The sequence below is a fragment of the Bisbaumannia pacifica genome (genome assembly GCF_007989625.1).
In the GTDB taxonomy this organism is placed as follows: Bacteria; Pseudomonadota; Gammaproteobacteria; order Pseudomonadales; family Halomonadaceae; genus Bisbaumannia; species Bisbaumannia pacifica.
In genome coordinates this window covers 55,711-112,662 of the sequence record NZ_BJUK01000001.1, presented here as the reverse complement: position 1 = coordinate 112,662, position 56,952 = coordinate 55,711, and the positions used below count along the sequence as shown (strand labels likewise).

General features: G+C 66.9%; 50 protein-coding genes (2 of these 50 cut by a window edge). 36 read left to right on the top strand and 14 right to left on the bottom strand.

Annotation, left to right across the window (positions count from 1 at the left end):
- Positions 1-1,939: the 5' portion of an exodeoxyribonuclease V subunit beta gene (gene recB, locus HPA02_RS00495; RefSeq protein WP_146800777.1), read on the bottom strand. 1,853 nt of this gene lie to the left of the window's left edge; only the first 1,939 of its 3,792 coding nucleotides appear in the window; it begins with the start codon at positions 1,937-1,939; its stop codon lies off the left edge, out of view.
- Positions 1,936-5,571: an exodeoxyribonuclease V subunit gamma gene (gene recC, locus HPA02_RS00490; protein ID WP_146800775.1), complete on the bottom strand. Its 3,636-nt coding sequence runs from the start codon at positions 5,569-5,571 to the stop codon at positions 1,936-1,938. Before recC ends, recB begins: the two co-directional genes overlap by 4 nt.
- A gap of 217 nt (positions 5,572-5,788) precedes the next feature.
- On the opposite strand from recC, the gene HPA02_RS00485 reads away from it, so the two are divergent.
- The gene (locus tag HPA02_RS00485) at positions 5,789-7,480 is read left to right on the top strand and encodes a methyl-accepting chemotaxis protein (protein ID WP_186809891.1); all 1,692 of its coding nucleotides are present in this window, start codon (positions 5,789-5,791) and stop codon (positions 7,478-7,480) included.
- Positions 7,481-7,485: 5 nt separating this feature from the next.
- Here HPA02_RS00485 and HPA02_RS00480 read toward each other — a convergent pair whose 3' ends face one another.
- The 5 genes from HPA02_RS00480 to HPA02_RS00465 all read right to left on the bottom strand — a co-directional run bounded on the left by HPA02_RS00480 (position 7,486) and on the right by HPA02_RS00465 (position 12,762).
- Positions 7,486-7,992 (bottom strand): methylated-DNA--[protein]-cysteine S-methyltransferase, encoded by a 507-nt coding sequence (locus HPA02_RS00480; RefSeq protein WP_146800771.1) that lies wholly within the window; start codon positions 7,990-7,992, stop codon positions 7,486-7,488.
- A complete protein-coding gene (locus HPA02_RS00475; protein ID WP_146800769.1) occupies positions 7,982-9,367 on the bottom strand; it encodes a DNA-3-methyladenine glycosylase 2 family protein in 1,386 nt (461 codons plus the stop codon). The genes HPA02_RS00480 and HPA02_RS00475 overlap by 11 nt, the downstream gene beginning before the upstream one ends.
- Positions 9,368-9,464: 97 nt before the next feature.
- Positions 9,465-9,593, bottom strand: coding sequence for a putative transporter small subunit (locus tag HPA02_RS18320; protein WP_222593964.1), 129 nt, complete (start codon positions 9,591-9,593; stop codon positions 9,465-9,467).
- A 55-nt stretch (positions 9,594-9,648) separates the two neighbouring features.
- The gene (locus HPA02_RS00470; RefSeq protein ID WP_146800767.1) at positions 9,649-11,352 is read right to left on the bottom strand and encodes a sodium:solute symporter family protein; all 1,704 of its coding nucleotides are present in this window, start codon (positions 11,350-11,352) and stop codon (positions 9,649-9,651) included.
- A 528-nt stretch (positions 11,353-11,880) separates the two neighbouring features.
- Complete coding sequence (locus tag HPA02_RS00465; RefSeq protein WP_146800765.1) at positions 11,881-12,762, bottom strand: DMT family transporter; 882 nt, start codon at positions 12,760-12,762, stop codon at positions 11,881-11,883.
- 106 nt (positions 12,763-12,868) lie between these two features.
- On the opposite strand from HPA02_RS00465, the gene HPA02_RS00460 reads away from it, so the two are divergent.
- The 19 genes from HPA02_RS00460 to HPA02_RS00370 all read left to right on the top strand — a co-directional run bounded on the left by HPA02_RS00460 (position 12,869) and on the right by HPA02_RS00370 (position 31,527).
- Positions 12,869-13,741, top strand: a complete 873-nt coding sequence (locus HPA02_RS00460) for a LysR substrate-binding domain-containing protein (RefSeq protein ID WP_146800763.1) — start codon at positions 12,869-12,871, stop codon at positions 13,739-13,741.
- Between the two features lie 85 nt (positions 13,742-13,826).
- Positions 13,827-15,296 (top strand): protein adenylyltransferase SelO, encoded by a 1,470-nt coding sequence (locus HPA02_RS00455; RefSeq protein WP_146800761.1) that lies wholly within the window; start codon positions 13,827-13,829, stop codon positions 15,294-15,296.
- A gap of 9 nt (positions 15,297-15,305) precedes the next feature.
- Entirely contained in the window at positions 15,306-16,274 is a 969-nt protein-coding gene (locus tag HPA02_RS00450) for a LysR substrate-binding domain-containing protein (RefSeq protein ID WP_146800759.1), read from the top strand.
- 98 nt (positions 16,275-16,372) lie between these two features.
- Complete coding sequence (locus HPA02_RS00445) at positions 16,373-17,839, top strand: 2-hydroxymuconic semialdehyde dehydrogenase (RefSeq protein ID WP_146800757.1); 1,467 nt, start codon at positions 16,373-16,375, stop codon at positions 17,837-17,839.
- Positions 17,840-17,853: 14 nt separating this feature from the next.
- Positions 17,854-18,666: a 2-keto-4-pentenoate hydratase gene (locus HPA02_RS00440; RefSeq protein ID WP_146800754.1), complete on the top strand. Its 813-nt coding sequence runs from the start codon at positions 17,854-17,856 to the stop codon at positions 18,664-18,666.
- A gap of 11 nt (positions 18,667-18,677) precedes the next feature.
- A complete protein-coding gene (locus HPA02_RS00435; protein ID WP_146800752.1) occupies positions 18,678-19,619 on the top strand; it encodes an acetaldehyde dehydrogenase (acetylating) in 942 nt (313 codons plus the stop codon).
- Between the two features lie 11 nt (positions 19,620-19,630).
- Complete coding sequence (gene dmpG / locus HPA02_RS00430; RefSeq protein ID WP_146800750.1) at positions 19,631-20,653, top strand: 4-hydroxy-2-oxovalerate aldolase; 1,023 nt, start codon at positions 19,631-19,633, stop codon at positions 20,651-20,653.
- Positions 20,650-21,417 carry a 2-keto-4-pentenoate hydratase gene (locus HPA02_RS00425; protein ID WP_146800747.1) on the top strand — a complete coding sequence of 256 codons (768 nt, stop codon included), beginning with the start codon at positions 20,650-20,652 and terminating at the stop codon, positions 21,415-21,417. Before dmpG ends, HPA02_RS00425 begins: the two co-directional genes overlap by 4 nt.
- Before the next feature lie 24 nt (positions 21,418-21,441).
- On the top strand, positions 21,442-21,873 hold the full coding sequence (locus tag HPA02_RS00420) for a RidA family protein (protein ID WP_146800745.1): 432 nt from the start codon (positions 21,442-21,444) through the stop codon (positions 21,871-21,873).
- Complete coding sequence (locus HPA02_RS00415; RefSeq protein ID WP_146800743.1) at positions 21,873-22,445, top strand: 3-hydroxyanthranilate 3,4-dioxygenase; 573 nt, start codon at positions 21,873-21,875, stop codon at positions 22,443-22,445. Before HPA02_RS00420 ends, HPA02_RS00415 begins: the two co-directional genes overlap by 1 nt.
- Positions 22,442-23,428 (top strand): amidohydrolase family protein, encoded by a 987-nt coding sequence (locus tag HPA02_RS00410; protein WP_146800741.1) that lies wholly within the window; start codon positions 22,442-22,444, stop codon positions 23,426-23,428. Before HPA02_RS00415 ends, HPA02_RS00410 begins: the two co-directional genes overlap by 4 nt.
- Positions 23,429-23,603: 175 nt before the next feature.
- On the top strand, positions 23,604-24,590 hold the full coding sequence (locus HPA02_RS00405; protein WP_146800739.1) for a TRAP transporter substrate-binding protein: 987 nt from the start codon (positions 23,604-23,606) through the stop codon (positions 24,588-24,590).
- A 43-nt stretch (positions 24,591-24,633) separates the two neighbouring features.
- A complete protein-coding gene (locus HPA02_RS00400) occupies positions 24,634-25,182 on the top strand; it encodes a TRAP transporter small permease (RefSeq protein ID WP_146800737.1) in 549 nt (182 codons plus the stop codon).
- Positions 25,179-26,438 carry a TRAP transporter large permease gene (locus HPA02_RS00395; RefSeq protein ID WP_146800735.1) on the top strand — a complete coding sequence of 420 codons (1,260 nt, stop codon included), beginning with the start codon at positions 25,179-25,181 and terminating at the stop codon, positions 26,436-26,438. Before HPA02_RS00400 ends, HPA02_RS00395 begins: the two co-directional genes overlap by 4 nt.
- Before the next feature lie 258 nt (positions 26,439-26,696).
- Positions 26,697-27,800 (top strand): TRAP transporter substrate-binding protein DctP, encoded by a 1,104-nt coding sequence (gene dctP / locus HPA02_RS00390; protein WP_146800733.1) that lies wholly within the window; start codon positions 26,697-26,699, stop codon positions 27,798-27,800.
- A gap of 86 nt (positions 27,801-27,886) precedes the next feature.
- On the top strand, positions 27,887-28,390 hold the full coding sequence (locus HPA02_RS00385; protein ID WP_146800731.1) for a TRAP transporter small permease subunit: 504 nt from the start codon (positions 27,887-27,889) through the stop codon (positions 28,388-28,390).
- On the top strand, positions 28,387-29,712 hold the full coding sequence (locus tag HPA02_RS00380; RefSeq protein ID WP_146800729.1) for a TRAP transporter large permease: 1,326 nt from the start codon (positions 28,387-28,389) through the stop codon (positions 29,710-29,712). The genes HPA02_RS00385 and HPA02_RS00380 overlap by 4 nt, the downstream gene beginning before the upstream one ends.
- A gap of 31 nt (positions 29,713-29,743) precedes the next feature.
- Positions 29,744-30,637: a 3-hydroxyisobutyrate dehydrogenase gene (mmsB, locus tag HPA02_RS00375; protein ID WP_186809890.1), complete on the top strand. Its 894-nt coding sequence runs from the start codon at positions 29,744-29,746 to the stop codon at positions 30,635-30,637.
- Between the two features lie 95 nt (positions 30,638-30,732).
- On the top strand, positions 30,733-31,527 hold the full coding sequence (locus tag HPA02_RS00370) for an IclR family transcriptional regulator domain-containing protein (protein ID WP_146800727.1): 795 nt from the start codon (positions 30,733-30,735) through the stop codon (positions 31,525-31,527).
- Positions 31,528-31,589: 62 nt separating this feature from the next.
- Here the strand turns inward: HPA02_RS00370 and HPA02_RS00365 are convergent, their stop codons facing one another.
- Together HPA02_RS00365 and HPA02_RS00360 are read right to left on the bottom strand one after the other, a co-directional pair.
- A complete protein-coding gene (locus HPA02_RS00365) occupies positions 31,590-32,573 on the bottom strand; it encodes an AraC family transcriptional regulator (RefSeq protein ID WP_186809889.1) in 984 nt (327 codons plus the stop codon).
- A gap of 200 nt (positions 32,574-32,773) precedes the next feature.
- Positions 32,774-33,793, bottom strand: a complete 1,020-nt coding sequence (locus HPA02_RS00360; protein WP_146800723.1) for an AraC family transcriptional regulator — start codon at positions 33,791-33,793, stop codon at positions 32,774-32,776.
- Positions 33,794-34,018: 225 nt separating this feature from the next.
- Here HPA02_RS00360 and HPA02_RS00355 point away from each other — a divergent pair, with 225 nt between their 5' ends.
- From HPA02_RS00355 to kynA, 13 genes are all read left to right on the top strand, one after another.
- Positions 34,019-35,251 carry a dienelactone hydrolase family protein gene (locus tag HPA02_RS00355; protein WP_146800721.1) on the top strand — a complete coding sequence of 411 codons (1,233 nt, stop codon included), beginning with the start codon at positions 34,019-34,021 and terminating at the stop codon, positions 35,249-35,251.
- A gap of 19 nt (positions 35,252-35,270) precedes the next feature.
- The gene (locus HPA02_RS00350; protein ID WP_146800719.1) at positions 35,271-36,059 is read left to right on the top strand and encodes an SDR family oxidoreductase; all 789 of its coding nucleotides are present in this window, start codon (positions 35,271-35,273) and stop codon (positions 36,057-36,059) included.
- Positions 36,060-36,109: 50 nt separating this feature from the next.
- Entirely contained in the window at positions 36,110-37,351 is a 1,242-nt protein-coding gene (locus HPA02_RS00345; protein WP_146800717.1) for a styrene monooxygenase/indole monooxygenase family protein, read from the top strand.
- Between the two features lie 2 nt (positions 37,352-37,353).
- Positions 37,354-37,875, top strand: coding sequence for a flavin reductase family protein (locus tag HPA02_RS00340; protein ID WP_146800715.1), 522 nt, complete (start codon positions 37,354-37,356; stop codon positions 37,873-37,875).
- Positions 37,876-37,949: 74 nt separating this feature from the next.
- Positions 37,950-38,837, top strand: coding sequence for a SphA family protein (locus tag HPA02_RS00335; RefSeq protein WP_146800713.1), 888 nt, complete (start codon positions 37,950-37,952; stop codon positions 38,835-38,837).
- Between the two features lie 226 nt (positions 38,838-39,063).
- Complete coding sequence (gene antA, locus HPA02_RS00330) at positions 39,064-40,452, top strand: anthranilate 1,2-dioxygenase large subunit (RefSeq protein WP_146800711.1); 1,389 nt, start codon at positions 39,064-39,066, stop codon at positions 40,450-40,452.
- Between the two features lie 3 nt (positions 40,453-40,455).
- Complete coding sequence (gene antB, locus HPA02_RS00325; protein ID WP_146800709.1) at positions 40,456-40,941, top strand: anthranilate 1,2-dioxygenase small subunit; 486 nt, start codon at positions 40,456-40,458, stop codon at positions 40,939-40,941.
- Between the two features lie 19 nt (positions 40,942-40,960).
- Entirely contained in the window at positions 40,961-41,977 is a 1,017-nt protein-coding gene (gene antC / locus HPA02_RS00320; RefSeq protein ID WP_146800707.1) for an anthranilate 1,2-dioxygenase electron transfer component AntC, read from the top strand.
- Positions 41,978-42,055: 78 nt separating this feature from the next.
- The gene (catA, locus tag HPA02_RS00315; protein ID WP_146800704.1) at positions 42,056-42,991 is read left to right on the top strand and encodes a catechol 1,2-dioxygenase; all 936 of its coding nucleotides are present in this window, start codon (positions 42,056-42,058) and stop codon (positions 42,989-42,991) included.
- 70 nt (positions 42,992-43,061) lie between these two features.
- Positions 43,062-44,045 (top strand): TRAP transporter substrate-binding protein, encoded by a 984-nt coding sequence (locus HPA02_RS00310; protein WP_146800702.1) that lies wholly within the window; start codon positions 43,062-43,064, stop codon positions 44,043-44,045.
- Positions 44,046-44,099: 54 nt separating this feature from the next.
- Complete coding sequence (locus HPA02_RS00305) at positions 44,100-44,648, top strand: TRAP transporter small permease (protein ID WP_146800700.1); 549 nt, start codon at positions 44,100-44,102, stop codon at positions 44,646-44,648.
- Positions 44,645-45,904: a TRAP transporter large permease gene (locus HPA02_RS00300; protein ID WP_146800698.1), complete on the top strand. Its 1,260-nt coding sequence runs from the start codon at positions 44,645-44,647 to the stop codon at positions 45,902-45,904. Before HPA02_RS00305 ends, HPA02_RS00300 begins: the two co-directional genes overlap by 4 nt.
- A gap of 93 nt (positions 45,905-45,997) precedes the next feature.
- Complete coding sequence (gene kynA, locus HPA02_RS00295) at positions 45,998-46,846, top strand: tryptophan 2,3-dioxygenase (protein WP_146800696.1); 849 nt, start codon at positions 45,998-46,000, stop codon at positions 46,844-46,846.
- Between the two features lie 110 nt (positions 46,847-46,956).
- Here kynA and HPA02_RS00290 read toward each other — a convergent pair whose 3' ends face one another.
- The 3 genes from HPA02_RS00290 to HPA02_RS00280 form a co-directional block, all read right to left on the bottom strand.
- Entirely contained in the window at positions 46,957-47,982 is a 1,026-nt protein-coding gene (locus tag HPA02_RS00290) for a porin (RefSeq protein WP_146800694.1), read from the bottom strand.
- A 77-nt stretch (positions 47,983-48,059) separates the two neighbouring features.
- Complete coding sequence (locus HPA02_RS00285; protein ID WP_146800692.1) at positions 48,060-49,820, bottom strand: LVIVD repeat-containing protein; 1,761 nt, start codon at positions 49,818-49,820, stop codon at positions 48,060-48,062.
- Positions 49,821-50,152: 332 nt separating this feature from the next.
- Positions 50,153-50,620: an Lrp/AsnC family transcriptional regulator gene (locus HPA02_RS00280; protein ID WP_146800690.1), complete on the bottom strand. Its 468-nt coding sequence runs from the start codon at positions 50,618-50,620 to the stop codon at positions 50,153-50,155.
- A 132-nt stretch (positions 50,621-50,752) separates the two neighbouring features.
- Between HPA02_RS00280 and kynU the strand changes: the two genes are divergently transcribed.
- Genes kynU through HPA02_RS00265 form a run of 3 tightly spaced genes read left to right on the top strand, consistent with a single transcriptional unit; the run spans position 50,753 to position 54,200 of the window.
- Positions 50,753-51,985 (top strand): kynureninase, encoded by a 1,233-nt coding sequence (gene kynU, locus HPA02_RS00275; RefSeq protein ID WP_146800688.1) that lies wholly within the window; start codon positions 50,753-50,755, stop codon positions 51,983-51,985.
- Between the two features lies 1 nt (position 51,986).
- Complete coding sequence (locus HPA02_RS00270; protein ID WP_146800686.1) at positions 51,987-52,793, top strand: alpha/beta hydrolase; 807 nt, start codon at positions 51,987-51,989, stop codon at positions 52,791-52,793.
- 18 nt (positions 52,794-52,811) lie between these two features.
- A complete protein-coding gene (locus HPA02_RS00265) occupies positions 52,812-54,200 on the top strand; it encodes a sodium-dependent transporter (RefSeq protein ID WP_146800684.1) in 1,389 nt (462 codons plus the stop codon).
- Between the two features lie 47 nt (positions 54,201-54,247).
- Here HPA02_RS00265 and HPA02_RS00260 read toward each other — a convergent pair whose 3' ends face one another.
- Together HPA02_RS00260 and katG are read right to left on the bottom strand one after the other, a co-directional pair.
- Positions 54,248-55,354, bottom strand: a complete 1,107-nt coding sequence (locus HPA02_RS00260; protein WP_244945826.1) for a histone deacetylase family protein — start codon at positions 55,352-55,354, stop codon at positions 54,248-54,250.
- 154 nt (positions 55,355-55,508) lie between these two features.
- Positions 55,509-56,952, bottom strand: partial view of a catalase/peroxidase HPI gene (gene katG / locus HPA02_RS00255; protein ID WP_146800682.1) — the 3' portion only. It continues 740 nt past the right edge of the window; the window shows 1,444 of its 2,184 coding nt (coding positions 741-2,184); its start codon lies off the right edge, out of view — the gene reads right to left on this strand; it ends in the stop codon at positions 55,509-55,511.

The following is a 56,952-nucleotide window of genomic DNA, read 5'->3' as shown; positions in this document are numbered from 1 at the left end:
GCTCGTCGTCCGGGTCGGCGCAGGCGCGCAGCCAGGCCTCGAGCTCCCCGGCCATGGGCGAGGCGAAGACCTTGTCCTTGTCGGAAAGGTAGACGCTCTTGACCCCGCGGCGGGCCAGGGCGCGGCGGATCTCCCGGGCCTCATTGATGCCGTTGACCAGTACCGCCATGTCCGAGGGGGCCAGCGGCGTGACGCTCTCGCCATCAGCGAAGCCCGCCGCGCCGCGCCGGCCCCGCTCCAGCAGGGCGACCATCTGTGACGCGCAACGCTCGGCCATCTCGCCCAGATAGGCGCCCTTGCCGAGGGGCTCGTCGCTGTCCAGCTGCCAGAGGGTCATGGCCGGCTGGGGTCGGCCATCGACGGTGAGTGAGTCCTTGCGGCCCTTGGCCTTGACCGCGGTGAAAGGAACGGGGTTGTTGCCATCGCTTGCCTTGAATAGGAAGGCGCCGGCGGGGTGGGCCTCGGCGAATTCGAAGCAGCGGTTGACTGCGGCCACCATGGCGGCGCCGGAGCGGTAGTTGGTGCCCAGGGTGACGTGGCGGCCGGCGGTGTCGCGGCGGGCCTGGAGGTAGGTGTAGATATCGGCGCCACGGAAGGCGTAGATCGCCTGCTTGGGGTCGCCGATCAGGAAGACGCCGGTCTCCGGCGCATTCTCGGCCAGGCGGTAGACCCGGTCGAAGATGCGGTACTGCACCGGGTCGGTGTCCTGGAATTCGTCCACCAGGGCCACCGGGAACTGCTGGCGAATGCGCTCGGCCAGGGCCTCGGCACTGGGGCTGGCCAGCGCCCGGTCGAGATGCGTCAGCAGGTCGTTGGGGCCCATCTCGGCGCGGCGCTCCTGCTCGCGGGCGAGCCGCGCCCGGCACCACCGCACGGCGTGAATCAAGAGATCGGCATGGGGCTCGGGCAGGGCGTCCAGGGCCGCGGGCAGCTCGGCCAGGGCCTCCCAGGCCGCCGGCAGCGGGGGCGTGCCCTCCTTCCAGATCTCCGCCATGCCTTCCGGGGTCAGGCGCTTCCAGGCGGCGGCGGTCAGCGCCGGGCGACTCGCCTCGCCCTCGCACCAGTCGCGCAGGGCCCCCAGCCAGCTGGCGCGGCTCTTGGCATTGAAGCTCTGGCCCTTGAAGGCCTTGCGCTTGGCGGCCTCCTCCAGGGCCGGGCCCAACTCGTCCAGCCAGGCGCGCCAGGGCGCCTTGAGCTCGGCGAGGCGCGCCTCGCGCTCCGTCCGGGCCGCGGCCAGGGTCTCGGCGGGGGGCGGGGCCTGGTGGTCGAGGGCATCACATTCGGGCAGCAACGGGCGCACGGCGGCGTAGAGGGAGGAGCGACCCTCGGTGGGGGCCTCCCAGTAGCGGGTGATCTCGGCCAGGGCCTCGGCGTCCAGCGGGTAGTAGAAGCTGCGCCAGTAGTCGCGCACCACCTCCTGCTCGAGCTCGCCCTGGTCGGTGGTCAGCTCCAGGGAGAAGAGGCTGCCGCTGTCGAAGGCGTGCTCGCGCAGCATGCGGTAGCACCAGCTATGGATGGTGGAGACGGCGGCCTCGTCCATCCACTCGGCGGCCAGCTGCAGGCGCCGGGCGCAGGCCGGCCAGGCCGCCGGGTCGTACTGGTCGCGCAGGGTCAGCAGCAGCGGGTCGAGCTCGGGCGTGGCCTCGGGCGCCTGTAGAGAGCGCGCCTGCAGAAAGACCTCGGCGGCCTCGACCAGGCGGGCGCGAATCCGCTCGCGCAGCTCCTGGGTGGCGGCGTTGGTAAAGGTCACCACCAGGATCTCCGGCGGGGTCAGGGCGCGGGGGAAGGCGGCCGCGTCCTCGGCGTGACGGGCGCCCAGCACCAGGCGCACATAGAGCAGGGCGATGGTAAAGGTCTTGCCGGTGCCGGCGCTGGCCTCGATCAGGCGGCTGCCGTTCAAGGGAAACGTCAAGGGGTCGAGCTGGGTGACATCACTCATTTCCCGTCTCCTTCCTTTTTATCCCCTTTGATGGCGAGATAGAGCGGGGCCAGCAGCCGTTCGGCCAGTGTGGGGAAATCCAGCCTGGCGACGTCGGGCCGCTCTTCCTTATCGGCCGGGGCGGCGGCCATCAGGGCGGTGAAGTCGGGCCAGCGGTGGGCGAGGTAGGCGTTGCGGTCCACTTCGCCGCCGCTGAAGGCGTCGCCCTCGTAGGCCTTCTTCGCCTGCTGCCAGGCATCGCTGTCGGGGCCGTTGTTGGCGGCCGAGCCGTCGTGCCGGTCGACCTTGGCCAGCCAGGCGAAGGCGGTATCGCAGGCCAGCGGCAGGGGCTCGCGCATACCCGCCTGCCAGGCGTCGATCAGCTCGGCGAGGCGTTGCCGGGCAACCGTGGCCTCCACGGGGGGCAGGGTCACGCTGCCGGCCTTGGAGAGCAGCCGGGTGGTCAGGGGCGCCTCCAGGTTGCCGGCCAGGTGGGCCACCCAGGGGCGCACCAGCTGGGCCCAGCGGTACTTCTTCTGCTTGATCAGGCTGCTGCTGGTCAGCAGCAGGCGACAGCGCTCGCCTGCGTCGTTCAGGCGCAGCTGATCGAGCCAGTCCTCCAGGGGCGGGGTGGTGCGGGTGGGCAGCGCCAGGCGCATCGGCTCGGGCTCCTCCACCGGGTAGGGCCAGGCGTCGATCAGCTCGGCGTACTCGGCGAACAGCGCCTCCATGGGCTCGGTGAGGCTCTCGCGCATGCGTTCGGCGAAGGCGCCCATGGCCAGCACCCCCTGGCCCTCCAGGCGCTGCAGGGCCTCGTCCAATGCCGCGATGCGCGGCTGGCCGGCATCCACGGCGCGGCGCTGGGCCTGGATCAGGGCGTCCTGCAGCTGCCAGTGGGTCAGGCCGTCGAGGGCGAAGGGCTCCTGGTCGAGGCGGGTCAGTTCCTCCCGCTCCAGGAAGACCCGCAGGCGGGTATTGAAGAAGGCCTTGGCCGGATCGCGCAGGAAACTGCCGAGCTGGGCCAGGGTGAGCGGATTGTCCTGCGCGAAGTCGCCCAGGGCCTGGGTGTCCGCCGTGGGAATCGCCTCGTTATGCATATCCCGCCATTCATGGGCATAGGTAAAGCGACGCCGCGCCGAGGTGTCCCGGGCCGCCTGCTGCGCCGGGGTGGGGAAGTAGTCGCGGCTGAAGGGCTGCAGCGGATGCTCGGTGGTCAGGGCGGGGAGCGGGTCGTCGCCGTGCTCGGTCTGCCAACCCGCGGCCAGGTGGTCGCGTAGCTGGCCCACCAGCACCGAGGGGGGCTTCTCGGCGTTATCGACGATGCTGCGCCCCACCCAACTGATATAGAGCTGGCGCCGCGCCGAGAGCAACGCCTCCAGGAAGAGGTAGCGGTCGTCCTCGCGGCGCGAGCGGTCGCCGGGGCGGTAGTCGCCGTGCATCAGGTCGATATCCAGCGGCGGCTGGCTGCGCGGGTAGTCGCCGTCGTTCATGCCCAGCAGACACACCCGCTGGAAGGGGATGGCGCGCATCGGCATCAGGGTGGCGAAGTTGACCGCCCCGGCCAGGAAGCGCTGGGAGAGGCTGTGCTCGTCGATCTGTCCCAGCCAGTGCTCGCGCACCACCGAGAGCGGAAGCTCCCGGGTCAGCCCCGCCTCCCGGGCGCTCTCCTGGAAGGTCTGCAGGCCCTGCTCCAGGCGCGCCAGCATCAGGCTGTCGGCGGCCTCGGAGGCCGAGAAGCAGGCCTCCAGCAGCTCGCGCAGCGCCGCCACCCAGGCGTCCGCGTCCTGGGCCTGGCGCAGCCGCTGCCACTGGGCCTCCAGGGTCTCCAGCAACTGCGCCAAGGGGCCGGCGAGGCCCGCCTCCAGGCCGCCGATATCGTCGTAGGGCTCGATGCCCTGCCAGGCGCCACCGCCGTTGCCCACCGCATAGCCGAGCAGCAGCCGGCGCAGGCCGAAGGCCCAGGTGTTCTGGGTCAGCCCCTCGGGCAGGTCGAGGCTGCCGCGCTGGCGGGCGTCGAGTCCCCAGCGGATGCCGGCGCCCTCGATCCAGCGGGCGAGGGTCGGCAGGTCCGCCTCGTCGAGGCCGAAGCGGGCCCGCAGCGCCGGTACCTCCAGCAGGTCGAGCAGGTCGCTCACCGAGAAGCGCAGCTCCGGCAGGCGCAGCAGCTTCTCCAGGGCCACCATCAGCGGCAGGCGGTGGCGGTCGGCCTGGTCGGAGAGGGTGAAGGGGATATGTCGCGGGTCGTCCGGCGGGTACTGGCCGAAAACCGCCTGGATATGCGGGGCGTAGTGGTCGATCTCCGGCACCATCACGATGATGTCCCGGGGCCTGAGCCCGGGGTCGGCGGCGAAGGCGGCCAGTAGCTGGTCGTGGAGGATCTCCACCTCCCGTTGGGGACCGTGGGCGACGTGGAAGACGATCGAGTCGTCCTCGGCCGGGTCCAGCGCCGGCCAGGTGTCGCGGCTCTCGGCCAGCGGGCGCAGGGCGCGGATATCGTCCTGCAGCTGGTGCAGCAGCAGGCCCGGGGTGTCGTCGGGCACGCAGGGCTCGAAGAGGTCGATGCGCAGCGCCTCGCCCTCGAAGAGCCCTTGATAGCTGCCGGCGTCGTCGTGTTCGTCGAGCAGGCGCAGGTAGTCGCGGCCCTGTTTGCCCCAGGCCGCCAGCAGCGGCTGGGCGTGCAGGTGCAGGGCGGCCTCGCCGTCGCCATCGCCGAGCACGTCGAGGCGCTCCGGCATGCCCGGCTTGCGCGCTTGGCGCCTTCGCGCCGCCCGCAGCAGCTCCTTGTGTTCGATGATATCGGCCCAGTAGTGCTCGCAGGGGTTGTGCACGCAGAGCAGCACCTGGCTGACCCGGGCGATGGCGGCCAGGGCCTCCAGGGTCTGCTGGGGCAAGGAGGAGATACCGAAGACCACTACCCGGCGCGGCAGTCCGGGGGGGCGATGGCTGGGAGTCAGTGATTCGGCGGCGGCGAGAAAGCGCCGGTGCACCCGGGCGCGGCTGGAGTCGATGCCGGCGCTGCCATGGGCGGCCGCCACGTCGGCGCATAGCGCCCGCCACAGCTCCGGCTGCCAGCGCTGGGCCTCCTCCAGGGGGCGCGCCTCGCCGCGGGCCGAGATGCGCACGTCCTCGCCCGCTGCCCAGGCGTCCAGCCAGTCGGCCCGGTAGACCTGGTACTGGTCGAAGAGGTCGGCCAGGCGCTCGGCCAGTTGGTGGTGCTTGCGCAGGTCGGCATCGTCGGCCAGGAAACGCGCCAGGGGCGCGAAGCTGGGCCGGCCCAGCAGCCCCGGCAGCAGGCGCAGCAGCCGCCACACCAGCCGCGACTTGTCCAGGGGCGAGGTGGCGGGCACCGCCTCCGGGTCGCCGCTGACATGGTTCAGCACGCTGCGATAGGCCTGCCACAGGAAGCGCGCCGGCAGGGTCACGTCGAGTGCGGCGGCGATGCCGGCGCCGCCCTGGGGGGCGTCCTCGGCGAGCGCCAGCTTGAGCCACTGACCGATGCCGTTGCTCTGCACCAGGATGGTCTCGTTCTCCAGCGGGCCGAGGGGGTGGCGGGTCATCCACTCCACCGCCAGGTGGCGCAGGGCCTCCAGGCGGTTGCCGTGGATCACCATAAAGCCGGGGGAGAGGGCGGTCGTGGCGACGGCCGGGGACATGGGCGCTTCCTTCGCGATGGGCCGGGGTGACTTATGGTGCCACAGCAGAAGGGCGGGAGTTAGCCCGCGGGCCGACGGCCTCGTTCACGGCGGTGATAAGAATTTGTTTACGCGGATGATTTATTTGTATAAGTTTTGCATAATTAAAATCGGCCCGGAGCGCCACCGTCATGGCGATGTGCCCGACTCCCTCCCACTCCCGCCAAGGAATCCCTGGATGAACCTCACCATCAAAGCCCGCCTGACGTTATTGATCGGCTTGCTGATCGCCTCTATCGCCATCGTCGGAGGCCTGGGCATCCGCGGCATGACCGCCATGGACCGGGCCACCAAGACCATCTACGAGGACCGCATGATTCCGGTTCAGCAGCTGGCTCGTATCGATGAGCTGATGCGCGATGCCATCATCGAGCTCAACCAGGTCAGCCTGACCCATGAGGGGAGCGCCGACCCAGCCACCGCTCGTGCCAACCGACGGCCTTACCTGGAAGGGGTGCAAGACAACCTCGACACCATGGAGCGGGTCTGGGAGAGCTATATGGCGAGCTACCTGACCCCCCGTGAGGCCACCCTGGCCCAGCGCTATGCCGATCAGCGAGGGGCTTTCGTGCGCGAGGGGGTCGAGCCGACCATCGCCATGATGGAGGCCGGTGAGATCGAGCGCGCCACGGCGCACATGATCGAGGCGGTGCGCCCTGCCTTCATGGCCGCCAACCGGACCCTGCAGGAACTGATCGCCCTGCAGGGGGAGGTGGCGCAACAAGAGCATGCCGCGGCCCAGTCGACATCCGACATGATGCGTTACCTGACGGCGGCCCTGCTCGCTTTGGCCCTGGTGATCGCCAGCCTGGGGGGCTGGCTGTTGATTCGTGCCATCGCCCGGCCCCTGGCGCGCATGACCGACTACTTTCATGCCATTGCCGCCGGCAACCTGAACAATGCCATCGAGATCGGCAGGCAGGACGAGCTGGGGCTCGCCCTCAAGGCGCTCGATGATACCCAGGCCCAGCAGCGTGCGCTGGTGGCGCGTATCCAGTCGTCCGCGCGGGCCATTCACGCCGCCGCCGGCGAGGTCGCTTCCGGTAACCATGACCTGTCCCAGCGTACCGAAGAGCAGGCCGCCAGCCTGCAGGAGACCGCCGCCAGCATGGAGCAGGTGGCCTCGACGGTGAAGCAGAATGCCGATACCACTCGCCAGGCCAACGAGCTGGCACGCCACGCCCGGGAGCTGGCCGATAATGGCGGCGCCTTGACCCAAGGTGCCACCGGCAAGATGCAGGAGCTCGAGGCGAGTGCCGACAAGATCGGCAGCATCATCTCGGTCATCGACGGCATCGCCTTCCAGACCAACATCCTCGCCCTCAATGCCTCGGTGGAGGCCGCGCGGGCCGGTGAGCAAGGGCGCGGCTTTGCCGTCGTCGCCGGCGAAGTGCGTAACCTGGCTCAGCGCTGCGCCGCGGCCGCCAAGGAGATCCAATCGCTGGTTACCCTCGATGGCGACCTGGTCAAGGAGGGCAGCACCCTGGTCAAGCAGGCCGGTGAGGCCATGGAGCAGGTGGTGACCAGCGTGCGCCGGGTCTCCGAGCTGATGACCGATATCAATGCCGCCTCGGAAGAGCAGGCCCAGGCCGTCGAGCAGGTCAGCGTCGCGGTGAACCAGATGGACCGGGTGACTCAGCAGAATGCCGCCCTGGTCGAGCAGTCGGCGGCCGCCGCCTCGTCGCTGGGCGCCGAGGCCGAGCTGTTGACCGCCGCGGTCAGCGGCTTCCGCATGGGGGATGGCGACCTGGACGGGGCGGTGGCCCCCGAGGCGAGGCTAGCCGCGGCGGCGCCTCGGGCGGCAAGCGCCTCCCTGCCCCGTGTCGCCTCCTCGGCGGCGACCCGGGAACCCGAGTGGGAGGCCTTCTAGGCGGCTCACTCGAGCAGGAAAGGCACTTCACCGGCCTCATGGGCCAGCAGCCACTGCTTGCGACCCAGGCCGCCGGCGTAGCCGGTGAGGCGGCCGTCGCTGCCGATCACCCGGTGGCAGGGCACCACGATGGCGATGGGGTTCCGACCGTTGGCGGCGCCCACGGCGCGCTGGCCGCCCTTGCAGCGCAGCTGCTCGGCGATCTCCGCGTAGCAGCGAGTCTCGCCGAAGGGAATGGTGGCCAGCGCCGCCCAGACCCGGCGCTGGAAGTCGGTGCCGATGGGGGCCAGCGGCAGGTCGAAGGCCCGGCGGGTGCCGGCGAAGTACTCGTCAAGCTGGGCCCTGGCCCGCTCGGTCAGCTCATTGGGGCAGGGCGGGGCGTCCTCGTCCAGGGTGAAGCCGATCTCGGTGATGCCGGTGGCATCGGCGCGGATGCGGATCAGCCCCAGGGCATCGGCGGCGGGGGGACGGTAGTAGTCCAGGGCGGTGGCGAGAGAGGCCTTAGCGGTCATGGGCTGGGCTCCGTGGGTCGTGATGCCAGAGTTGCAGGGTCAGGTAGCTGCGCCAGGGGGCGGCGGCGGTCGGGTCGGCGCCGTCTAGCCTTGGCAGGGCGCGGCGCACCCCGGCGTCGCCCTCCAGCCAGATATCCGGGTGGCCGGTGCCGCGCAGGGCCGCGTAGCGGGCCGTCCAGGGGCCGATGCCCTTGAGCGATGTCCACGCCAGGGGCTCGTCCCCCGCCTCGCCGCCAGCATAGCAGGCCGCGAAGCGGCGCAGGGTGGCACGGCGGGCGTCGGGCATGCCGAGGAAGGCCAGCGTATCGGCGGCGACGGCCGCCGGGGTGGGGAAGTGGCGCCTCCCGTCCCCGGCCGGCTCGCCCAGGGTGGCCACCAGGGCCGTGACCAGGCGCCGCGCCGCGACGATCGAGACCTGCTGGCCGAGGATGGCGCGCACCCCGGCCTCGAAGGGGCCCCAGGTGCCGGGCAGGCGCAGCCCCTCGACCAGCGGCAGGCCCGGGGCGGCCTCCCGCAGCCGGGCCTCGATACCGGCGCTGTCGGCGTCCAGGTCGAGCAGCCGGCGGATGCGCCGTACCACCGGGGCCAGGGCGCTCAGGTCGTCGAGCACCAGGCGCACCCGAAAGGCGTACCGCTCGGGGCGGTGCTCGGCGGTGAAGTGACCGCGGGCCTCGCCCCAGGCGAGGGTGCGGCCATAGTGCGTGGCGTCGCCCCACTCCAGGCCCTCGATGGCGCGGCCGGCGAGGAAGTCGCGCAGTTCATGCCAGGCATAGGGCGGCCGATAGGCCAGGGTCAGGGTCAGCGCCTCCTCGGCGTCGCCGGCGCGACGGCGCAGCTCCCGGGGCGCCAGGCCGATGCGCGCCCGGAAGGCATCGTTGAAGCGGCGCAGGCTGCGAAAGCCGCTGGCATGGGCCACCTGGGCGATCGGTAGGCGGGTCTGGTGGAGCAGCTGCTTGGCGAACAGGCACTGGCGATGCTGCGCATAGGCCTTGGGAGAGACACCGAGATGCTCCTGGAAGAGCCGGCGCAAATAGCGCTCGCCGATGCCCAGCCGCGCGCAGAGCGCGCCCAGCGAGTCGTGCTCCAGGGCGCCCTCGTCGATCAGCCGCAGGGCCCGCTCCAGGGTCGTGGCGGTACCGCGCCAGGCCGGGGAATCCGGGGCGCTGTCCGGGCGACAGCGCAGGCAGGGGCGAAAGCCCGCCTCGGCGGCGGCCAGGGCGCTCGGGTAGTAGCGCACATTGGCTTCCCGGGGCGGGGTGGCCGGGCAGATCGGCCGGCAGTAGATGCCGGTGGTCAGCACCGCGGTGACGAAACGGCCGTCGAAGCGGGCGTCCCGCGCCAGGCGGGCCTGGCGGCAGAGGGCGGGGTCGAGCATGGCGAAGACCTCGGCGGAATCTGCTCTCAGTGTACGCCCTGCGCCGGGAAAGACTGGCCGGAATCGGCCCTGAAGGATCAGGGCCGGCGGGAGGTGATCAGACCAGCTCGCGTTTCTCGCGGCGGGCCTCGCGGCGGTCGCGTAGCACGGCGCGGCAGATCAGGATCAGCACGCCCAGGGTCAGGGCGGGCCAGATCAATACGTAGAAGCCAAAGAGTGTGGTCATCGTTTCTCTCCTCTGGGCGGTGCCGACAGGTGGCACCGCGACATCATGGGATCGCTCAGCGCTGGCCGGCCAGGCGGGTAGCGGCGGGGAGGGCGTCGTCTTCCTCGGCGGGCGAGGCGTCATGGGTGGCCTCGTAGTCGCCGACCCGCTCGCGGATGGTGGCGAAATCGAAGTCCGGCTGACGACTCAGCAGGCTCATCACCACGCAGACCAGGGTGCTGGCGCCATAGGCGGTCAGCGAGGCCAGCAGCACCGTGTAGTCGCGCAGGAAACCGGTGGCGAAGAGCAGCATGGCGACCAGCGCCAGGGCGCCGGCGACAAAGCCCGCGGTGCGGCCGAGGAAGCCGAACACCATCAGGCCGATGATCACGCCACCGCCGATGCTGGCGAGCAGCTCGAAGAAGAGGCCGCTAGCGCCGCTCAGCGGGAGCAGCTCGAAACGCGCCGCGCAGAACAGCACCATGGCCACCAGCACCGAGGTGGTGAAGGCCTGGTTGGTGACCCGACGCCAGAAACAGCTGGCGATCACCGGGAAGACGATGGCGCCCCACAGTGCGCCGACGAAGACCAGCATCACCAGGATATCCAGCGAGAAGCTGGCGAAGACGATGCCCACCATGGTGGCGAGGATCATGGTCAGGCGCCCCACCAGCAGCATGCGCTTGGGGTCGGCCTGGCCGCGGGCGATGTTCTTGCCGTAGACGTCGGCCATCATGATCGCCGACAGCGCCGAGAGGTCGGAATCGGCGGTGGAGGAGAGCGAGCCGATCACCAGGATAAAGAACAGGGCGATAAAAAGCGGCGGCAGGTAGCCGGAGACCATCTGTGGAATCAGGTTGTTCATGTCGCCGTTCATGGGCTCGACGCCCAGGGTCAGGGCCATCAGGCCGATCATGCCGAGGCCGATGACGATGGCCCCGTAGCCGACGGTGGCGGTGAGGAAGGTCGGCTTGATGTGCTCCTCGTTCACCGCGAACAGGCGCTGGGAGATGGTCTGGTTGCCGATGGCGTAGGCCAGCACGGCGACGAAGAAGGGTGCGCCCTGGTTGAGGATGGCGTCCATGGAGAAGAAGTCGGCCTGCTCGGGCGTCAGGTTGTCGAGGCCGGCGACCAGCTCGGTGGGCCCGCCCATGGCGAAGAAGACCGCAGGAATGATCACCACGGCGATGGCCATCAGTGCCACCAGCTGGGCGAAGTCGGTCAGCACCGAGGCGCGGAAGCCCGACCACAGGGTATAGAGCAGTACGCCGACGCCGGCGATGATCACCCCGGCCTGGAAGGAGAGCGGCGAGAGCACCGAGACCAGGGCGCCGGCGGCGGTGAAGTTGACCATCAGGCTGATCACGCTGCCCAGCACGTTGGAGAGCGCCAGGATCAGCTGGCTGGAGCTGCCGTGGCGAGCATGGATCAGCTCGCCCAGGGTGTGGGCATTGGGCGCGAGCTTACGGAAGCGCCGGCCGAAGGGGTAGATGAAGAGGATCATCAGCGCGCCCCACAGGCCGTAGTGGATGGGGCCCGAGACGCCATAGGTATAGCCGGAGGTGGCGGCGGCGTAGAAGGAGGCGGCCCAGATCCAGGTGGCGGTCATGCTGGCGGCGCCGATACCGAAGCCGACCCGGTGATTGGAGACCATAAAGGCATCGGCATCCTCGTGTTTCTTGCGGATGCCGAGGGTCAGCAGGTAGGTGCCGCCATAGAAGGCCAGCAGCAGCAGGATTACGGTCGGGGTCGAGAATTGATAAAGCGATTCGCTGTTCAAGGGCAGTCCCTCGGTCGATGAAACGGAGGCGATCGGGGCGTGTCGAGCGAATCGACACGCCTATCGCGGTGATGTCATGACGGGGCACGCCTCGGGCGGGCATCAACGGCCGGGTACGGACGGCCGGTTCGGACGGCCGGTTCGGAGGGCGATCGGCAGAGCGATACCGCGGCGCAGGCAGTTTTTGGACCTGGCCTAGCGCGCGAGCACGGCAGTTGGCGCCCTGGAGAAGGCGTTACCCCGGGAAGGGGAGGCTGGGTGGCGGGCGGCGCGGCATGCACCGGCCCTCATCGGCATAGTGGCGCGACATGGATTCCTTCTCTCTCGATGGCGTCGTCGACGGTCAGTCGAAGGTACGGTGATCCAGTCTGCGGTGAGGCAAGACCAGGGGCCCGCGGATGGGGCCGCATGGGATCGATTGTGAGCCTTGTTGGTGATCCCGAGGGGCCATACCCTACTGAGCTCGCGGTAAAATGTCCAATCGGTCGAGATTGGGAGGGGAATGTCGCCCAGTGTCGTGAAACGCGTTCAGCGGTTGGCGGCGAGGCTGCCGGCCATCACCAGCATCGCCGCCAGCGGCAGGCGCCAGTCCGCCGTGGTCATGCCCGCCATCACCAGGAAGAGCGTGGCCAGTACCGGCACCCCATGGGCCAGGTGGCCCAGGCGCCGGCCCCGGGGATCCTGGAGGGCATGCTCCCAGGCCAGCATGGCCAGGCCATAGGGGCCCAGGCCCAGGGCGGCGGCGGCCAGCAGGGCCCGGGGATCCGGCGGGGCGATCCGTCCTTCGAGGGCCAGGCTGGCGGCGCCGGTGAGCAGGCTGGCGATCAGCAGCAGCCGGGGCAGGCGGTGGCGTAGGCCGAGCCCGGGATGGCCGCAGGCCAGGGAGTAGAGCGCCCAGCAGAGCGCCGTCAGCAGGGCCAGCAAATAGCCGCCCCAGGCCCCGGAGAGGCCGCCGGCCAGGGCCTCGGGGGCCACCAGCAGGGCGGCGCCGGCGAAGGCCAGGGCGCTCCCGCCCAGGGTCGCCGGGCGCAGGCGTCGCCGGGTCAGCCACTCACCGGCCAGCAGGAAGAGCAGCGGCCAGGTGTAGGTGATCAGCGCCGCTTCGGCTACCGGGGCCAGGCGTAGCGCCGCGAAGCAGGCGCCCACCGCGCCGACGATCAGCAGCGGCATGCCGAGATGCACCAGCCACCAGGACGCGCCGTCGAGGGTTGGCGTCCGGGCCCGCCTCCGGGCCATCGGCAGGGTGGCCAGGGCGCCCCCCAGCAGCGCCAGGCAGGCCAGGCGCAGCGGCGGCAGCGTCTCGGCGAGGCCGGCCAGCAGCGGGACCAGGGCCCAGAGCAGCACCGCCAGGCCGGCGGCGGCGGGGCCCTGCCAGGTTGAGTGATGGCGTGCGGGAGTCGCTGTCTGCATGGTCGGGGTTCCTGCCGGGGATGATGACGATGGCAGCCTATCCGTTCCATACTCATCATAAAATCGATCTTTTTTGATCCAATTCATCAATGCTGGTGATGTATCGATGCGTGCCGAGACCCTCGACCTGAGCCTGCTGCGCACCCTGGTGGCGGTGGCCGATACCGGTAGCGTGACCGCCGCCGCCCGGCGCCTGGCCTATACCCAGTCCACCGTCAGCATGCAGTTGCGGCGCCTGGAGGAGGCCCTCGGCGTGGCGCTCCACGAGCGGGAGGGGCGGCGCATCCGCTTTACCGCCGAGGGCCAGCGCCTGCTGGGCCATGCCCGCCGCCTGCTGGCCCTCAACGACGAGGCGCTGGCCGATATGCGCACCCGTCGGGTGGTGGGGGAACTGACGCTGGGGATTCCCGAGGACTATGCGTCCCTGTTGACCTCGGTGTTCGCCTACTTCCATCAGCTCTATCCCGAGGTGCGCCTGCAGGTGGTCTGTGCCACCAGCGCCGACCTGGTGGGGCGGGTGCGCCAGGGCGAGCTGGACCTGGCCCTGGTGACCCGCCAGCGCCATTCGCCGGGGGGCGAGGTGATCCGCCGCGAGCCCCTGGCCTGGGCGGTGGGCAGCCGGCGGCAGCCGTCGCTGCTGGACCCCCTGCCGCTGGCGCTCTACTCGCCGGGGGCGGACCTGTTCCGCGAAGTGGCCGAGCAGGTACTGGCCGCCGCCGGCCGCGACTGGCGCCTCGCCTATACCAGCCAGTCCATGGCTGGCCTGACGCCGGTGGTGCAGGCGGGCCTGGCCATCGTGGTGGTGACCCGGAGCATGCTGACGCCGGAGCTGCGGGTGCTGGAGGCGAGCAGCGGCCTGCCGCCCCTGCCCGCCGTGGAGCTGGCCCTGCATCGGCCGCCGCACCGCCCCGCGGAGCCCGCCCGGCGCCTGGCCGAGCTGATCCGCGAGCAGCTCTCGCCAGGCAGCGAAGGGAGCTGACGAATCGAGGGGGCGGCGGGGAATGGTGGCCAGCCTTCGCGGTCATCCGTAGAGTAAGCGCCATCGTCCGATTGCGGAGCCCGCCATGTTTCCCGACTTCACCCTGCGCTATGCCCGCCTGCCGGCGCACTTCTACGAGCCCTTCACCCCCGTCCCGGTGGCGGCGCCGCGGCTGTTTGCCTTCAACCGCCCGCTGGCCGAGGAACTGGGCTTCGATGTGACCGCCTTCGACGAGGCTCAGGCCACTGCCTGGTTCTCCGGTAATGAAGTGCCACCCGGCGCCGAACCCCTCGCCCAGGCCTATGCCGGCCACCAGTTCGGTGGCTTCAATCCGCGCCTCGGCGACGGCCGGGCGGTACTGCTGGGGGAGGTCTCCGACCGGGAGGGACGACTTAGGGATATCCAGCTCAAGGGCGCCGGGCGAACGCCCTTTTCGCGGGGCGGCGACGGCCGCTCGCCGCTTGGGCCGGTGCTACGGGAGTACCTGGTGAGCGAGGCCATGCACCGCCTCGGCGTGCCCACCACCCGGGCCCTGGCTGCGGTGACCAGCGGCGAGCGGGTGTTTCGCGGCCTGCCCGAGCCCGGCGCCATCTTGACCCGGGTGGCCTCGAGCCATATCCGCGTGGGGACCTTCCAGTACTTCGCTGCCCGGGGCGACCAGGAGGCGGTGAAGACCCTCGCCGACCTGGTGATCGAGCGTCACTATCCGAGCCTGCGTGAGCAGGAGGAGGGCGAGCGCTACCTGGCCCTGGTGGCGGCGGTCCAGGCCCGGCAGATCCGTTTGGTGGCCCAATGGATGGGCCTCGGCTTTATTCACGGGGTGATGAACACCGACAACTGCAGCATCGCCGGCGAGACCATCGACTACGGCCCCTGTGCCTTTATGGAGGCCTATGACCCGCGCACGGTGTTCAGCTCGGTGGACGATGGCGGCCGCTACGCCTATCGCAACCAGCCGTGGATCGCCCAGTGGAACCTGGCGCGGCTGGCAGAGACCCTGCTGCTGCTGATCGACGCCGACCAGGAGCGCGGCATCGCCCGGGCCACCGAGCTGATCCAGGCCTTCGAGCCGGCCTACGAGGCCGAGTGGCTGGCGGTATTCCGCGCCAAGCTGGGGCTGATGACCGACGAGGAGGGCGACCGGGAACTGGTCGAGGCCCTGCTCGAGGCGCTGCACGCCGGCCGCGCCGACTTCACCCTGAGCTTCCGGTACCTTGCCGAGGCGCTCGAGGCGGACGCCCCGTCGCTGCTCGAACTGTTCGAGAACGATGCGGCGCTGCGCCGTTGGCTGCCCCGCTGGCGCGAGCGTCTCACCCGGGAGGGCGTCGACGCCTCCGTCATCGCTGAGCGGATCAGGGCGGTGAACCCGCTGTATATTCCCCGCAACCACCAGGTGGCGGCGGCGATCGCCGCCGCGGAGGACGACGACTTCGCCCCCTTCGAGTCCCTGCGCCAGGTACTCGCCGAGCCCTTCGCCGCGCAGCCCGGTCGCGACGCCTATGCGCGGCCCGCGGCCCCCGCCGAGCGGGTCTTCCGCACCTTCTGCGGCACCTGAGGCCAGGCCATGAAATACACCGATATCTCCATCGCCCGTAAGCTCAAGTTCCATCAGCTGATGGTGCTCGATCAGGTGGTGCAGAGCGGCTCGATGCTGCGCGCCGCCCAGGCCCTCAACCTGACCCAGCCGGCGGTCACCAAGGTGATCCACGACCTGGAGAGCTACTTCGATGCGCCCCTGCTGGTGCGCGGCAATCGGGGGGTCAGGTCCACCGAGCTGGGCGAGCTGGTGCTCAAGCGCGCCAAGGGGCTGCTCGCCGAGCTGCGCAGCCTCACCGATGAGGTCAACGCCTTCCAGGCGGGCACCAGCGGCCAGGTGGTGGTGGGCACCCTGATCTCGGCGTCGGTATCGCTGTTGCCCAGGGCGATCCGTCTGCTCAAGCAGCGGGCGCCGGGGGTGATGGTCTCGCTGCGGGTGGGGCAGATGGACCAGCTCTTTCCGGCCCTGGCGGTGGGGGACCTGGACCTGGTGGTGGGGCGCATCCCCGACGACTGGCAATGGCGGGACGAGGCCGGCGAGTTGACGGTGGCATCGCTCTACAACGAGGGGCTCAGCGTGGTGGCGGGGGCCGAGCATCCGTTGCATGGCGAGTCGGCGCTGCGCCTGGCGGACCTGCAGGGCTCCCCCTGGGTGCTGCCGACCCGGGAGTCGCTGCTCAGGCGCACCGCCGACCGGCTCTTCGCCGAGGCGGGGCTGAGCCTGCCGCAGAACGTGGTGGAGTCCCTCTCCATCCTCACCAACCTGGCACTGATGCAGGATCAGCAGACCATCGCCCTGATGCCCCAGGAGGCGGCGCGCCCCTTTACCGAGGCGGGGTTGCTCAAGGAATTCGACCTGGGCGAGTCGTTGATCTTCGGCGATATCGGCTGCTTCTTCGCCTCGGGGCGGGAACTGGGGCCGGCGGCGCGGCTATTTCGCGAATGCCTGGAGCGGGTGAGCGAGGCCGATGGCGAGTCGTTGCTCCCTGGTATTTAAATTGGGAATATCTGAAGCCTCTAGTTTTATTATCGGTTAATATCAGGTCTGGTTAGACTCGATCCGAAACAAGCCATCACGCCGTTTCGGAGAAGACCGTGTCGACCCCAGCCCCTCAGCTCCTCAATTATGTCGGCGGCGAGTTTCTCGCCACCGACCAGACCTTCCCCAATGTCTCGCCCATCGATGGCCGCCTGCTGAGCCGGGTCTGCGAGGCCGACGAGGCCCTGGTGGGGCGCGCCGTGGCCGCCGCCAAGGCCGCCCAGTCGGGCCCCTGGAGCCGCACCAGCGCCAGCGAGCGGGCCGATCTGCTGATGCGCATTGCCGATGGCATCGAAGGCCGTTTCGAGGAGTTCGTGGCCGCCGAGGTGGCCGATACCGGCCGCCCGGTGTCGCAGGCCCGGCGCCTGGATATCGCCCGTGGGGTGCACAACTTCCGTACCTTCGCCGAGCTGATTCGCCAGTCCGGCGGCGACTACTTCGAGATGCGCGCCGCCGACGGCAGCGATGTCTTCAGCTACACGGTGCGCAAGCCCCATGGGGTGGTGGCGATCATCTCGCCCTGGAACCTGCCGATGCTGCTGCTCACCTGGAAGGTGGCGCCGGCCCTGGCCTGCGGCAACTCGGTGGTGGTCAAGCCCTCCGAGGAGTCCCCCTCCACCGCCAGCCTGCTGGCCGAGGTGATTCACGCGGCGGGCCTGCCCGAGGGGGTCTTCAACCTGGTTCACGGCTTCGGCCCGGGCTCCGCCGGTGAGTTTCTCACCACGCATCCCGACGTGGACGCCATCACCTTTACCGGCGAGTCGCGCACCGGCAGCGAGATCATGAAGGTGGCCGCCGAGGGGGTGCGGGACGTCTCCTTCGAGCTGGGCGGCAAGAACGCCGCCGTGGTCTTCGCCGACTGCGATTTCGAGGCGGCGGTGGCCGGCGTGGCCCGCTCCAGCTTCACCAACTCCGGCCAGGTCTGCCTGTGCTCCGAACGCGTCTATGTGGAGCGCCCGATCTTCGAGCGCTTCGTGGCCGCCCTCAAGGAGAAGGCCGAGGGCCTGAAGATCGGTTATCCGGACGAGCCCGGCGTCGACATGGGCTCAATGATCTCTCGGCAGCACCGCGACAAGGTGCTCGGCTACTTCGACCTGGCTCGCGAGGAGGGCGCCACCGTGGTGACCGGTGGCGAGGTGCCCGAGTTCGGCGACGCCCGCGATCAGGGCGCCTATGTGCGACCCACCATCTGGACCGGCCTGCCCGACGATGCCCGCTGCGTGCAGGAAGAGGTGTTCGGCCCGGTCTGCCATATCGCCCCCTTCGATCGCGAGGAAGAGGTGGTCGAGCGGGTCAATGGCACCGCCTATGGCCTGGCCACGGCGCTGTGGACCCGCGACCTGGGCCGCGCCCATCGCCTCTCCCGCCGGTTCCATGTGGGCATGGTGTGGGTCAACACCTGGTTCCTGCGTGACCTGCGCACTCCCTTCGGCGGCGCCCGTCTCTCCGGCCTGGGCCGCGAGGGGGGCCGCCACTCCCTCGATTTCTATTCCGAACTGACCACCATCTGCGTCAACCCGTGAGCGAGGAGATTCTCATGCATTCTGCCCTGATCGAGGCCGCCGAGCGCCTCCGCCAGGCCCAGGCCACGGGCCGGCCCTGCGCCCCGGTGCGCGAGCTGATCGCCGCCGCCCAGGCCGATGAGGCCGGTGCCGATCCGGTGGCCCTGGCCTACGCCGTCCAGCAGCACAACACCCGCCTGGCCCGCGAGCAAGGACGCCGCCGGGTCGGCTTCAAGGTCGGCCTCACCTCGCGTGCGGTGCAGCAGCAGCTGGGGGTCGATCAGCCCGATTTCGGCGTGCTCTTCGCCGACATGGCGGTGGGCGACGGCCAGCCGATCGCCGCGGAGGCCGTGCTGCAGCCCAAGGTGGAGGCGGAGATCGCCCTGGTGCTGGGCCGCGACCTCGATCACGAGCGCCACACCCTGGCCGACCTGATCCGCGCCACCGACTTCGCCCTGCCGGCCATCGAGGTGGTGGGTAGTCGCATCGCCGACTGGGATATCCGCCTCGCCGATACCATCGCCGACAACGCCTCCTCCGGGGCCTTCGTGCTGGGCAGTCGCCCGGTCAGGCTCGAGGCCCTCGATCTGGTGCGCTGCGGCATGAAGCTGACCCGCCGCGGCGAGCCGGTCTCGGTGGGCGCCGGGGCCGCTTGCCTCGACAACCCCCTCAATGCCGCCGTCTGGCTGGCCGACACCATGGCGCGCTTCGGCGAGCCGCTGCGTGCCGGCGATGTCCTGCTGACCGGTGCCCTGGGGCCCATGGTGGCCGCCGCGCCGGGGGATGTCTTCCACGCCGAAATCCAGGGCCTGGGCAGCGTGACCGCCGCCTTCGCCCAGTCACAGTGAGGGGAGCGACCATGAGCAAGAAGGTAAAAGTGGCCATCATCGGTTCCGGCAATATCGGTACCGACCTGATGATCAAGATCCTGCGTCACGGCGAGTCCCTGGAGATGGGCGCCATGGTCGGCATCGACCCGGCCTCCGATGGCCTGGCCCGTGCCGCCAAGCTCGGCGTGCCGACCACCGCCGAGGGCATCGACGGCCTGCTGGCGATGGACCATATCGACGAGATCAAGATCGCCTTCGATGCCACCTCCGCCGGCGCCCACCGGCGCCACAATGCGCTGCTCCAGGCCCGCGGCATCAAGGTGGTCGATCTGACCCCGGCGGCCATCGGCCCCTACGTGATCCCGCCGATCAATATGGACGAGCACCTGGACGCCGCCAATATCAACATGGTCACCTGCGGCGGCCAGGCCACCATTCCCATGGTGGCGGCGGTCTCCCGGGTCACCAGGGTGCACTACGGCGAGATCGTGGCGTCGATTTCCAGCCGCTCCGCCGGCCCCGGCACCCGCGCCAATATCGACGAGTTCACCGAGACCACCTCCCAGGCCATCGAGAGCTGTGGCGGCGCCGCCAAGGGCAAGGCGATCATCGTCCTCAACCCCGCCGAGCCGCCGCTGATCATGCGCGACAGCGTCTTCATCCTCGCCGAGGAAGCCGACCGGGACGCCATCGAGGCCTCCATCAACGCCATGGCGAAGGCGGTGCAGGCCTATGTGCCGGGCTATCGCCTCAAGCAGCGGGTGCAGTTCGAGTCGGTGCCGGCCGAGCGCCCGGTCAACCTGCCGGGCCTGGGCCCGACTCACGGCCTCAAGGTCTCCATCTTCCTCGAGGTGGAGGGCGCGGCCCACTACCTGCCCGCCTATGCCGGCAACCTGGACATCATGACCTCCGCCGCCAAGGCCTGTGCCGAGCGCCTCGCCGCCACCCGCCTGCTGGCCGCCACCGCCTGAGGAGACCCATCATGAGCAAGAAGCTGTATATCTCCGACGTGACCCTGCGCGATGGCAGCCATGCGGTGCGTCACCAGTACGGCCTGGAAGATGCGAAACGCATCGCCCGCGCCCTCGACGCCGCCCGGGTCGACTCCATCGAGGTGGCTCACGGCGACGGCCTGCAGGGGGCGAGCTTCAACTATGGCTTCGGCGCCCACAGCGATGTGGAGTGGATCGCCGCGGTGGCCGAGGTGGTGGAACACGCCATGATCACCACCCTGCTGCTGCCGGGCATCGGTACCGTGCATGACCTGGAGGCCGCCTATGCCGCCGGTGCCCGCGGGGCGCGTATCGCCACCCACTGCACCGAGGCCGATGTCTCCCGCCAGCATATCGAGCACGCCCGTAAGCTCGGCATGGACACCGTGGGCTTTTTGATGATGAGCCATATGCAGACGCCCCAGGGCCTCGCCGAGCAGGGCAAGCTGATGGAGTCCTACGGCGCCCAGACCATCTATGTGGTGGATTCCGGTGGCGCCCTGACCATGGACGGGGTGCGCGAGCGCTTCTGGGCCATGAAGGACGTTCTCGACCCGGCCACCCAGCTCGGCATTCACGCCCACCACAACCTGAGCCTCGGCGTGGCCAACTCCATCGTCGCGGTGGAGGAGGGCTGTGACCGGGTCGATGCCAGCCTGGCCGGCATGGGCGCCGGCGCCGGCAATGCTCCCCTGGAGGTGTTTATCGCCGCCGCCGAGCGCCTGGGCTGGGATCACGGCACCGACCTCTACACCCTGATGGACGCCGCCGACGATATCGTGCGCCCGCTGCAGGACCGCCCGGTGCGGGTCGATCGGGAGACCCTGGCGCTGGGCTATGCTGGCGTCTACTCCAGCTTCCTGCGCCACGCCGAGGCCGCCGCCGAGCGTTATGGCCTCAAGACCGTGGACATCCTGGTGGAGCTGGGCCGCCGCAAGATGGTCGGCGGCCAGGAGGACATGATCGTCGACGTGGCCCTGGACCTGCTGGCCAAGCAAGGAGCAAGCGCATGAGCATCGAGATTTCCAGTATCGCCGAGGCGCTGGACCAGGCGGCCCGCCGCGCCAAGCCGCTGGCCCAGTTCAGCCCCCATACGCCCTTCAGCCTGGATCAGGCCTATGAGATCCAGCGCGCCTCCATGCAGCGCCGCTACGACGACGGCGAGCGCCGCATCGGCATCAAGCTGGGCTTCACCAGCCGCGCCAAGATGCAGCAGATGGGCGTCGACAGCCTGATCTGGGGCTGGCTCACCGACGCCATGCTCGAGGCGGACGGCGGCGAGGTGGCGCTGTCGCGCTATATCCACCCCCGCGCCGAGCCGGAGGTGTGCTTTTTGGTGGGACGCACCATCGACCGCCCGCTGACCCTGCTGGAGGCGGCCGACCATATCGAGGCGGTGGCCCCGGCCATCGAGATCATCGACTCCCGCTACGAGGCCTTCAAGTTCAGCCTCGAGGACGTGGTGGCCGACAACTGCTCCTCCTCCGGCCTGGTGGTGGGGCCCTGGTCCCGGGACCTCGCGGGCCTCGACAACGCCGGGGTGCTGATGCGCCTGGACGGCCAGCTGGTACAGGCCGGCTCCACCGCGGCGATTCTCGGCAACCCCCTGCGTAGCCTGGTCGAGGCCGCCAAGCTGGTCAGCGAGGCGGGGCTCAGCCTGCCCGCCGGCAGCCTGATCATGGCCGGCGCCGCCACCGCCGCCGAGGCGCTGCGCCCCGGTGTCCACGTCAGCGTGGACGTGGCCGGCTTCGGCGAGACCGCCTTCACCTGCGTCTAACTACCCAAGAACAAGGAGCCTGTCATGAGCCACAATCGTGCCACCCTGGTCGAGGGCAAGGCCAAGCCGCGGGGCGCCTTCCCCCATATCAAGCGCGCCGGCGACTTCCTGTTCGTCTCCGGCACCAGTTCGCGCCGCCCCGACAATAGCTTCGAGGGCGTCGAGGTGGACGAGATGGGCACCACCCGGCTCGATATCCGTGCCCAGACCCGGGCGGTGATCGAGAACATTCGCGACATCCTGGCCAGCGAAGGGGCGAGCCTCACCGATGTAGTGGAGATCAGCAGCTACCTGGTCGATATGAACGACTTCGGCGGTTATAACGCCGTCTATGCCGAGTTCTTCGACGAGACCGGCCCGACCCGCACCACGGTGGCGGTGCATCAGCTGCCGCATCCCCACCTGCGCATCGAGATCAAGGCCATCGCCTATTCGCCCCGCGAGGAGAACGCATAATGGACAAGCACCACTACAGCCCGCCGCTCAACTTCCATCGCTGGCTCGAGGAGCATGCCCATCTGCTCGAGCCCCCGGTAGGCAACCGGCAGATCTGGGCCGACAGCGATTACATGGTCACCGTGGTGGGTGGGCCCAACCAGCGCACCGACTTCCACGACGACCCGGTGGAAGAGTTCTTCTACCAGTTCAAGGGCAACGCCTACCTGAACATCTGGGACCGCGGCCGCTACGAGCGGGTCGAGCTCCGGGAAGGCGATATCTACCTGATGGCGCCGCATGTGATCCACTCGCCCCAGCGCCCGGAGCCCGGCAGCCTCTGCCTGGTGATCGAGAAGACCCGCCCCGAGGGGCTGCATGATGCCCTGCAGTGGTCCTGTGCCCGCTGCGGCAATGTCATCAAGCGCTACGAGATGCAACTGGAGAGCATCGTTGCCGACCTGCCGCCGGTCTACGAGCGCTTCTACGCCACCTCCGAGGAGGAGCGTCGCTGCAGCGAGTGTGGCGAGATCCATCCGGGGCGCGACTGGGAGACCTGGCACCGCATGCTGCATGAGGTGCATGGCCAATGAAGATCGATATCCACTCTCACTTCATGCCGCCGATCAGCCAGGCCGAGGCGGCCCGCCTAGACCCCGCGCGGGCGCCCTGGCTGAAGACCGAGGGACGCGGCGGCCAGATCATGGTCGGCGACAGGCCCTTCCGGCCGGTCAACGACCTGCTCTGGGATCCCGAGCGGCGCGTGGGTTACCTGGACGAGCAGGGCCTCGATGTCCAGATCATGTGTGCCACCCCGGTGATGTTCGGCTACGACCAGCCGGTGGCGCGGGCCCTGCCCTGGGCTCAGCTGATGAACGACAAGGCCCTGGAGATGGCCGCCTTCGCACCGGATCGCCTCAAGGTGCTGGCCCAGGTGCCGCTGCAGGACATCGATGCCGCCTGCCGCGAGGCGAGCCGCGCCGTGGCCGCCGGCCATCTGGGCGTGCAGATCGGCAATCACGTGGGGCCCAAGGACCTCGACGAGGAGGGGCTGGTCACCTTCCTGCAGCACTGCGCCGCCGAGGGGATCCCACTGCTGGTGCACCCCTGGGACATGATGACCGACGGGCGCATGAAGCGGTGGATGCTGCCCTGGCTGGTGGCCATGCCCGCGGAGACCCAGCTCGGCATCCTCTCGCTGATCCTCTCCGGGGCCTTCGAGCGTATTCCCGAGTCGCTGAAGCTGTGCTTCGCCCATGGTGGCGGCGGCTTCCCCTACCTGCTGGGGCGCGTCGATAACGCCTGGCGCCATCGGGACATCGTCCGCCAGGACTGCCCGAAGCTGCCCTCCAGCTACGTCAAGCGCTTCTACGTGGACTCGGCGGTCTTCGACGATGGCGCCCTGCGCCTGCTGGTGGACGTGATGGGCGGCGACCGGGTGATGCTCGGCTCCGATGCGCCCTTCCCTCTGGGAGAGCAGTCCATTGGTGCCGGGGTCGGCGAGCACCCGACCCTGAGCGCGGCGGACAAGTCGCGGATCCTGGCCGGCAATGCCCGGGAGTTTTTCGGGATTTAGGTGGCGGGGGCAGTAGCGTCGGGGAAGCCACGCCCTTTGGTATTCCATATAAAAATACCAGTGCCCGGTTAATTTATTTTTGGATTATATCCGTGCTGGCTAGACTCCCGAGACAGGGGGAATTACACGCGGATCGGGCCCTGGTGATGTCACTACAAGAGGTCGAGATACCCTGATGAACAACTTCAACAAGATCGCATCGACGGCTCTGGCCCTGGGCCTGACCCTGGCGTCCTGGAACGCCCAGGCCCGGGATTTCCGACTGGGCCTGATCACCCCGCCCTCCCACCTCTGGACCCAGGCCGCCGAGGGCCTCGGCGAGGAGCTCGCCGAGGCCAGCGCCGGCGAGCATAGCGTCAGCGTCTTCCCCTCCCAGCAATTGGGCAATGAGGCGCAGATGGTGCAGCAGCTGCAGGCCGGCTCCCTGGACATGGCCTTCCTGACCATCGCCGAAATCTCCAATCGTATCCCCGATTTCGGTGCCCTCTATGCGCCCTACCTGGTGAATGACGTGGCCCACGCGGCGCGCCTGCTGCGCTCGGACGTGGCCGGCGAGCTGCTCGAGCTGATGCCCGCCCAGACCGGTCTGGTGGGCGTCGGCTACGGCATGTCCGGCATGCGTCAGATCCTTAGTCGTGACCCCATCGCTTCGCCGCAGGATCTCGAGGGACAGCGCCTGCGTATCACCCCCTTCGAGCCGATCCGCGACTTCTATCTGGCCGCCGGCACCGCACCCACCCCGCTGCCGCTGCCGGACGTCTACGACGCCCTGGCCAACGGCCAGGTGGACGCCATCGACATGGACTTCGAGGCCATCGAGGCACTCAAGTTCTACGACCAGGCCGAGCACCTGCTGATCTCCAACCACATGATGTTCCCCATGGTCGGGGTGGTCTCCGGGCGCGTCTGGCGCGAGCTCTCCGGCGAGGATCGCGAGCTGATCATCACCACCATGAACGCCCACCTGGATGGCGTGATCGATAGCGTTCTGGAGCGTGAGCCGGCCCAGGAGGCCGCCCTGCGCGCCCTGGACCTCACCATCACCGAGGCCGACGAGGCGTTCTTCCGGGAGGCCATCGCCCAGTGGGAGGCGACCTGGAACCAGCGCGCACCGGCCCTCGAGACGCTGCGCCAGGCCGCGGCGGTGCTCGAGGTCGAGTGATGCATCATCCAATGCCCCGGGGTCGCCCGGGTTGGGGCTCCCTATGCTGAAGCAATTCTCCCAGGGGCTGGCCCGGGTCGAGATCGTCGTCGCCGCGCTGCTGGCGGCGCTGATCACCGGGCTGATCCTGCTCAATATCCTGACCCGGGCCCTGGGCACGCCGCTCTACTGGGTCAACGAGCTGGCCATTCACGCCATGGTATGGATGACCTTCCTGACCACCTCGGTGGTGCTCAAGCGTCGCGAGGGCGTCGCCGTGACCCTACTGCTGGATGCCCTGCCGGCCTGCCCGCAGGCCATCGTCCGGGCATTGGTGGATGCCGTCATCCTCGGCTTCGCCGGCTTGTTGCTGTGGCTCTGCTGGCGCTGGTATGACCCCGTGGCGCTGTGGGAAGCGGGCTTCGATATCGGCGCCTTCCAGGGGGAGACCTTCAACTTCATCTATTCCGAACGCACCAGCACCCTGGGGCTGCCCAAGTTCTGGTCCTGGCTCTGCCTGCCGCTCTTCTCGGCGTCCCTGGGAGTGCATGGCCTGGTCAACCTGATCGATAGCCTCAAGGGCCTCGCGGCCCGGCAAAGGAGGTTGGCATGACCCTCGCCATCTTCGCTCTCCTGCTGCTGGGCGCCGTGCCCATCGCCCTGGTGCTGGCCCTCTCGGCGGCCTGGTATATCGTCGACTCCGGCAATACCCTGCTGTTCGCCTCCTATCCGCAGCAACTGTTCGGGGCGATCGAAAATTACGGCCTGCTGGCGATTCCGCTGTTTATGCTCGCCGGCGAACTGATGAACGAAGGCGGCCTGACCCGGCGACTGATCGACCTGGCGCGGATCCTGGTGGGCGGCTTCCGCGGCGGCCTGGTGTATATCAACCTGGTGGCCAATATGATGATGGCGGCCATCGTCGGCTCGGCGGCCTCGCAGATCGCCATCATGTCCCGGGCCATGGTTCCGGCCATGGAGCGGGAGGGCTACGACACGCCCTTCGCGGCGGCGGTCACCGCGGCCGGTGGCCTGATGTCGCCGATCATCCCGCCGTCGATGCTCTTCGTGCTGTTCGGGGTGATCGCCCAGGTACCGATCGCCGAGATGTTTATCGCCGGTATCCTGCCGGGGCTGCTGATGGCTGGGCTCTTCTTCCTGGCCATTACTGCCGTGGGCCTGGTGCAGCAGTACCCCAGGGGTGACTGGCCGAGCCGTGCCCAGGCCAAGCGCTATCTGCTGATGGGCCTGCCGGCGATGTCGATTCCGCTGATCATCATCGGCGGGATCCTCTCGGGGCTGGCCACGCCCACCGAGTCGGCGGCACTCGCTTCCCTGGCGGCGCTGCTGATCGGCCGCTATGTCTACCGCGACCTGAGCCTGGCGAGTTTGCCGCGGCTGCTCGAGCGCACCGCCATCAATGCCGGCCTGGTGATCATGCTGATCGCTGCCGCCGGGGTGTTCGGCTGGGTGGTCGTCTACGAGCAGCTACCACAGATGGCCGCCGCCTGGATCGCTTCCCTGACCACCGACCCCTTCGTCTTCCTGCTGCTGGTCATCGGCATCCTCCTGCTGGTGGGCATGATCGTGGATGGCATCGCCGCCCTGATCCTGGTGGTGCCGATCCTGCTGCCCATCGCCACCCAGCAGTTCGACATCACTGCTTACCAGTTCGGGGTGGTGGTCTCCCTGACCCTGGTACTGGGGTTACTGACGCCGCCGGTGGGGGCGGGGCTCTTTATCAGTGCCTCCATGACCGGGGTGCCGCCATTGCGCATCTTCCGGGCCCTGCTGCCGTTCCTGCTGATGAGCCTGGTGGCCCTGGTGCTGCTGGCCTGGCAGCCCTGGTTGACCCTGGCATTGTTGTAATTTTCGCGGAATGCCTCGCGGCAAAGCGCTTGTGCAGCCATGCACAAGCGCTTTGCCTTATTGGGCGTTGTTCGCCAACGATGGCCCTGTCTACACTCGATGAGGCCGTATTGGCTTTACCTAATGGTCCGGCCGATCGGCGAATAACGACAAGAATTCCGGGTTGGCCTGGCGATGGCGCCGGTTGCCCAGGCGGGCGGGAGTCTGTCTAGGCGTGCATTCGGGCACGGGCTGACCGATCACAAGGAGCACGCAACAATGACAAGACGAGTGAGCCTCGCGGTATCCAGCCTGGTCGCCGGCATCGCCCTGGCGGGCCTTTCCAGCACCGCCCAGGCCCAGCAGCAGTGGACCATGACCACCACCTGGCCCGACAGCCTGGCGCTGATCGAGATCGACCGCCACTGGGTCGAGCTGGCCAACCTCTTGACCGGCGACGAGCTGCAGATCGAATTTCACGCCGGCGGCACCCTGATGCCCGGCACCGAGGTCTTCGATGCCACCGAGAGCGGCAGCATCGAGGCCGCCGGCGACTGGCCCGGCTACTGGGCCGGCCGCAACTCCGCCTTCTCGCCCCTGGGCACCACCACCAGCCTGTTCAATGCCGTGGATTACATGAACTGGATCCTCGAGTGGGGCGGCTTCGACCTCTACCAGGAGATCTACGGCGAGTATGATCTGGTCTACCTGCCCTACGGCATCACCAACAACGAATCGGGCTTCATGGGACGCACTCCCATCGAGAGCCTGGCCGACCTGGACGGCAAGCGGCTGCGCCTCTCCGGCCGCGACCAGGGCCGGGTGCTGGAGCAGCTGGGCGGTTCCCAGGTGACCCTCTCCGGCGGCGAGATCTACCAGGCCGTGGAGCGGGGCGTGGTGGATGGTGCCGAGTTCTCCACCCCGGGGGTCGATTTCGGTGCCGGCTTCGCCGAGGTGGTGGACTACTGGGCGGTGCCTGGCTGGCACCAGAGCGCCAGCGTCTTCGGGGTGATGATCAACCGCGACGCCTGGGACGCTCTCTCCGAGGAGACCCAGCAGAAGCTGCGCATCGCCGCCGAGGCCACCATGGCCTGGTCCCTGGCCTGGTCCGAGCGGGGCTCCACCGAGGGCACCGAGGCCTTCGTCGACGCCGGGGTCGAGATCTCCCAGTTCTCCGACGAGGACCTGGCGCGCATCCAGGAGATCACCAACGCGGTGATCCTGCAGGGCGCCTGCGAGAATCCCACGCATGCCCGGGTCTACCACTCCATGGTCGGCTACCTGGAGCACTACGCCAGCTGGCGCGATATTTCCGCGCCCTTCAACATGAGCCGAAGCCACGACAACCTGCCTTCCCTGGCGGAGCTCGAGGCCTGCCTCTAGGCGCCTGCTTGCGCTCAGCCCCATAAGGCCCGCCCATCGGGCGGGCCCTTCCCCGCCGCGCTTTGTCTTGCCTAGAGGAGGTCGTGATGGAGGCCATCGCCAAGGTCATTGATCTGATCAATGAGTGGTTCGGTCGCCTGTTGGCACCGCTGATCGCGGTGATCGCCCTGGTGGTGCTCTACGATATCGGCCTGCGTTTCTTCAGCGGTCGTCCCAGCGACTGGGCCTTCGATATCACCAAGATGCTGTTCGGCGCTCACTTCATGCTGCTGGCGGCCTATGGGCTGCGTCACCACGCCCATGTGGAGGTGGACGTGATCAAGCGCCTGCTGTCACGGCGCAAGCAGGCGGTGCTGGAGATCCTCGGCTACCTGATCTTCTTCGTGCCCTTTATCTACCTGCTGCTCAGCCATGGCTGGAGCTTCTTTATGCGTTCCTTCAGCCGCGGCGAGACCACCTACGGCATGGTGGCCATCCCGGTCTATCCGGTGAAGGCGGTGATCGTGATCGCCGCCGTGGCCATCTTATTGCAGGCCATCGCCGTGGTGATCCGCGCCATCCTCGAACTACGCCGGGAGGAGACGCCATGAGCGCCGAGCCGTTGACCCTGTTTATGTTCGCCGGCCTGCTGGTGGGACTCTTCATGGGCCATCCCCTGGCCTTCGTGTTGGGCGGCGTGGCGGTGATGGCGGCCTACCTGGGGCCCGGGCCCCAGGTGCTGGGCTCCATCATCAACAACCTCTACGGGCGGGCCATGGACAACTATGTGCTGGTGGCCATCCCGCTGTTCATCCTGATGGCGCGCTTTCTCAACGACTCCGGGGTTACCGAGAAGATGTTCCAGGTGATGCGCCTGTTGCTAGGGCGGGTGCGCGGCGGCCTGGCGCTGACCGTGGTGATCGTCTCGGTGCTGCTGGCCGCCACCACCGGCATCGTCGGTGCCTCCATCGCGGTGATGGGAATGATCGCCCTGGTACCGATGCTGCGCCACGGCTACCACACCCAGCTCAGCACCGGGGTGATCATGGCCAGCGGCTGCCTGGGTATCCTGATCCCGCCCAGCATCATGCTGATCCTGATGGCCAGCTACTCGCCGGTCTCGGTGGGGGCGCTGTTCGCCGGGGCCCTGGTGCCGGGGCTGCTGCTGGGTACCCTCTATGCCCTCTATGTGCTGGTGGTGTGCTTCTTCAAGCCCGAGTACGGCCCGCCGGTGGGCGCGGAGGAGCGCGCCGAGACCGGGCTCGGCGAGCTGCTGGTGATGCTGATCAAGTACGTGCTGCCGCCCATGGGGCTGATCCTCGGCGTGCTGGGGGCGCTGTTCACCGGCATCGCCACCGCCACCGAGGCATCGGCCATCGGCGTGCTGCTGGCCTTCGTGCTGTTCCTGGTGTTCGGCGATCGCAAACCGCGCACCTGCTACCGCAGCTTCCTGGAGGCGAGCAAGACCACCACCATGGTGATGTTCGTGCTGGTGGGCGCCACCGCCTTCACCGGGGTCTTCACCCGGGGCGGCGGCATGCGGGTGATCCAGGAGCTGGTGATGGCGATGCCCGGCGGCACCGCCGGGGCCCTGCTGCTGATGCTGCTGCTGGTCTTCGTGCTGGGCATGTTCCTCGACTGGACCGGCATCGTGCTGCTCAGCTTCCCGATCATGCTGCCCATCGTCGAGGCCATGGGCGTGGACCTGCTGTGGTTCGTGGTGATGGTGGCGGTGGTGCTGCAGACCTCCTTCCTGACGCCCCCCTTCGGCTATGCACTCTTCTACCTCAAGGGGGTGGCCCCGCCCGGGGTGGAGATCGTCCATCTTTATAAGGCGGTGATTCCCTTCTGCCTGCTGATCCTGCTGGCCTGTGGGTTGCTGGCCCTCTTCCCGAGCCTGGTGACCGGGCTGCCGGCGCTGCTGCTGGGCTGACTTTCGAAAACCACCGCAAGGAGTGACTATCATGAAAATCGCCTTTATCGGCCTGGGTAATATGGGCGCCCCCATGGCCACCAACCTGGTCGCCGCCGGCCATGACCTGCATGTCTTCGATCTCTCGGCCGAGGCGATGCGTGCCCTGGGCGAGGCCGGGGCCAGCGTCGCCGCGAGCGCCGCGGCGGCGGTCGAGGGCGCCGCGGTGGTGATCTCCATGCTGCCCGCCGGGGCCCATGTGAAGGGGCTCTACCTGGGCCGCGACGGGGCACCGGGGCTGCTGGCGAGCCTCGCTGCCGAGACCCTGATCATCGATGCCTCCACCATCGCCCCGGAGGACGCCCGGGAGGTGGCGGCGGCCGCCGCCGAGCATGGCCTGGACTACTTGGATGCGCCGGTCTCCGGCGGGGTGGGGGGCGCCAAGGCGGGCACCCTGACCTTTATCGTCGGCGGCAGCGAGGCGGGCTTCACCAAGGCGCGGCCGGTGCTGGAGGGCATGGGCAAGAACATCTTCCATGCCGGCGCGGTGGGCGCCGGTCAGGTGGCCAAGATCTGCAACAACATGCTGCTGGGTATCCTGATGAGCGGCACCGCCGAGGCCCTGGCCCTGGGGGTGGAGAACGGCCTCGACCCGGCGGTGCTCTCCGAGATCATGCGCCAGAGCAGCGGCGGCAACTGGGTGCTCAACGGCTATAACCCCTGGCCCGGGGTGATGGAGAACGCGGCGGCCTCCCGGGGCTATCAGGGCGGCTTCCTCACCAACCTGATGGCCAAGGACCTGGGGCTGGCCTGGGAACTGGCGCTGGGTTCCCGCTCGGCGGTGCCCATGGGCTCCCAGGCCCGCAACCTCTTCGCCCTGCACGCCAAGGCGCATGGCGAGCTCGACTTCTCCAGCATCCTCAAGCTCTATCGCCACGACGACTGAGGCCGCGGCAACGGCACGGCGGGGCGAACATTTGTTCGCCCCGCCGTGCTAGAGTAGGGCCTTCGACGGCAGCCCCAGGCGGAGGCAAGCAGCAGATGGAGACACCCCCCCAGAAAGCGACCCTGAGCCCGGACGATCGTGACTTCGTCACCGCTCTGGCCAGCGGCCTCGAGGTGATCCAGGCCTTCGACGAGGGCCATCCGCACATGACCCTGAGCGAGGTGGCCGCCCGCACCGGCATGAACCGCGCCAAGGCGCGGCGCTTCCTGCTGACCCTGCATGCCCTGGGCTATGTGCGTAAACAGGGGCGCAGCTTCGAGCTGGCGCCGAAGGTGCTGCAGCTCGGTTATGCCTTCCTCTCGGCCAACGACTACCGCGGCGTGATCCAGCAGTACCTGGAGGAGATCACCGCCGAGAGCGGCGAGTCCTCCTCCCTGGGGGTGCTGGACGGCGACGAGGTGACCTATGTGGCGCGCTCGGCGGCCCGCCATCGGCTAATGGCCATCACCCTCTCGGTGGGCACCCGGCTGCCGGCGGCCTACACCTCCATGGGCCGGGTACTGCTGGCCCAGTTGCCGCCCGCGGAGCTCGACGCCTACCTGGCGCGGGTGACCCTGGAACCGCATACCGAGCGCAGCGTCACCGACCCGGCCACCCTACGTGCGCGTATCGACGAGGCCCGCGAGCAGGGTTACGCCATCGTCGACCAGGAGCTGGACCCGGGGCTGCGTTCCCTGGCGGTGCCGGCCTTCGACGGCGGCGGCAAGCTGATCGGCGCCATCAACGTCAGCACCAATGCCGCGCGGATCGACCTCGAGGCCCTGACCCAGCGGCTGCTGCCGCTATTGCAGCAGACGGCGCGGCGTATCCGCGACGCCGTGCAGCGCTGAGGGTGCCATAACGACGAAGGCGCCGATGGGAGACCATCGGCGCCTTCGTCGTTATGGCGGCCTTACTGCAGCGGTGCGGCGGCCGAGCGCTTGAGGGTCTCGGAGGGCAGCTCGCCGTAGCGCGCCTTGTACTCCTTGGAGAAGCGTCCCAGCTGCTGGAAGCCGCAATCCATGGCGATGCTCGAGACGCTCTCGTTGGGGGCGGATCGTTCCAGGCGCTGGCGCACATAGTCGAAGCGCAACTGGCGGAAGTAGGCGATGGGAGAGACCCCGTAGTGGGTGTGGAAGTCCCGGTAGAGTCGCTCCCGGGAGACGCCGGCGGCCCGCTCCAGGTCGGCCAGCCCCAGGGGGCGATCCAGGGACTCGTGCAGCAGGGCCTCCAGCTCGCCGAGGTAGGCGGGGCGCCCCTGCTGGCGACCCAGCAGCTCGCTGGTGTAGTTGTGGGGCTGGGTATAGAGCAAGCTGGTGATCAGCGAGTTCTCGAAGTTGCTCCACACCTCGGGGATATCGCATAGCGAGCCCTCGGCATGCAGCATCTCCTGCAGGTTGGCGACCATCTGCCACCACTCCTTCACCGTGCCGCTCAGCGGCATGCGCGGATCGAAGATCACCGGTTGCGATAGCTGGCGACGCAGCAGCTGCGACAGCTTGTGTTCCAGGGCCTGGCGGGAGAGGCGCACCAGGCGTTTCTGGCACTGCTCGTCCATGCTCAGGCGCAGCGGCTGGCTGGGCGAGATGATCGCGCCCACGGCGGCATCGGAGTCGAAGGCCGCGCCCTGGTACTCGATGCTCTGAGTTCCCTGCAGGGGCAGGCTGATGCTGTAGCTGTGGGTCAGGTCGGCGATGCCGACGGTCACCCGGGTCGCGTACTCGATGGTGCCGATGGAGACATGGCCGAGGCGGGTGCCCTGGTGGCGAAAGCTGAGCTGACGCGGCTGTGGCACCTCCAGGCGATGGGGGCCATTGATCTGGCACATCCAGCGGCAGGCCGAGTCGGGGTGACGAAACTCGGCGGCGATCTGTTGTCGGGTCAGGGGTACGGTCATGGTTCCTCCTGGCCTCGCCGCATTAGTCGTTATGATGGGGTCGTATGACCCGGGGCGGTCGAGGCGTTGTTCGCATATCGTTCTTGGGTACGTATTGCGAACTGGCATTGTTATTCTGCCATCCTGGCCAGGCGATGGCCAATCACCTAAAGGTATCCCCTTTCGGCGTCGAGGGGAAACCGAGGCCCCCGAGTCGTTCGCTAGGGGGTGTCCTGCCCCTTGCCTCGTCGCGTCTCGCTCGGGGATTCACCGAACGCCTGCCGATAGGCGAGGCTGAAGCGGCCCATATGGGTAAAGCCCCAGCTCATGGCGATATCGGTGATCGATGCCGAGCCCTGCTCCGCGAGCAGGGCCTGCCTGACCCGCCGCAGGCGCACCTGGCGCAGGGTCTCCATGGGGCTCTGGTGGCGAAAGTCGTGGAAGCCGGCATAGAGGGTGCGCAGGCTGACGCCCGCCACCGTCGCCAGCTGCGCCGGGGTCAAGGGCTCCTGGGCATGGGCCTCGATGTACTCTTCCACGCGCTTGACGTGCCGCGGGGCGAGCCGCTTGTCTCCCTGGCGCAGCGCCTCGCTGTAGTTATGGGGCTGGGTGGTCAGCAGGGTATGGATGATCAGCTGCTCGAGCTGGGGGGCGATCAGCGGATCCCGGTCGGCCTCCGGCGACTCCCCGAGCAGCCGGGTGACATAGGCGATGAGGTTGAACCAGCTCGGGGTGTCACGCCAGCGCAGGGCCGGGTGAAAACTCAAGGGGCGGCGCAGGGGGCGTCCCAGGAACTGGCCGCAGGCCTGTTCCAGTGCGTCGCGCTCGATACGCAGCATCAACTGATCGCAATCATCGCTCCAATGCATCCTGAGCCGGGCCGTGGGATTGAGCACCGAGGCCAGGCCCGCCCCCGAGGCCACTCGCTCGTCGTCGCTGTCGATCCGGGCCAGCCCCTGGAGGGGCATCTGGATCAGGTAGAAGCCCTCGAGCCGCTCCGGGTCGATGCGCACCGCGCCGCCATAGGCCAGGCGGTTATAGGAGACGCGGCCCAGGGTCACCGAATGCAGGCGGGCGGCCAACTGACCGCCGCGGCTCAGCGGCTCCAGGCGATGTGGCTTGAAGACACTGGCGACGCTCTGCTGCGCCTCTTCCGCGGCGGTCGAGCGGAACACCAGGCGCCGATGGTCCTCCATCAGGGCTCGCTTCAGCCAGTCGGGTAGTGGCTCGTGCGTTGTCATGGGGGGCTCGCTTGTTGTTGTTATGTGCCCGCGTCAGGGACGGGCAACGTCATGCCCTTGCAGTATAAGGGGCGCTTTTCCTGATTCGCGTCGTGGAAAAGCACTTTTTGCACTCAGCGGATAGTGGTCGCACTCAGCGGATCGTGGCGTGCCCGATCCCTTGCCTAAGGTGGTGGCGTGGATTCCCGCAATGACCCGCCAACAACAACACCAGGAGGCATCGGCATGGGCACTTCCATCGACATCAAGGCCGCGGATGGCAGCGGCAGTTTCAGCGGTTATCTGGCCATTCCGGCCTCCGGCAGCGGTCCGGGGATCGTGTTGCTGCAGGAGATCTTCGGCGTCAATGGCACCATCCGCGAGATCGCCGATTACTACGCCGAAGAGGGCTATGTGGTGCTGGCCCCGGACCTGTTCTGGCGCCAGGAAGCCGGGGTCGAGCTCGACTATACCGCGGAGGATTGGCAGCGCGCCTTCGGCTTCTACCAGGGCTTCGATCAGGATCGCGGCATCGAGGATATCGCCGCCGCCATCGCGGCCCTGCGTTCGCGCCCCGAGTGCAGCGGCCAGGTGGGGGCGCTGGGCTTCTGCCTGGGGGCTCGCCTGGCCTACCTGACCGCCTGTCGCTGCGACGTGGACGTGGCCGTGGGCTACTACGGCATGGGCATCGAGAATCACCTGGACGAGGCGGCCTCGATTCGCGGCCGCCTGGTGCTGCACTTCGCCGAGCAGGACGAGTACTGCCCCGCCGCCGCCCGCCAGGATATCGAAGCCGCCCTGGACCAGCGGGACAACGTCGAGCTCTATCGCTATCCGGGGGTCGATCATGCCTTCGCCCGGCCCCGTTCCGAGCACTACCACAAGCCCTCCGCGCTGATGGCTCACCAGCGCTCGGTGGCGGCCTTCCGCCAGGCGATGGGACCCCACTACGACCTCTCGGCGCTGTGGGACAAGCACTGCGAGTACGAGTTTTCCACCCGCAACGTGGACGACACCATGGCCACCATGGTCGCCGAGCCCTATGTGAACCATATCCCGACCCTGACCGGCGGGGTGGGCTACCGGGAGCTCTATCGCTTCTACAAGCACCACTTCGTCGACAGCAACCCCGACGACACCACCCTGATTCCGCTGTCGCGGACCGTCGGCGCCACCCAGATCGTCGACGAGCTGCTGTTCTGCTTTACCCACGACCGGGAGATCGACTGGCTGCTGCCGGGGATCGCCCCCACCGGCAACTACGTGGAGATCCCCCTGGTCGCCATCGTCAAGTTCCGCGGCGACAAGCTCTACCACGAACACATCTACTGGGATCAGGCCTCGCTGCTGGTGCAGGTCGGGGTGCTTGACCCCGCCGGGCTGCCGGTGGCCGGCCGCGAGACCGCCGCCAAGCTGCTCGACGAGACCCTGCCGTCCAATGCCTTGATGCCCACCTGGGCCGATAGCGCCAACCGCTGAGGGAAGGAAGGAGCGTCTCATGGAATCACTGCACAAGCGCAGCGTCATCATCACCGGCGGGGCCACCCTGATCGGCCAGGCCCTGGCCGAGGCCTTCGTGGCGGCGGGCAGCCAGGTCGCCATCCTCGATATCGATGCGGCGGCCGGGGCGGCCCTGGCCGACCGACTGGGGCCGGCGGCGCGTTTCATCGCCACCGACATCACTCGTGACGATCAGCTCCTGGCGGCGGTGGCGCGGGTCGAGGCGGAGGTCGGCGGGATCGACATCCTGGTCAACCTGGCCTGCAGCTACCTGGACGAAGGCCTGGCCTCGTCCCGGGCCGATTGGCTGACGGCCCTGGACATCAACCTGGTCAGCGCGGTCATGGCCGCCAAGGCCGTGCACCCGGCCCTGCGCCGTCGTGGGGGCGGCGTGATCGTCAACTTCAGCAGCATCTCGGCCGAGGTGGCCCAGACCGGGCGCTGGCTCTACCCGGCCAGCAAGGCGGCGATGCGTCAGCTGACCCGCAGCATGGCCCTCGACCTGGCCGAGGAGGGCATCCGCGTCAACTCGGTGTCGCCGGGCTGGACCTGGTCGCGGCTGATCGAGGAGGTCAGCGGCGGCGACCGGGCGCGCACCGACCGGGTGGCGGGGGACTTCCATATGCTCGGCCGCGCCGGGGACCCGGCGGAGGTCGCCCAGGTGGTGCTCTTCCTCTGCTCCGAACGGGCCAGCTTCGTCACCGGTGCCGACTACGCCGTGGATGGCGGTTACTCGGCGCTGGGCCCGGAGCAGCGCGTAGCGGCGATCCCGCGGCTCGCCGGCTGACTTCACCGAGGCCACTGGCCATCACAACAACAACCGATGGGGAGATTCCCATGACCCGACGCATTGCTATCGTAGGGGCCGGTCAGTCCGGCCTGCAGACCGGCATCGGCCTGCTCAAGAGCGGTTATCAGGTGACCCTGCTTTCCAACCGTACCGGTGAACAGATCCGCCAGGGACGGGTGATGTCGAGCCAGTGCATGTTCGATCAGGCGCTGCAGACCGAGCGCGACCTGGGGCTGAACTTCTGGGAGGACGAGTGCCCGCCGGTGGAGGGCATCGGCATGACGGTGCCCCACTCGGAACAGACCGGCGCCAAGCTGATCGACTGGGCCGCGCCCCTGGAGCGCTACGCCCAGTCGGTGGATCAGCGCCTCAAGATGCCGGTGTGGATGGCGGAGTTCGAACGCCTGGGGGGCGAGCTGGTGATTCGCGACGCCGGCATCGAGGAGCTGGAGGAACTGGCCGCCAGCCACGACCTGGTGCTGGTGGCCGCGGGCAAGGGCGATATCGTGCGCCTCTTCGAGCGGGATGCCGAGCGGTCGCGCTTCGACAAGCCCCAGCGGGCCCTGGCCCTCACCTATGTGCAGGGCATGACGCCCCGGGAGGACTTCTCGCGGGTGGCCTTTAACCTGATCCCCGGCGTCGGCGAATACTTCGTCTTCCCTTCCCTGACCCTCAACGGCCCCTGCGAGATCATGGTCTTCGAGGGGATCCCCGGCGGGCCCATGGACTGCTGGCAGGAGGTCACCACTCCCGAACAGCATCTGGCCAAGAGCCTGGAGCTGCTGCGTACCTATGCGCCTTGGGAAGCGGCGCGCTGCCAGGACGTGCAGCTCACCGACGACAACGGCATCCTCGCCGGACGCTTCCCGCCCACGGTGCGCAAGCCGGTGGCGACCCTGCCGTCGGGGCGCCAGGTGTTGGGTATCGCCGATGCCTTGGTGGTCAACGACCCCATCACTGGGCAGGGCTCCAACAACGGCGCCAAGTGCAGCCGCGTCTACCTGGACGCCATCCTGGCTCGGGGCGACGCGCCCTTCGATCGGACCTGGATGGAGGCCACCTTCGAGACCTACTGGGGCTATGCCAAGGACGTGGTGAGCTGGACCAACAGCCTGCTGCTGCCGCCTGCCGAGCATATCCTCGAGCTGCTGGACGCCGCCCAGCATGCGCCGGAGCTCGCCGCGATGCTCGCCAACGGCTTCGATAATCCCCCCGACTACCTGCCCTGGTGGCTCGATGCCAAGGCCTGCCGTCATCTGATCAACGAGCAACTCAAGCTGGAGGCCTGATCATGACTACCCTGACCGCATCCCAGCCGGCCGTGGAGGCCGGCGCCGAGGCCCTGGACCCCCGCGCCCTGCGCCAGACCCTCGGGCATTTCGCCACCGGGGTGACCGTGGTGACCACGACGGGGGAGGGCGGTGAGCCCATCGGTATCACCGCCAACTCCTTCTCTTCGCTCTCCCTGGAGCCGCCCCTGATCCTGTGGAGTCTGGGCGTGCAGTCGCCGAGCCTGGAGGCCTTCGCCGAGGGGCGTCACTTCGCGGTGAATATCCTCGGTGCCCAACAGGAGGCGCTGGCCATGCAGTTCGCCCGCCCCGCCGAGGACAAGTTTGCCGGCATCGCGGTGCAGACCAGTGTCGAGGGCGTGCCGCTGCTGGCGGATAGCCTGGCGCGGCTGGAGTGCCGCGTCGAGTTCACGCGCCTGGCCGGGGATCATCTGTTGATCGTCGGGCGGGTGCTGCGCTTCGCCAGCGAGGCGGGCGAGCCGCTGCTCTTCTACCAGGGGGGCTTTCAGCGCCTCTGCGCCTGAGTGCATCGGCCCCTGCCAGCCCCGGGGCCGTCCGGCCTCGGGCTATAACAACAACAGTCATGAGAGTCCACCCGATGAAACACACCGCACTGCGCGGCGGCATCGCCGCACTGGCCCTGGTGGCCGCGGCTTCGGCCCAGGCCACCGAGGGCGGCGGGTCCAGCTACCCCATGGGCGCCGAAAACTTCCTGATGGGGGCCCTGCCGCCGCCGGGGGTCTATCCGCTGCTCTACGCCAACCACTATGCCGCCGATGAACTCCGCGACGGCCAAGGGGAGCGCCTGCCCCTCGACTTCCGGCTCAGGGCCAATGTGCTGGCGCCGCGCCTGCTATGGGTCACCGAGCAGACCCTGTGGGGCGGGCAACTGGCCTTCGCCGGCCTCTTTCCGCTGGTCGACCTGGATGTCACCGTCAATGGTCGGCACGACAGCGATCGGGGCCTGGGCGATATCGACCTGACCATGGCCCTGGCCTATCACCACAGCCCTCACCTGCATAGCGCCGTGGGGGTCGATCTCTTCGTGCCCACCGGCAGCTTCGATGCCGGTCGCCTGGCCAATCTCGGTCGCAACTACTGGACCGTCCAGGGGGTGTATGCGCTCTCCCGGGTCGATCCCGAGGGATTCAACTGGGATCTCAAGGTGATGTATGACTATAACTTCGAGAATCCCGACACCCACTACCAGTCCGGCCAGGAACTGCATGCCGACTACGCCCTGGGCTATGCGCTGCATCCCAATTGGGTCGTCGGGGTGGGAGGCTACGCCTACCGGCAGGTCACCGATGATCGCCTCAATGGCGACGCTATCGGCAATCGCGGGCAGGCCTTTGCTATCGGCCCGTCGCTGAAGTGGGATAACGGTCAGGGCGCCTTCGTGACCCTCAAATACGAGCGGGAGTTCGCCGTCGAGAATCGTCCTCGAGGCGATTCGCTGTGGCTCAAGGCGAGCCTGCCGTTCTGACCCAGTCAGTGCATACCCTGCGAAAAAGGCACCGTTCGCCCCGGCGACGGTGCCTTTCTCTTTGGTCGTATAAGATATTTAAAGCTGTTAACTATCAGTGGCTTATATGGATGATTCGGGGGTGGGGAAAAAGTGCATAGTGTTCCTCCAAGAACCGCATAGTGAGTCCCGGGGAAGGGCGCCTAAGGTGAGCCATACCAAAACAGCAACAAGACGGTAACGACCGATGACAGCATATCGCTCCCTCCCCGACTGGCAGGCGTTTATCGAGCAGTGCATCGATTTCCGCCCCGATGACGGCGTCTATCGTGTCTCCCGTGACATGTTCACCGATCAGGCCCTCTTCGACCTCGAGATGGAACTGATCTTCGAGAAGCAGTGGATCTTCGCCTGCCACGAGAGCCAGATCCCTAACAACCACGACTTCATCACCATGCAGGCCGGCCGCCAGCCGATGATCATCACCCGTGATGGCAAGGGTGAGCTGCGCGCGTTGGCCAATACCTGCCAGCACCGCGGGGCCACCCTGACCCGGGTCGGCAAGGGCAATCAGTCCACCTTCACCTGCCCCTTCCACGCCTGGTGCTACAAGTCCGATGGTCGCCTGGTCAAGGTCAAGGCGCCCAGTGAGTACCCGAAGGATTTCGACAAGGCCTCTCGCGGTCTGAGCCAGGCGCGCATCGAGAGCTATCGCGGCTTCGTCTTCATCAGCCTGGACACCGAGTCCAGCGTTGGCCTCGAGGAGTTCCTCGGCGACACCCGGCTGTTCTTCGACATGATGGTGGAGCAGGCGGAAGACGGTGAGCTGGAGGTGCTGCCCGGCGAGTCCCGCTACACCTTCAACGCCAACTGGAAGCTGCAGAACGAGAACGGCCTAGACGGCTATCACGTCAGCACCGTCCACTACAACTACGTCTCCACCGTGCAGCATCGCCGCGAGCTGGAGGCCCAGAAACACGGCAGCGGCGGCGATACCCTCGACTACAGCAAGCTGGGCGCCGGCGATAAGGACACCGATGACGGCTGGTTCTCCTTCACCAATGGCCACAGCCTGCTGTTCAGCGACATGCCCAACCCCCAGGTGCGCCCCGGCTACGCCGCGGTGATGCCGCGCCTGCTGAAGCAGCACCCCCAGGAGCGCGCCGAGTGGACCATGCACCGCCTGCGCAACCTGAACATCTACCCCAGCCTGTTCTTCATGGACCAGATCAGCTCCCAGCTGCGCATCGTGCGCCCGGTGGCTTGGAACAAGACCGAGGTGATCAGCCTCTGCCTGGGCGTGAAGGGCGAGTCCGACGCCGACCGCGAGAACCGCATCCGCCAGTTCGAGGACTTCTTCAACGTCTCCGGCATGGGCACTCCCGATGACCTGGTGGAGTTCCGCGAGCAGCAGCGCGGCTTCGAGGCGAGGGCCACCGAGTGGAACGACATCTCCCGGGGGCGCGAGCACTGGCAGTACGGCGAGACCCATAACAGCCAGGTACTCGGCATCAAGCCGGTGATCACCGGCACCGAGTTCACCCACGAGGGCCTCTACGTCAACCAGCACGGCACCTGGCAGCGGCTGCTGCTCGAGGGCCTCGAGAAGAAAGCACTCAAGCTCCAGGAGGTGTAAGTCATGAGCCAGCAGCAAGCCATCGAGCAGTTCCTCTATCGGGTCGCCGAGTATTGCGATGACCAGGAGTGGGACGCCTACCTCGAGCAGTTCGCTCCCGAGTGCGAGTTTCATATCCCCCAGTGGAAGGGCGAGCATGAGATCACCAGTGACCCCAAACGGGAGATGTCGCTGATGTACTACGCCGATCGCACCGGCATCGAGGATCGTATCTTCCGCCTGCGCACCGGCAAGTCCGCCGCCTCCACGCCGATGCCGCGCACCTTGCACCTGATCAATAACGTGCGCCTGGCACCCCGCGAGGATGGCCAGGTGCAGGTCCGGGTCAATTGGGTCACTCACTTCCATCGCTTCGGCGAGAGTGGTCACTTCTTCGGTACCGCCGACTACACCCTGCGCGGCGACGGCGACGACTGGAAGATCACCCGTAAGCACACCGTGCTGCTCAATGACAAGATCGATTCCGTCCTGGATTTCTACCACGTCTGATTGCGCTGGAGGGCGAGTCATGCACAACACAGCCGCCATCGTCTTTCGGGACGGCACCACCCGCTTCGTCAAGGTCGACGCCAACGAGCTGCTGATGGACGCCGCGCAGCGCCACGGGGTCAACCTGCCGGTGGATTGCCGGGAAGGGGTCTGCGGGACCTGCCGCTGCCTGCGCGAGTCCGGCGAGGTCGAGGTCGAGTACATCGACGAGGAGGCCCTGACCGAGGAGGAGATCGCCGAAGGGCATGTGCTGGCCTGCCAGACTCGCCTGCACTCCAGTCAGGCCTCCTTCTACTTCGATATCGACTCCACGGTCTGCAGCGTGGCCACCGAGGTGCACGACGGCACCGTCACTGCCGTGGAGGAGGTCTCCGACGGTGCCGCCATCCTCGAGATCACCCTCGACGATCCGGCCCAGGCCCTGCCTTATCTGCCCGGCCAGTACGCGCGGATCGAGGTACCGGGCTCCGACGAATGGCGGGCCTACTCCTTCGCCACCTCCACGGTGAAGGACGGCAAGTTGCGCTTCTTGATTCGTCTGTTGCCCAGTGGGGTGATGAGCGACTACCTGCGTGATCGCGCCAAGCCGGGTGATGCCATTTCCCTGGAGGCGCCCCTCGGGGCCTTCTACCTGCGCGAAGTGCAGCGGCCGCTGCTAATGGTGGCCGGTGGCACCGGGCTCTCAGCCTTCCTCGGCATGCTCGAGGAGCTGGCCGACAAGGGCGAGTGCACCCAGCCGATTCGCCTCGCCTATGGGGTGACCCAGGAGCAGGACCTCAGCGAGCTCGATCGCCTCGAGGCCTTTACCCGCAGCCTGCCCGATTTCGCCTTCGATACCGTGGTGATGAACCCCTCCGAGGCCTGGCAGGGCAACAAGGGGGTGGTCTGCGATCTCTTCGACCTTGACTTCCTGGCCCAGTCCTTCGACGCCTACCTATGCGGGCCGCCGCCGATGATCGAGGCCACCAAGCAGTGGCTCGAGGAGCGTGAGGTGGGTGAGCACCGGGTGTTCTTCGAGAAATTCGTATCCAGTTGAGGTCCTGGGCCTATCAGGGCCCCAATACCGGCCCGGGTGGCCACCTCCGTCCCAAGAATGACAACGAGAGACTTGACCATGACCGTAAAGATTTTCGACAGCGCCGATGTCCAGAGCTTCCTCAGCAAGGTGGCCGGTTTCGACCAGGCCGGCGGCAGCGAGCGCGCCAAGCAGATCCTGCATCGCCTGCTCAGCGATGTGTACCAGCTGATCGACGACTATGACGTCACCCCGGAGGAGTTCTGGTCGGCGGTGAGCCTGATGAATCAGCTCGGCAAGGAGACCCAGTTCGGCCTGCTGGCCCCGGGCCTGGGCTTCGATCACTACCTGGACATGCGCATGGATGCCGCCGATGCCGAGGCCGGCCTGACCGGTGGCACCCCGCGCACCATCGAGGGTCCTCTCTACGTGGCCGGTGCTCCGGTCTGCGAGGTCGAGGCGCGCCTGGACGATGGCAGCGATACCGACAGCGAGGTGATGTGGCTGACCGGCCAGGTGCGTGACACCCAGGGCAACCCCATCCCCCACGCCCAGGTCGAGGTGTGGCACGCCAACGCCAAGGGCGGTTACTCCTTCTTCGACCCGTCTCAGAGCGAGTACCACCTGCGTCGCACTATCCTCGCTGACGCCGAGGGACGTTATCACGCCCGCAGCATCATCCCCTCCGGTTACGGCGTCCCCGAGGGCAGTCCCACCGATCGTGTGCTCGCCGCCCTGGGGCGCCATGGCCAGCGTCCGGCGCATATCCACTTCTTCGTCTCGGCACCGGGGCATCGTCACCTGACCACGCAGATCAATCTGGCCGGTGATGAATACACCTGGGACGACTTCGCTTTCGCCACCCGCGAGGAGCTGGTGGTGGATGCCAAGCGTATCGAAGACCCCAGTGAAGCCGAGCTGCGCGGTCTCAGTGGCCCCTTCACCGAGGTGGTCTTCGATATCGAACTGGCTAGGACCGAGGACCCCGAGCAGCAGGCCCGCCACAAGCGCCCGCGTGCCCTGGAAGACGGCTGAACGCCCAGCGGCATATCACACCGGCCCCGGGCGGGCCGGTGCTCCACAACACAACAATAGAGACGCCCCCATGACCAAGATCAAGACCCTGATGACCGCCGCCGTGGCGGCCTCCCTGACCGTCAGTGCCATGACCGCCCAGGCGCGGGACTTCCGCCTTGGCTTGGTTACTCCCCAGTCGCATATCTGGAGCCAGGCGGCCGAGGGCTTCGCCGAGACCCTGAATGAGCGCTCCGGCGGCGAACATAGCGTCAGCATCTTTCCCTCCCAGCAGTTGGGCAACGAGGCGCAGATGGTGCAGCAGCTCCAGGCCGGTTCCCTGGACATGGCCTTCCTGACCCTCGCCGAGATATCCAACCGCATGCCCGATTTCGGCGCCCTCTATGCGCCTTTCCTGGTGGAAGACATCGATCATGCCGCCGCCCTGCTGCGCTCCGAGGTGGCCGCCGAGATGCTCGAAGCGATGCCGGGGCAGACGGGCCTGGTGGGCGTGGGCTACGGCATGGCCGGCATGCGCCATATCCTCAGCCGCGAGCCCATCGATAGTGCCGAAGACCTGAGCGGGCTCAAGGTACGCATCACGCCCTTCGATCCGATCCGCGACTTCTATGTGGCCGCCGGTGCCGCCCCCACGCCGCTGCCGCTGCCCGCGGTCTATGATGCCCTGGCCAATGGTCAGGTGGATGCCATCGACATGGATTACGACTCCATTCGACTGCTCAAATTCTACGAGCAGGCCGATAACCTGGTGATCTCCAACCACATGATGTTCCCCATGGTGGCGGTGGTCTCCGGGCGGGTCTGGGGACAGCTCGACGGTGAGGATCGTGAGCTGATCCGCGACGCCATGGCCGAGCATGCCGACGGCATCATTACTCACTTCCAGGAGAACCACGAGGCTTGGGGCGAGGAACTGCGCGGCCAGGACATCACCGTCACCGAGGTGGGTCCCGACTTCTTCGCCGATGCCACCGCCGAGTGGGAAGCGATCTGGGCCCCCAAGGCACCGTACTTGCCGCTGCTGCGCGAGGCGGCCGCCGAACTGGCCGACTGATTGTTCTGAACCCTGAACTGCCCCGGCGCGACGCCGGGGTTCCTGGAGGCCGTCATGCTCAAACGACTCTCGTCCGGTATCGCCCGGTGTGAGGGGGGGATCGCCGCAGGGCTGGCGGCGATTATCACCCTGCTGATCCTGCTCAATATCATCACCCGTTCGCTGGGCCAGGCCCTCTACTGGACCGACGAACTGGCCATCCACGCCATGATCTGGATGACCTTCTTCACCACCTCGGCGGTGCTCAAGCGCCGCGAGGGGGTCGCCGTGACCCTGCTGGCCGACCTGCTGCCGAGCGGGGCGCGTCAGGGATTGAACCTGTTCGTCGATATCCTGGTGCTGTTCTTCGCGCTCTTCCTGGCCGTGCTGTGCTGGCGCTGGTACGACCCGACCACCCTGTGGGCCAGCGGCTTCGACCTCCAGGCCTTCCAGGGCGCGACCTTCAACTTCATCTACTCCGAAACCTCGCGCACGCTGGGCATTCCCAAGTTCTGGGTCTGGCTGTGCTTGCCCATCTTCGCCGTCTCGCTGAGCCTTCACGCCGTGGTCAACCTGATCGACGGCATCAAGGGCCTGGCCGGGGCGGAAAGGAGGCCCGCATGACTCTCGTCGTCTTTGCCGTGCTGTTGTTGGGGGCGCTGCCGATCGCCCTGGTGCTGGCGCTCACCGCCGCCTGGTATATCGCCGATTCCGGCAATACCCTGCTGTTCGCCTCTTATCCGCAGCAGCTCTACGGCGCCATCGAGAACTACGGCCTGCTGGCCATCCCGCTGTTTATGCTCGCCGGCGAGCTGATGAACGAGGGTGGCCTGACCCGGCGGCTGATCGACCTGGCGCGCATCTTGGTGGGTGGCTTCCGTGGTGGCCTGGTGTATATCAACCTGGTCGCCAACATGATGATGGCGGCCATCGTCGGCTCGGCGGCCTCGCAGATCGCCATCATGTCCCGGGCCATGGTCCCGGCCATGGAGAAGGACGGTTACGACAAGCCCTTCGCCGCGGCCATTACCGCCGCCGGGGGCCTGCTGTCGCCGATCATCCCGCCGTCGATGCTGTTCGTGCTCTACGGTGTCATGGCCCAGGTGCCGATCTCCGACATGTTTATCTCCGGGATCATCCCGGGGCTGATGATGGGCGGGCTGTTCTTCCTGGCCATCGCCGCCGTGGGCCTGGTGCAGCAGTACCCCCAGGGGCAATGGCCGACCCGCGCCCAGGCCAAGCGCTACCTGCTGATGGGGCTGCCGGCCATGAGCATTCCGGTGATCATCATCGGCGGCATCCTCGCCGGCCTGGCCACGCCCACCGAATCGGCGGCCCTGGCTTCGCTGGCGGCCCTGCTGATCGGTCGCTTCGTCTATCGCGACCTGACCTTCTCCCGCCTGCCGGAGATCCTCCGGCGCACCGCCTTCAATGCCGGCCTGGTGATTATGCTGATCGCCGCCGCGGGGGTGTTCGGCTGGGTGATCGTCTACGAACAGCTGCCGCAGATGGCCGCGGCCTGGATCGCCGAGGTCACCGACAGTCCCTTTGCCTTCCTGATGCTGGTGGTGGGGATCCTGCTGCTGGTGGGGATGATCGTCGACGGCATCGCCGCGCTGATCCTGGTGGTGCCGATCCTGCTGCCCATCGCCCAGGGCCAGTTCGATATCACCGCCTACCAGTTCGGGGTTGTGGTCTGCCTGACCCTGGTGCTGGGCCTGCTGACGCCGCCGGTGGGCGCGGGGCTGTTTATCGGTTCCTCGATGACCGGGGTGCCGCCGATGCGTATCTTCCGGGCGCTGTGGCCCTTCCTGCTGATGAGCCTGCTGGCCTTGGTGCTGCTGGCCTGGCAGCCCTGGCTGACCTTAGCGCTGCTCTAGGACGGGGTTTCACCGGCGTTGATGGCGCCCCCTGGCCCGCTGCCCGGGATGAGCGCACCATGGAGCAATGCACCACGACACGAGGAGGAGACGATGAGCAAGTCGCAGCGGGGCCGCACCTCGGTGCGCCTGGATGATGAGGGCGTGCACTGGGACCAGGAGATGAGCTATGGCCAGTATCTGGGCCTGGAGCCGTTGCTGGCCTGCCAGACTCCCCTGACCGGTGAACATGACGAAATGCTGTTTATCGTCATTCACCAGGTCTCCGAGCTGTGGCTCAAGCAGTGTCTCCACGAGGCCCATGCCGCGGCGGCGCATATCGCCGCCGACAAACTGAGGCCCGCCTTCAAGATGCTGACCCGGGTGGCTCGCATCCAGGAGCAAATGATCCAGGCCTGGGAGGTGCTGGTCACCCTAACCCCGGCGGACTATGCGCGTTTTCGCGATAGCCTGGGGCAGAGCTCCGGCTTCCAGTCCTACCAGTATCGCGAGCTGGAGTTCCTGCTGGGCAACAAGCATCCCGGCCTGGTGGAGGTGCATCGCGGCCACCCCGAACATTACCGGCGCCTCACCGAGGTGCTCGAGGCGCCCAGCCTCTACGACACCTGCTTGCAGTTACTGGCCCGGCGCGGCCTAGCCGTGCCGGCCGAGGTGCTGGATCGCGACTGGAGCAAACCCTATGCGGCGTCTCCCGAGGTGGAGTCGGCCTGGGCCGAGGTCTATGGCGACACCGAGCGCCACTGGGGCCTCTACGAGCTGGCCGAGAAGCTGGTGGACACCGAATACCACTTCCAGCAATGGCGCTTCAGCCATATGAAGACGGTGGAGCGAATCATCGGCCACAAGCCCGGCACCGGTGGCACCAGCGGCGTCGGTTATCTCTCCAAGGCCCTGGAGCTGACCTTCTTCCCCGAGCTGTGGTCGGTGCGTACCAGGATGTGATCACTCGGGACACAACGGGGGGAAGGCCCTGAGAATGCTGCTTGAAATGGCTTTTCTTTATGAGGGTGAACTCATGCCGAAAAGCCATTCTTGCGGTGGGGGGGCCGTCACTAGAACTTCAGGCGAAAGCCAAGCTGAACGCCCTGGGGGTTTTCATCGGGAAGCGGGGAGTCCAGGTTCCAGCTCAGGGGATACCTGACCTCGGAGTCCGTGCTGTGGTGAACGTAGCCATATACGCCATAGAGGTCAATGCTCTCACTATAGTTGTATATGTACCCAAGGTTTATCCCGGTAGCGTCGCTAAGCTCCCTGTTGTTATCATCGTCCTTGTGTATCAGGCTGACGGCCAGGTTGTGCCTATTGCCAAAGTCGTGCCTGATACCAAGCTGTAGATCGTTCCCGCTGGAGTCGAAGTCAACCCAGGGAGCATAGGCATAATACCCGGAATAACGGTGAAGGATGGCCGTGAATTCGGTGTTGCCCATGGCGTACACGGAGGTCAGGTAGATGTCGGTAGACTGCTCCATCGTGTCGCTGTCCCACAGGTTTCTCTGGTATTTTCTGTCGAACGCTATGGAGAAGTACCAGGGGCTGTCGCTCCAGTAATCGAGAGATAAGCTATAAACGCGGCCATCGCGGCTTCCATCCCGCTCTCCTTGGGTCGCCATGCCTCGAAACTGAAAGCCTTCGATTCGTGGGCTGATATACATCAAGGAGCGGTCTTCACGCCATGGCGCATAGAATACCCCAATGTTATTGACAAGGCTGTACTCGTTGCCAAATAACGGGTCCGCGTAGCCATAGGCGCTCGCCGAAGGGGTATCCTGTCGCCCGATGCTAATGGTTCCGTATTTCTGAGAGATGAGTTGTGCAAAGGCTTCACGCTGGCCGATATCATCATCCGAGTGCGGGCGATACATGGCCTCGTATACCCCAAGGAAGGAGAGGTCTTCGGTTAGTCTCTCCTGGAGACGAAACTGAACCCGGTTGGCACTCAGCCCGGCACCGGTGACGCGCTCCGTGGTTTCTCCACCCGATTCCGCCACTTCATAGGCAATGTCGAGTATCCCGGAAACCTGAATGTCGGCACAAGCGTATCCGCTAATAAAAGGGAGTGCGAATAGTAACTTTCGCATGGTTGGCTCCAGTATAAGGGTCACGGAAATAGAGAGTGTTATTCCGTGACCCGAATGTTGTTGTTTATGGTTGTTTTTTAGTCTCGGCTAGGCCAGGGGGATTCGGGAGGAGAAAAGCTTGGCTCCCCCAGCAGCGGAGTGGAAAGGGCATAGAAGCCGTGGTTGGTGAAGAGCCAGATCAGGTTTCTGTCGTACTCTACGTAGACCCCATGAGACAGGTTGCCCATGGCGTAGCTCACGACGCTGTCGGGAGCGAAGGGGGGGACGAAGTAAGCGCCAATGGTCGGTTCGTCAGGATTACTTACGTCGAATACTTGCACGCCGGCATTGTAGAAGGCATAGGGAAGAATGCCCTCGCGTGATGAGCCCGGTTGAGTGTAATAGCCGGTACGCTTGGGCCCAAAGCTTCCGTTTCGCTGACAGAAATCGGTGAATTCTGCTTCCTCTGGCGGAGTCGGGCGCGGCAGAACATGTCGAATATATGGGGCAGTGGGGTCACTGACATCGACCGCATAGATATCCTTGTAGGCTTCATAGCAATCTTCTGCCAGTGGATAGCCGCTATAATAGATCAGTCCTGTTTCCTCGACCTGAGAAACGTCGATGTTATCGCCTTCGGTGCCTGCCAGGCTAACCGGGAAATCAAGATGTCCTACGACTCTCATGTCCTCGGAGTCGGTAATGTCCACGACGTATAGCCCCATTCCTCCCATGGCGGCATAGCCATATTGTCCGCCATCCTCGACGGGAGTAGGAACGAATAGCGACATCCGTGCCCCCATCCAGGAACTGCGGTTGCCGGCCCTGGGATTGGCCAGGAATGCCGCTTCGTGCTCCGGATCACCGACGATCTGACCGGGGACCGTGAGCACGTCAAGAAGCCTTGGGTTCCTGGGATCCGACATATCCCAGGACTGGTAGCCGGCATTGTAAAGGTCGTTTGGGTATTCGGTGAGCGCATGGCTATCGCTCGGCGCGGCAGCGACATACATCACATCACCACCAAAATAGGTGGGAATATCACGTACCCCGGACCCTTCCTGTTGATCATTGGGAGCATCGGGGTTGTTGATGTCTGTCGTACGAGTGGCGATCAATTCCCAGTCCTCGGGAAGCGGGCCGTTCATCTCGTACACCTTGAATCCCTTGAGGTGATTAGAGTTTCTTATCTCCTCGACTTCCTCCGGTTGACGGTACTTGTCTTCGAGAACCCCAAAGCGCCTGATTTCGAAGGCCTGGACCATGATGTACTTGCCGAGGCTGCTGCTCCATTGAATGGAGGCGGCACCGAACATGTCATCTTCCGGATAGGGGTTGACCTCCTCGCTTGGACCATCCGCTCCCCATGTAGAGCCCCTAGTATGGATCAGCTGAACATCCCTGGGGTCTGTGATGTCGAATATTTTCAGATCTCTCCTGACATATTGATACAGATAGCGTCTTCCATCGAAGTCGACAATGTTCTGCCAGGTATGAAAGGGCTCTACCGTGATCGGGTAGTAGGCCTCTACTTCCATGTTATGGATGTAGCTGTTCGTATCCCATTCCTCCAGTTGACCCTCGAAGGGATGATTGTCATGGGAGAATGGTGTGGCGGACGGGTGTATGAAACTTCCGCTTTGTAGATCCATACCGTAGCTGGCCGGATCCGGCGCTGGGGTTTCTCTCCCTGGCGCCAGCGAGGCCTGTCGCTCGACATAGGGGTCGAGAATGTTTATCGGGCCATGATCGGCGGCCTGGATCATCGAGGTGGATAAAAGGGATACTGCCAAAGCCAGTGTGGATCGCTTGATTCTAATGGCCGTGATCGGCTTTGACGACACGCTATTTTTTTTCATGCCTTGTCTCTTCTCTTTGTGAGTTTTCAAGGTCTGCTTCTTACAGAGAGTATTTTTATTGTCAGTCTTCCTTTTTTTCTTAAGGTGACTTCTCTGGCTGAATGACTCTCTGGTCCGAGTTGATGCTAGGCTCGGCTAGATATGAATTTCTAATAAAACAATGCGTGTCAGGTATTCGAAAAAATGATAGCTGGGCCTGTCGGTGGTCCGGCTCGCAGGCTTCGTAAGGTGAGCCAGGACTGGCGGGGGACCACCGTTACCCAGGGCGGTCGAGCCGGAATTACTGGCACTGAGCCAAGGGGCGTGATCGCAGCGATGGCCTCAGGGGGGCATCAAGCCATCACCTTGAGTGGGCCCCCCACCTTGAGGGTGTTCATGGCCACCTGGGTGGCAATATCGCGGATCCCCGGCAGGCTGGTCACGGCGGTGGAAAGGAAGTTGGACAGGTCGGCGAGGTCTTCCACCATGACCTTGAGAATAAAGTCGTGATTGCCGGTAATGGCGTGACAGTCGATCACCTCATCCCGGGTCAGGAGTTCCGCTACCGCTTCCCGGGGGCAGGCCATGCGCCCCTTGTCCACCGAGAGAAAGATAAAGGCGGTGACCTTGAGTCCCAGGGCCTCGGGGTCGAGGCGCAGGCCATGTCCCCGGATGACCCCGCTCTCCTCGAGGCGGGCGATACGCCGCGAGCACTGGCTGGGGGAGAGGTTCACCGCCTCCGCCAGGGCGGCCAGGGTCAGGCGGGCATCCCGCTGCAGGGCGTGAAGAATCCGGCAGTCGAAGCGATCCAGGTTTTCCAATGTGTCATTCCTCTCGATAATGCAAAATTATTGCGCAGACTGCCGGTTTTGTGGCGAATAACGCAAGCCTTTCCCGTGCTATCCCTCCTAGAATCGGGGTCAGGTATTCCAACCAACTCCTTGGAGGACAGCATGAGCCCGACCCTCGATAGTGTGCGTGAACTGGATCGCCGTGACCCCTTGGCGGACTTCAAGGCCCGTTTCGCGCTGCCCGAAGGCGTGATCTATCTGGACGGCAACTCCCTGGGGGCCCAGCCAGTAGACGCCCGGGAGGCCCTGGCCGCTACCCGTGATCAGTGGCGCGATGAACTGATCAAGGGCTGGAACCAGGGCTGGTTCGACGCCCCGGAGCGCCTGGGCGATCTCCTGGCGCCGTTGATCGGGGCCGCAGCCGGCGAGGTCATCGTCAACGACAATATTTCGATCAATATCTTCAAGCTGCTGGGCTATATCACCGAGTCCCAGGGGCGCTCTCGGCCGGTGATCCTCAGCGAGGGCGGCAACTTTCCCACCGATGGTTATATCGCCCAGGGCCTGTGCCGTCTCGCCGGTTTCGAACATCGGGTGCTGCCCGAGGGCGCCGAGCTCGCCGACTACCTGGACGAGCGGGTCGCCGCCGTGGTGTTGAGCCAGGTCAACTACCGCACCGGGCGTCAGCGCGATATGGCCGCCATCACCGCCCAGGTGCATGAGCGAGGCGCCGAGGTCGTCTGGGATCTGGCCCACTCCGCCGGGGCCCTGCCGGTGGACCTGAATGGCAGCGGGGCCCGCTATGCGGTGGGCTGCACCTACAAGTACCTCAACGGCGGCCCCGGGGCGCCGGCCTTTATCTATGTGCACAAGGATCACCAGGAGGGGGGCTGGCAGCCACTCTCCGGCTGGCATGGTCATGCCGCGCCTTTCGCCTTCGACGGCGACTATGCCCCGGCCCCCGGGGTGACCCGCTTCCGCTCGGGCACGCACTCGGCACTGATCTACGCGCCCCTGGAGGCCTCCTTGCGGCTCTGGCAAGAGGTCGATATGGCCGCCCTGCGGGAGAAGAGCCTGGCCTTGGGGGAGCTGTTCCGCGATTGCCTGGCCGACCTGCTCGAGGCCGAGGGCATCGAGGACATCACCCCGGCTCAGGCCGAGCGTGGCAGCCAGGTGGCCTTTATCCATCGCGAGCATGGCTATGCCATCGTCCAGGCACTGATCGCCCGAGGCGTGATCGGCGACTACCGGGAGCCCGGGCTGATGCGCTTCGGCTTCACGCCCCTCTACCTCAGCTACGAAGACGTCTGGCAGGCGGCCCGGCACTTCCGTGAGGTGGTGGAAAGCCGTGAATACCTCGAGGCGCGCTTCCAGGTACGTTCGGAGGTCACCTGAGATGGACCGGCGAGCGGAGCTGATCACTCGGGAGCGGGCCTATTCGCCGAGCCGCTGGGCGCGGGATTTCGAAGCCAGCCTATCGCGTCAGGCCGAGCTCGGTGTTCGGCTTCGCGAACGGCATGCCCCGCAGCGCATACGCTACGGAACCGGGCCGCTGGAGGGGATCAACCTCTTCGTTCCCGAGGGGCAGGGGCCCTGGCCGCTGATGGCCTTCCTGCATGGTGGCTACTGGCAGGAGCTGGATGCCGCGGCCACCGACTTCCTGGCCGCGCCCTGGCTGGCGCGGGGGTGGGCGTTCGCTTCCCTGGATTATCCCCTGGCGCCGGAGGCCGGTATCGAGGCCATGGTGGCGGCCTGTCGCCAGGCCATCGCGACCCTGCGCCGTGAGGCGGGCGCCCTGGGCCTGGATGGCCGCTTCCATCTGGGCGGCCATAGCGCCGGGGCTCAACTGGCGCTGATGAGCTGCCTGGGGCAGGGGCGCCTGACGGATATCGCGGGCCTCTGGCTGATCAGCGGCATCTATGACCTGCGTCCCTTGGTGGGCACCTATATCGATGCCCCCCTGGGGCTGGACGACGGGCGGGCCGAACGCCTTAGCCCCCTATGCCAGGAGCTGCGGGGCCTGCCGCCAGTGACCCTGGCGCACGGTGAACTCGACCCGCCCGCCTTCCGCGCCCAGGGTGAGGCGCTATATGAGCGCGCCCGGGCGGCCGGGGTGGCGGCGGAACTCTGCCCGCTACCTGGTTGCGACCACTTCGACATTCTCGAGCGGCTCGAGGCGCAATCCTGCCGAGCCGATTCTTAAACCCGATGGATAATTCCAATGACAATATCGCAAACCAACAATGCCGCAGGCACCACATCTGCCACCGAGGCGCCCGCCGGGCGCGCGCAATTTTCCAGCCGCTTCGGCTTCCTGATGGCCGCCGCCGGCGCCGCGGTGGGGCTCGGCAATGTGTGGAGCTTTCCCTCCATGGCCGCCAACAATGGCGGCGGCGCCTTCCTGCTGGTCTATGTGGTGATGGCCTTTATCCTCGCCTATCCGGCACTGATGGCGGAGCTGACCCTGGGGCGCTATGCCCAGAGCGGCGTGATCAATGCCATGGGATTGCTGGGGGGCAAGGGCGCGCCGCGCCGCGCCGGCCAGCTGATTGGCTTTGGCGCCATCTGCGCCGCCACTCTCGGCTTGACCTTCTATGCCATCGTCACGGGATGGCTGATTAGCCATGCCCTGGAGCCCATGGCGCAGGCGCTGGGATTGAGCTCGGTCGAGGCCTGGTTAACCGAGGGCGGCATGGGACGCGACTGGTGGCTGGCATTGGCGACCATGGGCGTGACGATCTCGGTGGTACTGCTGGGGGTCAATCGTGGCATCGAGCGCTGGACCAAGCGGCTGATGCCTCTACTGATCGCCACCATGCTGGTGTTGATCGTGATTACCCTCACCTTCGACGGGGCGATGGAGGGGCTGGGCGTGTATCTGCTGCCTGACTTCTCGCGGGTCAATGCCCAACTGATGCTCGATGCCATGGGGCAGGCCTTCTTCTCCCTGTCCATCGGTATCGGTGCCATGGTGGTCTATGGCTCTTACCTGAGTCGCCAGGCGAACCTGCCCAGAGTCGGCGCCCAGGTGATGTGCATCGATATGGGCGTGGCCTTTATCGCCGGCCTCTTGATCATTCCGGCGCTCTATGTGGCCCAGGGCGTGGGGGTCGAGGTGATGAATGAGCAAGGGGAGCTGACCAGCTCCGCCACCTTGCTGTTCGATGTGATGCCGGCGATGTTTGCCCGGTTGGGTGTCATGGGCGCCGTGATGGAAGTGCTCTTCTTCGGCCTATTGGCGATTGCCGCACTGACCTCCATGTTTCCCGCCCTGGAGGTGCCGGTCTCGACCCTGGAGGAAACCGGTAGCCTGTCGCGTCGCTCATCGGCGGTGCTGATCGGTGCCGTGGCCTTCGCCGGCTCGACGCTGATTCTGTTCAATTTCGATCGGCTCTTCGGTCTGGTCATCGATGTGACCATCAACAGCATGCCGGTGATCGGGGCCCTGGTATGCCTCTATGTGGGCTGGTTGCTGTCGCGCAACGCCAAGCTCCAGGAGTTGCGTCAGGGGGCCCCGGAGATCGAGCGTACCCTGTTCTGGAAACTGTGGCCCTGGTATATCCGCCTGGTCTGTCCGCTGCTGATCCTGGTGGTGATGCTGCGCGGCTAGGCGGGCGCCTGGTGCAGCCAGCGTGATCGACGCGGGGGCCGGGGCGGTCACTCCGAGGGAGGCTCGATGAACGCCTCACGGTGGAAGGCCACCGCGGCCGCGACCTCGTCGAGGCCACGTTGGCCGGGCTCCGGCGGCTCGTCGCCGGCCAGCACCTGCAGTACCGCCCTGACGCCACGTGACAGCGAGATCAGGTTGTAGCCGCCTTCCAGCACGAAGACCAGGCGACCCTGGCAGTGCCGGTGAGCCAGGGCCTTGAGGATGCCGGTCATGGCGGCGAAGCCGTCATAGGAGACCTCCAGGGCCAGGTCATGGCAGTGCGGATCGAAACCGCTCGAGACCAGGATTAGGTCGGGTCGGAACCAGTCCGCCGCGGGGACCAGGATCTCGCGAAAGGCCTTGAGGTAGGCGGCGTCACCGGCGCCGACGGGGAGGGGCACATTGACGTTGGTGCCATCCCCTAGGCCCGTGCCGATCTCCTCGAGGCTCCCGGAGCCGGGATAGAAGGGGGCGGCGCGGTGCAGGTCGAAGAACAGCACGTCCGGGTCGGTCCAGAAGATATCCTGGGTGCCGTTGCCGTGATGGGCATCCCAGTCGACGATCATCACCCGTTGGCAGCCCAGTACCAGGCGAGCATGTGCGGCGGCCACCGCCACATTGTTGAACAGGCAGAAGCCGCGGGCGCGCACCGGTTCGGCGTGGTGGCCGGGCGGCCTGACCAGGGCGAAGCTGCTCGCGGCGCGCCCCGCGACGACGGCCTCGGTGGCGGCGATCGCCGTGCCCGCGGCCACCTCGGCGGCGTCGACGCTACCGGGGGAGACGGCGGTGGTGTCCACGTCCAGCCAGGCACTCTGGCCGCGCAGCGCGAAGATACGCTCCAGATAGGAGCTGGTATGCACACGTCCCAGCTCTTCCCGGTTGGCCGCCCTGCCGGCCTCGAAGCTCACGCCGGGCACCGGCTCGAGTTCCAGCAGGTGCCGGATGGCGGTGAGCCTGGCCGGGTGTTCCGGATACTTCCAGGGCACGCCGAGTCCCGACAGCAGCGAGCGGATACGCTTGTCCATGCGCCCCGGCAGGAACGGCACCTCGATATCCGGTTCATGGGCCAGCATTCGCTCGTCATAGAAGACGATCACACGGTTGTCGTCGGCCACGATGCAGGCTCCCCGGGTGGGCGGCGAATTGGATGATGCAGGCTAGTGCCTGGCTACAGCATAGACGGCGCCGGGTCGCCGGGGCGGGTGTGCCAATGGCAAGATGCCCGGGCCAGGGCCCGGGCGTCTGCGTGGTGGCGGGTGAGTCGTGTCCTCAGCACTCGCCGAGCTTATCCACATCGAAGCGGTCGGCATTCATCACCTTGGTCCAGGCCGCCACGAAGTCTTCGATGAACTTCTCCTGGTTGTCGTCCTGGGCATAGACCTCGGCGTAGGCGCGCAGGATGGAGTGGGAGCCGAACACCAGGTCGATGCGGGTGGCGGTCCACTTCACCTGGTCGCTCTGGCGGTCGCGAATCTCATAGAGGTTATCGCCCGTCGGCACCCAGCGGTAAGCCATGTCGGTCAGGTTGACGAAGAAGTCGTTGGTCAACAGGCCCTCCCGGTCGGTGAAGACGCCATGCTTGGTGCCGCCGTGGTTGGTGCCCAGCATGCGCATGCCGCCGATCAGCACGGTCATCTCCGGCGCCGTCAGGCCCATCAGTTGGGCGCGGTCGAGCAGCATCTCCTCCGGCTTGACCACGTAGTCCTGCTTCTGCCAGTTGCGGAAGCCATCGGCCAGCGGCTCCAGGGGCGCGAAGGAGTCGGCGTCGGTCATCTCGTCGCTGGCGTCGCCGCGGCCGGGCAAGAAGGGCACCAGGATCGCGTAGCCCGCGTCCCTGGCGGCGCGCTCGATGCCCACGCCGCCGCCCAGCACGATCAGGTCCGCGATGCTTGCGCCGGTCTCGGCACTGAGGCCCTCGTAGACCTTCAGCACCTTGGCCAGGCGGGTCGGCTCGTTGCCCTCCCAGTCCTTCTGCGGGGCCAGGCGGATGCGTGCGCCATTGGCGCCGCCGCGCATGTCGGAGCCGCGGAAGGTGCGGGCGCTGTCCCAGGCGGTGCTGACCAGCTCGGCGACGGAGAGGCCGCTCGCGGCGATCTTCTGCTTGACCGCTTCCACGGAGTAGTCGGTGCTGCCAGCGGGCACCGGATCCTGCCAGATCAGGTCCTCATCGGGCACCTCCGGGCCGATATACCGGGCCTTGGGGCCCATGTCGCGGTGGGTCAGCTTGAACCAGGCCCGGGCGAAGGCGTCCTGGAAGCGCGCCGGGTCCTTGCGGAACGCCTCGAGGATGGCCCGATAGGTCGGGTCCATCTTCATGCCCATGTCGGCGTCGGTCATGATCGGGTTGTAGCGGATCGAGGGATCCTCCACATCGACCGGCTTGTCCTCCTCCTTGATATCGACCGGCTCCCACTGGTTGGCGCCGGCCGGGCTCTTCTTCAGTTCCCACTCGTGGTCGAGCAGCATATCGAAGTAGCCCATGTCGAACTTGGTGGGATGAGTGGTCCAGGCGCCCTCGATGCCCGAGGTCAGGGCGTAGCGGCCCACCCCGCCCTGGTTGGGGTTCTTCCAGCCCAGCCCCTGCTCTTCGACGGGGGCGGCCTCGGGCTCCGGGCCGATGGCATCGGCATCGCCGTTGCCGTGGCACTTGCCCACGGTATGGCCCCCGACGGTCAGCGCCGCGGTCTCCTCGTCGTCCATCGCCATGCGGGCG

Coding starts and splice junctions, on each gene's coding strand:
- recC (WP_146800775.1), bottom strand. CDS start 5,571: ATGTCCCCGGCCGTCGCCACGACCGCCCTCTCCCCCGGCTTTATGGTG.
- HPA02_RS00485 (WP_186809891.1), top strand. CDS start 5,789: ATGAACCTCACCATCAAAGCCCGCCTGACGTTATTGATCGGCTTGCTG.
- HPA02_RS00480 (WP_146800771.1), bottom strand. CDS start 7,992: ATGACCGCTAAGGCCTCTCTCGCCACCGCCCTGGACTACTACCGTCCC.
- HPA02_RS00475 (WP_146800769.1), bottom strand. CDS start 9,367: ATGCTCGACCCCGCCCTCTGCCGCCAGGCCCGCCTGGCGCGGGACGCC.
- HPA02_RS18320 (WP_222593964.1), bottom strand. CDS start 9,593: ATGACCACACTCTTTGGCTTCTACGTATTGATCTGGCCCGCCCTGACC.
- HPA02_RS00465 (WP_146800765.1), bottom strand. CDS start 12,762: ATGCAGACAGCGACTCCCGCACGCCATCACTCAACCTGGCAGGGCCCC.
- HPA02_RS00460 (WP_146800763.1), top strand. CDS start 12,869: ATGCGTGCCGAGACCCTCGACCTGAGCCTGCTGCGCACCCTGGTGGCG.
- HPA02_RS00455 (WP_146800761.1), top strand. CDS start 13,827: ATGTTTCCCGACTTCACCCTGCGCTATGCCCGCCTGCCGGCGCACTTC.
- HPA02_RS00450 (WP_146800759.1), top strand. CDS start 15,306: ATGAAATACACCGATATCTCCATCGCCCGTAAGCTCAAGTTCCATCAG.
- HPA02_RS00440 (WP_146800754.1), top strand. CDS start 17,854: ATGCATTCTGCCCTGATCGAGGCCGCCGAGCGCCTCCGCCAGGCCCAG.
- HPA02_RS00435 (WP_146800752.1), top strand. CDS start 18,678: ATGAGCAAGAAGGTAAAAGTGGCCATCATCGGTTCCGGCAATATCGGT.
- dmpG (WP_146800750.1), top strand. CDS start 19,631: ATGAGCAAGAAGCTGTATATCTCCGACGTGACCCTGCGCGATGGCAGC.
- HPA02_RS00425 (WP_146800747.1), top strand. CDS start 20,650: ATGAGCATCGAGATTTCCAGTATCGCCGAGGCGCTGGACCAGGCGGCC.
- HPA02_RS00420 (WP_146800745.1), top strand. CDS start 21,442: ATGAGCCACAATCGTGCCACCCTGGTCGAGGGCAAGGCCAAGCCGCGG.
- HPA02_RS00415 (WP_146800743.1), top strand. CDS start 21,873: ATGGACAAGCACCACTACAGCCCGCCGCTCAACTTCCATCGCTGGCTC.
- HPA02_RS00410 (WP_146800741.1), top strand. CDS start 22,442: ATGAAGATCGATATCCACTCTCACTTCATGCCGCCGATCAGCCAGGCC.
- HPA02_RS00405 (WP_146800739.1), top strand. CDS start 23,604: ATGAACAACTTCAACAAGATCGCATCGACGGCTCTGGCCCTGGGCCTG.
- HPA02_RS00400 (WP_146800737.1), top strand. CDS start 24,634: ATGCTGAAGCAATTCTCCCAGGGGCTGGCCCGGGTCGAGATCGTCGTC.
- HPA02_RS00395 (WP_146800735.1), top strand. CDS start 25,179: ATGACCCTCGCCATCTTCGCTCTCCTGCTGCTGGGCGCCGTGCCCATC.
- dctP (WP_146800733.1), top strand. CDS start 26,697: ATGACAAGACGAGTGAGCCTCGCGGTATCCAGCCTGGTCGCCGGCATC.
- HPA02_RS00385 (WP_146800731.1), top strand. CDS start 27,887: ATGGAGGCCATCGCCAAGGTCATTGATCTGATCAATGAGTGGTTCGGT.
- HPA02_RS00380 (WP_146800729.1), top strand. CDS start 28,387: ATGAGCGCCGAGCCGTTGACCCTGTTTATGTTCGCCGGCCTGCTGGTG.
- mmsB (WP_186809890.1), top strand. CDS start 29,744: ATGAAAATCGCCTTTATCGGCCTGGGTAATATGGGCGCCCCCATGGCC.
- HPA02_RS00370 (WP_146800727.1), top strand. CDS start 30,733: ATGGAGACACCCCCCCAGAAAGCGACCCTGAGCCCGGACGATCGTGAC.
- HPA02_RS00365 (WP_186809889.1), bottom strand. CDS start 32,573: ATGACCGTACCCCTGACCCGACAACAGATCGCCGCCGAGTTTCGTCAC.
- HPA02_RS00360 (WP_146800723.1), bottom strand. CDS start 33,793: ATGACAACGCACGAGCCACTACCCGACTGGCTGAAGCGAGCCCTGATG.
- HPA02_RS00355 (WP_146800721.1), top strand. CDS start 34,019: ATGGGCACTTCCATCGACATCAAGGCCGCGGATGGCAGCGGCAGTTTC.
- HPA02_RS00350 (WP_146800719.1), top strand. CDS start 35,271: ATGGAATCACTGCACAAGCGCAGCGTCATCATCACCGGCGGGGCCACC.
- HPA02_RS00345 (WP_146800717.1), top strand. CDS start 36,110: ATGACCCGACGCATTGCTATCGTAGGGGCCGGTCAGTCCGGCCTGCAG.
- HPA02_RS00340 (WP_146800715.1), top strand. CDS start 37,354: ATGACTACCCTGACCGCATCCCAGCCGGCCGTGGAGGCCGGCGCCGAG.
- HPA02_RS00335 (WP_146800713.1), top strand. CDS start 37,950: ATGAAACACACCGCACTGCGCGGCGGCATCGCCGCACTGGCCCTGGTG.
- antA (WP_146800711.1), top strand. CDS start 39,064: ATGACAGCATATCGCTCCCTCCCCGACTGGCAGGCGTTTATCGAGCAG.
- antB (WP_146800709.1), top strand. CDS start 40,456: ATGAGCCAGCAGCAAGCCATCGAGCAGTTCCTCTATCGGGTCGCCGAG.
- antC (WP_146800707.1), top strand. CDS start 40,961: ATGCACAACACAGCCGCCATCGTCTTTCGGGACGGCACCACCCGCTTC.
- catA (WP_146800704.1), top strand. CDS start 42,056: ATGACCGTAAAGATTTTCGACAGCGCCGATGTCCAGAGCTTCCTCAGC.
- HPA02_RS00310 (WP_146800702.1), top strand. CDS start 43,062: ATGACCAAGATCAAGACCCTGATGACCGCCGCCGTGGCGGCCTCCCTG.
- HPA02_RS00305 (WP_146800700.1), top strand. CDS start 44,100: ATGCTCAAACGACTCTCGTCCGGTATCGCCCGGTGTGAGGGGGGGATC.
- HPA02_RS00300 (WP_146800698.1), top strand. CDS start 44,645: ATGACTCTCGTCGTCTTTGCCGTGCTGTTGTTGGGGGCGCTGCCGATC.
- kynA (WP_146800696.1), top strand. CDS start 45,998: ATGAGCAAGTCGCAGCGGGGCCGCACCTCGGTGCGCCTGGATGATGAG.
- HPA02_RS00290 (WP_146800694.1), bottom strand. CDS start 47,982: ATGCGAAAGTTACTATTCGCACTCCCTTTTATTAGCGGATACGCTTGT.
- HPA02_RS00285 (WP_146800692.1), bottom strand. CDS start 49,820: ATGAAAAAAAATAGCGTGTCGTCAAAGCCGATCACGGCCATTAGAATC.
- kynU (WP_146800688.1), top strand. CDS start 50,753: ATGAGCCCGACCCTCGATAGTGTGCGTGAACTGGATCGCCGTGACCCC.
- HPA02_RS00270 (WP_146800686.1), top strand. CDS start 51,987: ATGGACCGGCGAGCGGAGCTGATCACTCGGGAGCGGGCCTATTCGCCG.
- HPA02_RS00265 (WP_146800684.1), top strand. CDS start 52,812: ATGACAATATCGCAAACCAACAATGCCGCAGGCACCACATCTGCCACC.